Origin of the sequence: Nannocystis sp. (genome assembly GCF_016714285.1) — a bacterium.
Classification (GTDB): domain Bacteria; phylum Myxococcota_A; class Polyangia; order Nannocystales; family Nannocystaceae; genus Nannocystis.
Window position 1 is genome coordinate 512,606 of the sequence record NZ_JADJNN010000003.1, and the last position, 57,671, is coordinate 570,276.

General features: G+C 71.0%; 40 protein-coding genes and 2 pseudogenes (2 of these 42 running past the window's edge). 18 read left to right on the forward strand and 24 right to left on the reverse strand.

Annotated elements, in window-relative coordinates; translation table 11 throughout:
• Nucleotides 1-820, forward strand: partial view of a non-homologous end-joining DNA ligase gene (gene ligD / locus IPJ59_RS09755; protein ID WP_293259118.1) — the 3' portion only. Its footprint begins 71 nt before the window's first position; the window shows 820 of its 891 coding nt (coding positions 72-891); its start codon lies off the left edge, out of view; it ends in the stop codon at nt 818-820.
• Between the two features lie 62 nt (nt 821-882).
• On the opposite strand, the gene IPJ59_RS09760 is transcribed toward ligD, so the two are convergent.
• Entirely contained in the window at nt 883-1,509 is a 627-nt protein-coding gene (locus IPJ59_RS09760; protein WP_366524576.1) for a phenylalanine--tRNA ligase beta subunit-related protein, read from the reverse strand.
• A gap of 22 nt (nt 1,510-1,531) precedes the next feature.
• Entirely contained in the window at nt 1,532-2,584 is a 1,053-nt protein-coding gene (locus IPJ59_RS09765; protein WP_293271023.1) for a DNA adenine methylase, read from the reverse strand.
• Between the two features lie 143 nt (nt 2,585-2,727).
• Here IPJ59_RS09765 and eno point away from each other — a divergent pair, with 143 nt between their 5' ends.
• The 4 genes from eno (at nt 2,728) to coaA (ending at nt 8,122) form a co-directional block, all read left to right on the forward strand.
• Nucleotides 2,728-4,011: a phosphopyruvate hydratase gene (gene eno / locus IPJ59_RS09770; protein WP_293271025.1), complete on the forward strand. Its 1,284-nt coding sequence runs from the start codon at nt 2,728-2,730 to the stop codon at nt 4,009-4,011.
• A gap of 62 nt (nt 4,012-4,073) precedes the next feature.
• Nucleotides 4,074-5,537 carry a hypothetical protein gene (locus IPJ59_RS09775; RefSeq protein WP_293271027.1) on the forward strand — a complete coding sequence of 488 codons (1,464 nt, stop codon included), beginning with the start codon at nt 4,074-4,076 and terminating at the stop codon, nt 5,535-5,537.
• Between the two features lie 59 nt (nt 5,538-5,596).
• A complete protein-coding gene (locus tag IPJ59_RS09780; RefSeq protein ID WP_293271029.1) occupies nt 5,597-7,165 on the forward strand; it encodes a hypothetical protein in 1,569 nt (522 codons plus the stop codon).
• Nucleotides 7,166-7,186: 21 nt separating this feature from the next.
• Nucleotides 7,187-8,122 carry a type I pantothenate kinase gene (gene coaA / locus IPJ59_RS09785; protein ID WP_293271031.1) on the forward strand — a complete coding sequence of 312 codons (936 nt, stop codon included), beginning with the start codon at nt 7,187-7,189 and terminating at the stop codon, nt 8,120-8,122.
• Between the two features lie 5 nt (nt 8,123-8,127).
• On the opposite strand, the gene IPJ59_RS09790 is transcribed toward coaA, so the two are convergent.
• The 8 genes and pseudogenes from IPJ59_RS09790 to IPJ59_RS09815 form a co-directional block, all read right to left on the reverse strand.
• Complete coding sequence (locus tag IPJ59_RS09790) at nt 8,128-9,642, reverse strand: SIR2 family protein (protein WP_293271033.1); 1,515 nt, start codon at nt 9,640-9,642, stop codon at nt 8,128-8,130.
• An 816-nt stretch (nt 9,643-10,458) separates the two neighbouring features.
• Nucleotides 10,459-10,908, reverse strand: coding sequence for an IgGFc-binding protein (locus tag IPJ59_RS37705; RefSeq protein ID WP_366524577.1), 450 nt, complete (start codon nt 10,906-10,908; stop codon nt 10,459-10,461).
• Nucleotides 10,909-10,927: 19 nt separating this feature from the next.
• Nucleotides 10,928-12,394 (reverse strand): annotated as a pseudogene (locus tag IPJ59_RS09795) (IgGFc-binding protein); the annotation flags it as partial.
• 149 nt (nt 12,395-12,543) lie between these two features.
• Nucleotides 12,544-14,016 (reverse strand): DUF1552 domain-containing protein, encoded by a 1,473-nt coding sequence (locus IPJ59_RS09800; RefSeq protein ID WP_293271036.1) that lies wholly within the window; start codon nt 14,014-14,016, stop codon nt 12,544-12,546.
• Nucleotides 14,013-15,218 carry a DUF1592 domain-containing protein gene (locus tag IPJ59_RS09805; RefSeq protein WP_293271038.1) on the reverse strand — a complete coding sequence of 402 codons (1,206 nt, stop codon included), beginning with the start codon at nt 15,216-15,218 and terminating at the stop codon, nt 14,013-14,015. Before IPJ59_RS09805 ends, IPJ59_RS09800 begins: the two co-directional genes overlap by 4 nt.
• A gap of 193 nt (nt 15,219-15,411) precedes the next feature.
• Nucleotides 15,412-15,876: pseudogene (locus IPJ59_RS37710) on the reverse strand (DUF1587 domain-containing protein); the annotation flags it as partial.
• Between the two features lie 113 nt (nt 15,877-15,989).
• Nucleotides 15,990-17,951 carry an FG-GAP repeat domain-containing protein gene (locus tag IPJ59_RS09810; RefSeq protein ID WP_293271040.1) on the reverse strand — a complete coding sequence of 654 codons (1,962 nt, stop codon included), beginning with the start codon at nt 17,949-17,951 and terminating at the stop codon, nt 15,990-15,992.
• A 134-nt stretch (nt 17,952-18,085) separates the two neighbouring features.
• Nucleotides 18,086-19,552, reverse strand: coding sequence for a ZIP family metal transporter (locus tag IPJ59_RS09815; RefSeq protein ID WP_293271043.1), 1,467 nt, complete (start codon nt 19,550-19,552; stop codon nt 18,086-18,088).
• A 237-nt stretch (nt 19,553-19,789) separates the two neighbouring features.
• Here IPJ59_RS09815 and IPJ59_RS09820 point away from each other — a divergent pair, with 237 nt between their 5' ends.
• The gene (locus IPJ59_RS09820) at nt 19,790-21,223 is read left to right on the forward strand and encodes an FG-GAP repeat domain-containing protein (protein ID WP_293259091.1); all 1,434 of its coding nucleotides are present in this window, start codon (nt 19,790-19,792) and stop codon (nt 21,221-21,223) included.
• A gap of 735 nt (nt 21,224-21,958) precedes the next feature.
• Here IPJ59_RS09820 and IPJ59_RS09825 read toward each other — a convergent pair.
• The 5 genes from IPJ59_RS09825 to IPJ59_RS09845 form a co-directional block, all read right to left on the reverse strand.
• Nucleotides 21,959-22,180: a hypothetical protein gene (locus IPJ59_RS09825; RefSeq protein WP_293259089.1), complete on the reverse strand. Its 222-nt coding sequence runs from the start codon at nt 22,178-22,180 to the stop codon at nt 21,959-21,961.
• Between the two features lie 5 nt (nt 22,181-22,185).
• A complete protein-coding gene (locus IPJ59_RS09830; protein WP_293259087.1) occupies nt 22,186-23,184 on the reverse strand; it encodes an FAD binding domain-containing protein in 999 nt (332 codons plus the stop codon).
• 72 nt (nt 23,185-23,256) lie between these two features.
• Nucleotides 23,257-25,602, reverse strand: coding sequence for a xanthine dehydrogenase family protein molybdopterin-binding subunit (locus IPJ59_RS09835; protein WP_293271045.1), 2,346 nt, complete (start codon nt 25,600-25,602; stop codon nt 23,257-23,259).
• Nucleotides 25,602-26,225, reverse strand: a complete 624-nt coding sequence (locus tag IPJ59_RS09840) for a (2Fe-2S)-binding protein (protein WP_293271047.1) — start codon at nt 26,223-26,225, stop codon at nt 25,602-25,604. The genes IPJ59_RS09835 and IPJ59_RS09840 overlap by 1 nt, the downstream gene beginning before the upstream one ends.
• Nucleotides 26,226-26,356: 131 nt before the next feature.
• Nucleotides 26,357-27,085, reverse strand: coding sequence for a hypothetical protein (locus IPJ59_RS09845; RefSeq protein ID WP_293259081.1), 729 nt, complete (start codon nt 27,083-27,085; stop codon nt 26,357-26,359).
• 28 nt (nt 27,086-27,113) lie between these two features.
• On the opposite strand from IPJ59_RS09845, the gene IPJ59_RS09850 reads away from it, so the two are divergent.
• From IPJ59_RS09850 to IPJ59_RS09860, 3 genes are all read left to right on the forward strand, one after another.
• Nucleotides 27,114-27,812, forward strand: a complete 699-nt coding sequence (locus IPJ59_RS09850; RefSeq protein WP_293259079.1) for a tetratricopeptide repeat protein — start codon at nt 27,114-27,116, stop codon at nt 27,810-27,812.
• 161 nt (nt 27,813-27,973) lie between these two features.
• A complete protein-coding gene (locus tag IPJ59_RS09855; protein WP_293271049.1) occupies nt 27,974-29,716 on the forward strand; it encodes a peptide MFS transporter in 1,743 nt (580 codons plus the stop codon).
• A 6-nt stretch (nt 29,717-29,722) separates the two neighbouring features.
• Nucleotides 29,723-30,787 carry a phosphotransferase enzyme family protein gene (locus IPJ59_RS09860; protein WP_293271051.1) on the forward strand — a complete coding sequence of 355 codons (1,065 nt, stop codon included), beginning with the start codon at nt 29,723-29,725 and terminating at the stop codon, nt 30,785-30,787.
• A 107-nt stretch (nt 30,788-30,894) separates the two neighbouring features.
• Here IPJ59_RS09860 and IPJ59_RS09865 read toward each other — a convergent pair whose 3' ends face one another.
• Both IPJ59_RS09865 and IPJ59_RS09870 read right to left on the reverse strand, forming a co-directional pair.
• Nucleotides 30,895-34,998 (reverse strand): protein kinase domain-containing protein, encoded by a 4,104-nt coding sequence (locus IPJ59_RS09865; protein ID WP_293271053.1) that lies wholly within the window; start codon nt 34,996-34,998, stop codon nt 30,895-30,897.
• Nucleotides 34,999-35,238: 240 nt separating this feature from the next.
• A complete protein-coding gene (locus tag IPJ59_RS09870; RefSeq protein WP_293259071.1) occupies nt 35,239-36,108 on the reverse strand; it encodes a tetratricopeptide repeat protein in 870 nt (289 codons plus the stop codon).
• A gap of 22 nt (nt 36,109-36,130) precedes the next feature.
• On the opposite strand from IPJ59_RS09870, the gene coaD reads away from it, so the two are divergent.
• From coaD to fusA, 9 genes are all read left to right on the forward strand, one after another.
• Nucleotides 36,131-36,658 (forward strand): pantetheine-phosphate adenylyltransferase, encoded by a 528-nt coding sequence (gene coaD / locus IPJ59_RS09875; RefSeq protein ID WP_293259069.1) that lies wholly within the window; start codon nt 36,131-36,133, stop codon nt 36,656-36,658.
• Nucleotides 36,655-37,263 (forward strand): hypothetical protein, encoded by a 609-nt coding sequence (locus tag IPJ59_RS09880; protein ID WP_293259067.1) that lies wholly within the window; start codon nt 36,655-36,657, stop codon nt 37,261-37,263. Before coaD ends, IPJ59_RS09880 begins: the two co-directional genes overlap by 4 nt.
• A 213-nt stretch (nt 37,264-37,476) precedes the next feature.
• Nucleotides 37,477-38,682: a hypothetical protein gene (locus IPJ59_RS09885; RefSeq protein WP_293271055.1), complete on the forward strand. Its 1,206-nt coding sequence runs from the start codon at nt 37,477-37,479 to the stop codon at nt 38,680-38,682.
• 97 nt (nt 38,683-38,779) lie between these two features.
• Nucleotides 38,780-39,424: a methylthioribulose 1-phosphate dehydratase gene (gene mtnB / locus IPJ59_RS09890; RefSeq protein WP_293259063.1), complete on the forward strand. Its 645-nt coding sequence runs from the start codon at nt 38,780-38,782 to the stop codon at nt 39,422-39,424.
• Nucleotides 39,425-39,440: 16 nt separating this feature from the next.
• Entirely contained in the window at nt 39,441-39,875 is a 435-nt protein-coding gene (locus IPJ59_RS09895) for a 1,2-dihydroxy-3-keto-5-methylthiopentene dioxygenase (protein WP_293259061.1), read from the forward strand.
• A 38-nt stretch (nt 39,876-39,913) separates the two neighbouring features.
• Nucleotides 39,914-41,254: an adenosylhomocysteinase gene (gene ahcY / locus IPJ59_RS09900; RefSeq protein WP_293271058.1), complete on the forward strand. Its 1,341-nt coding sequence runs from the start codon at nt 39,914-39,916 to the stop codon at nt 41,252-41,254.
• A gap of 369 nt (nt 41,255-41,623) precedes the next feature.
• Nucleotides 41,624-42,166 (forward strand): hypothetical protein, encoded by a 543-nt coding sequence (locus IPJ59_RS09905; protein WP_293271060.1) that lies wholly within the window; start codon nt 41,624-41,626, stop codon nt 42,164-42,166.
• 94 nt (nt 42,167-42,260) lie between these two features.
• Entirely contained in the window at nt 42,261-44,282 is a 2,022-nt protein-coding gene (tkt, locus tag IPJ59_RS09910; RefSeq protein ID WP_293259055.1) for a transketolase, read from the forward strand.
• A gap of 143 nt (nt 44,283-44,425) precedes the next feature.
• Entirely contained in the window at nt 44,426-46,525 is a 2,100-nt protein-coding gene (gene fusA / locus IPJ59_RS09915; RefSeq protein WP_293271062.1) for an elongation factor G, read from the forward strand.
• 204 nt (nt 46,526-46,729) lie between these two features.
• Here fusA and IPJ59_RS09920 read toward each other — a convergent pair whose 3' ends face one another.
• From IPJ59_RS09920 to IPJ59_RS09950, 7 genes are all read right to left on the reverse strand, one after another.
• Nucleotides 46,730-49,246, reverse strand: coding sequence for an O-antigen ligase family protein (locus IPJ59_RS09920; protein ID WP_293271064.1), 2,517 nt, complete (start codon nt 49,244-49,246; stop codon nt 46,730-46,732).
• A 42-nt stretch (nt 49,247-49,288) separates the two neighbouring features.
• Nucleotides 49,289-51,526, reverse strand: a complete 2,238-nt coding sequence (locus IPJ59_RS09925; RefSeq protein WP_293271066.1) for a GumC family protein — start codon at nt 51,524-51,526, stop codon at nt 49,289-49,291.
• Between the two features lie 87 nt (nt 51,527-51,613).
• The gene (locus IPJ59_RS09930; RefSeq protein ID WP_366524578.1) at nt 51,614-53,692 is read right to left on the reverse strand and encodes a DNA methyltransferase; all 2,079 of its coding nucleotides are present in this window, start codon (nt 53,690-53,692) and stop codon (nt 51,614-51,616) included.
• Nucleotides 53,641-54,435, reverse strand: coding sequence for a Uma2 family endonuclease (locus IPJ59_RS09935; protein WP_293271068.1), 795 nt, complete (start codon nt 54,433-54,435; stop codon nt 53,641-53,643). The genes IPJ59_RS09930 and IPJ59_RS09935 overlap by 52 nt, the downstream gene beginning before the upstream one ends.
• Nucleotides 54,436-54,462: 27 nt before the next feature.
• The gene (locus IPJ59_RS09940) at nt 54,463-56,262 is read right to left on the reverse strand and encodes an acyl-CoA dehydrogenase (protein WP_293271070.1); all 1,800 of its coding nucleotides are present in this window, start codon (nt 56,260-56,262) and stop codon (nt 54,463-54,465) included.
• Nucleotides 56,263-56,486: 224 nt separating this feature from the next.
• On the reverse strand, nt 56,487-57,281 hold the full coding sequence (locus IPJ59_RS09945) for an alpha/beta fold hydrolase (RefSeq protein ID WP_293271072.1): 795 nt from the start codon (nt 57,279-57,281) through the stop codon (nt 56,487-56,489).
• 8 nt (nt 57,282-57,289) lie between these two features.
• Nucleotides 57,290-57,671, reverse strand: the final stretch of a protein-coding gene (locus IPJ59_RS09950; RefSeq protein WP_293271075.1) for an HAD-IG family 5'-nucleotidase. It continues 1,160 nt past the right edge of the window; only the last 382 of its 1,542 coding nucleotides appear in the window; the start codon falls outside the window, past its right edge; the stop codon is at nt 57,290-57,292.

Below are 57,671 nucleotides of genomic sequence, written 5' to 3' on the forward strand. Positions count from 1 at the left end.
GTTCCCCGACGATGGCATCACCAAGGGGGAGCTGGTGGATTATTACCTCGAGGTCGCGCCGTGGATGCTGCCCCACGTCGCCGGGCGGCCGCTCACCCTGCAGTGTTATCCGGCCGGCATCGGCGGGCACAAGTTCTACCAGAAGAACACTGGCGAGCACTTCCCGGAGTGGATGGCGCGGACGACGATGCTGAGCAAGGACGAGGGCGAGACGACCTACGCGCTGGCCGACGAGGCGGCGACCCTGGTGTACCTCGCCAACCAGAACTGCATCACCTTCCACGTGTGCTCGGCGCGGGTGCCCCGGCTCGATCGCCCGGACCTGCTGATCCTCGACCTCGACCCGTCGGACAGCGACTTCGAGAAGGTCCGCCAGGGCGCCCAGGCGCTGCGACCGATGCTGACCGAGGCCGGCCTGGTGCCGTATGTGAAGACCTCGGGTTCGCGGGGATTGCACGTGGTCGCGCCGATCGTGCCCGGCGACGATCACGACGCGGTCCGCCACTTCGCCCGCAATATCGCCGAGCGCCTGTGTCGCCTCGAGCCCGAGCTGTTCACCGTCGAGATGAGCAAGAAGCGCCGTGGCACCCGCGTGTTCGTCGACTATCTGCGCAACGGCATGGCCCAGACCGTCGCCGCGCCCTACACCGTGCGCGGCCTGCCGGGCGCACCGGTGGCGACGCCGCTGCGCTGGGAGGAGCTCGAGGACCCGGCGCTGCACGCCCGCAGCCACACCCTGCGCACCGTCCGCGACCGCCTGGCCCGCCACGGCGACCCCTGGCAGCACATGCAGCGCGACGCCCGGCCGCTGGCGGATTGATCACAGGTCCGCGGTGCTCGCCCGGCGACCCGCGGCAGCACATGCGGCCGCTGGCGGATTGATCACAGATCCGCGGTGCTCGCCCCGGCGCTGTGCAGCAGCTCGCGGTACCAGCTCGCCGTCGCCGCCGCGCGGCCGGGCAGGGCCACGCTGCCCCACACCAGCGACAGCGTGCGCGTGGTGTCGGCGTTCGTCTTGGTCCGCTGCGAGTCCTTGACCGGCCCGGCGCACGGCCCCTGCGCGTCGCAAAGCGACAGCAGGCCGCCGACCGCGATCTCCTGGCCCGAGCGATTGAACACATAGGCGAAGCCCGCGGGCGCCAGCTCGACGCGCAGCGGCGGGACCACGAGCGCCAGGTCGACGACGCTGATCGGCAGGCCGCTGTGCAGCGAGGCGACGTTGCAGGCGTCGACCGCCGCGTTGATCGCCTGCAGGCCCTCGCTCGCCGCCTTGATTAAATACTCGGAGGCCGGCTTGCTGCGCCCGGTCGGTTTAAATGAGCCGCCGTGGCGCAGCAGGTCGCGCACCGCGGCCCGCACGCCGTCGTCGCTGCGCAGCGGGGCGTCGGCGAATTCCAGCGCGAGCCCGGCGAGCAGCGTCGGCGGCGACGGGCACTCGCCGAGCGGGCGCGGGAAGGTGGCGACGAACGCGACGAGCTCGAGCAGCGGGTGGGGGGCGACGGTCAGCATGGTCGTTTGGCTCATGACGCCCTCATGACGCCAGTTCGGTGAGCGGCCGCAGGCGGGCCAGCGATTCGCGGTCGGAGACGACGTAGATATATTCGGTGTTGCGCAGGTGGTCGACCTTGCCGACCTTCTCGCCGCGCGGGTTGAAGATGCCGATCTGCGCGCCGACGTAGCGCTTGAAGTCGTGGGCCAGCACCAGCACCTCGCCGCGCGCGCCCAGCATCGCCTCCATCTCGTCGCGGCCGATGTGGCCCTCGTCGCTGAACGAGACCACCAGGTGCCGCGCCCGCACCCCGGCGATCAGCGCCCGCATCGCCGCCGCCGCGCCGACCCGCGAGTTGAAGGCGCTGGTGCGCTCGCGACAGTCGACCCGCTTGCACGCGACGCCGTAGGTCGCCGGCTTGTCCCACAACACCAGCGACTCCCAGATGTGATAGTTGCCGAGGTACTTGTGCTGATTGTAGGGCGGGTCGAGGTAGGCGAGGTCAGCCTCGATCTCGGCGGCGGCCGCGAGCGCGTCGAGCTGGTGCGCCGAGCCCTTGCCGGCGGCGGCCTGCGGCAACAGCTCGGGCAGGCGCAGCTCGAGCTCGTTGTGCGCCCGCGCGGCCCACTGCTTGAGGTAAGCCATCTGCACGCCGGTGGTCGAGTCGACGCGGTCGGCGGCCTCCATCAGCGCGACCATCAGCACCGCCTCGAGCTCCGGCGCCAGCCCCCTGGCGGCGATCGCCTCGCGGATCGCGTCGATGCGCGCGCCGTTCCTCGGCTGGAAGAAGCGGCTGCGCTCGCAGAAAGTCTCGGTGAAGTAGCCAGCCGCCGGCGGCAGTCGGTTGAGCTCGGCGATCAGCCGCCCGGCGTCGGCTTCCAGCGCCTCGCGGTCGGCCTGCACGTAGCAGCGGGCCAGGGTCGCCGCGTAGGCGTTGTGATCGTTGGCGTGCACGCGCAGCCCGGCCCGCTTGAGCGCGTGGCCGACGCGAGATGTCCCCGAGAACAGGTCGAGCGCCGATCGCGGCGCGAGCCCGCAGATCAGCGCGACCAGCCGCGGGATCAGGGTGCGCTTGGAGCCGAGATACTTGATCATCGCGGAGGCAGAGCCGGGTCGCACAATCTAACCGCGAGCCCGCCCCGCAGCGCCGAGCAAACGCACGCAGATTCTCGGGGTGTGGGCGATGAAACCCGCGAAAGTGCGGTGCGCCGGGCGAGGCCGCGTTACCATCCCGGCCCATGAGCACCATCGTTCACGTGCAAGCGCGGGAGATCCTCGACTCGCGGGGCAACCCCACCGTCGAGGTCGAAGTCACCAGCGAGCTCGGCCACACCGGTCGCGCCGCCGTGCCCTCGGGCGCCAGCACGGGCGAGCACGAGGCCGTCGAGCTGCGCGACGGCGACAAGCACCGCTTCGCCGGCAAGGGCGTGCGCAAGGCCGTCGAGCACGTCAACGACACGCTGTCGGAGGTGGTGCTCGGCTTCGACGCGCGCGAGCAGCTGGCGATCGACCACGCCCTGCTGGCCGCCGACGGCAGCGCCAACAAGGGCAAGTTGGGGGCCAACGCGATCCTCGGGGTGTCGCTGGCGGTCGCCCGCGTCGCGGCGCTGGACCTCGACCAGCCGCTGTTCCGCTACCTCGGCGGGCCACAGGCGAATGTGCTGCCGGTGCCGCTGATGAACGTGATCAACGGCGGTGCGCACGCGGACAACAACCTCGACTTCCAGGAGACGATGCTGGTGCCGCACGGCTTCGCGTCGTTTAGCGAGGCGCTGCGCGCCGGCGTGGAGATCTTCCACGTGCTCAAGGCGATCCTCCGCAAGCAGGGCAAGGTCACCGCGGTCGGCGACGAGGGTGGCTTCGCCCCGGACATGGCCAGCAACGCGGAGGCGCTGGCGACCCTGCTGCAGGCGATCGAGGCCGCGGGCTACAAGCCGGGCAAGCAGGTCAGCCTGGCCCTCGACGTCGCCGCCTCGGAGTTCTACGACAAGAAGACCCGGCGCTACGTGCTGGCCGGCGAGGGCGGGCGCTCGCTCGACGCGGCCGGGCTGGTCGAGCTGTACGCCGAGCTGACCGCCAAGTTCCCGCTGGTCTCGATCGAGGACGGCATGGACGAGAACGACTGGGACGGCTGGCACGCGCTCACGCAGCGCATCGGCGCCAGCCAGCAGCTGGTCGGCGACGACCTGTTCGTCACCAACAAGACGCGCCTGCGCACCGGCATCGAACGTGGCATCGCCAACGCGATCCTGGTGAAGGTCAACCAGATCGGCTCGCTCAGCGAGACCCTCGAGACCGTCCAGCTCGCCCAGCACAACCGCTACCGTGCGGTCATCTCGCACCGCAGCGGCGAGACCGCCGACACCTTCATCGCCGACCTCGCCGTCGCCACCGCCGCCGGACAGATCAAGACCGGCTCGGCTTCGCGCTCGGACCGCGTCGAGAAGTACAACCAGCTGCTGCGCATCGAGGAGATGCTCGGCGACCAGGCCCGCTTCGCCGGCCTCTCGCTGTTCAAGTAACCTCGGCCACCCTCGGCCCGCTTGCCGCGGCTCGCACCCGCGGCCAGGACCCTGCCACCCTCATGCTCGTCGCACTCCTCTCGCTCCTCGCCGCCGCACCAGTGACCCCGGCCGCGACGACGCCCACCACCGCACCCACCACCGCCTTGGCGCCCGCCGCCGCGGTCACGGGTGGCACCGTGGGTGGCACCGGGGCGAGCGACGTGGTGGTCGACGCGGTGCTGCCCTGCGGCCTGCGCGTGCTCACGGCCCGCGACATGAGCCTGCCCGTCGCCGCCGTGGTCCTCGCGCTCGAGTCGGGCAGCGAGGACGACCCGCCCGAGCTCCCCGGCCTCGTCCACGCCCTCGCCTACCAGCTGCTCCAGGGCAACCGCGAGCTGCACCCGGGCGAGAGCATCGCCGTCGCCCAGGACGCGGGCGGCCTCCACAGCCTGCACACCGGCCTCGCCCAGGTCCGCTTCGAGAGCCTGGTCCCGGTCACCCGCCTCGACGCGATGCTGTGGGTCGAGTCGCAGCGCCTGCTCGCCCCGACGACCGCGCCGCAGCGCTGGCAGCAGGCGCTCGGCTGGGCCGCGGCCGACGAGCGCGGCGGCTCGCGCCTGCGCCCCGAGGCGCTGGCCTACCTGCACGGCGCGATGGGCCTGGGCCACGACGGCCGCGCGGTCGGTAAGCCGCTGCAGGCGCTCGCGGAGGCGGCCTTGGCGGCTCAGCTCGCCGCGAAATTCACCTACGCCCGGGCGACCCTGGTGGTGGTCGCGCCCGAGTCGCCCGAGCGGCTGCAAGGGCAGCTGCGCCCGCTGTTCGCCGCGCTGCCGCAGACCCGCCGCACCGCGCCGCTGCGGCGGACCGGCCCGCGCCCGCAGCCACCTGTCCCCGAGAGCATGTCCCCGGGGTCAGGTGCTGCGAGTCCCGGTTCGGGCGCTGCGAGCCCCGCCGCCACCAGTGGCGCGCATGTCCCCGAGAGCATGTCCCCGGGGTCAGGTCCAAACACCGTCCCGCTGTCGCGCCAGCGCGGTCACACCTTCGCGTGGGCGGTGCCGCCGACCCCGGCCGGGGCCGCGTGGGCGGCGGCCCTGTGCCGCGCGATCAACCGCCAGAAGAAGGCGCCCGAGCCCGAGGAGCCGCGCAAGGCCCGGCTCGGCTGCGACCTCGAGAACGACCCGCGCCGCGGCGTGCTCATCCTGCGCCCGAGCAACGCCGACGACCCCTGGGCCCTGGTCCGCGCGCGCCTGGCCCGGCTCGCCCCCGGAGGCGCCGACGCCCCGCTGCTCCAGGCCCAGGCCCAGGCGATCGCCCAGGCGCTGCGCCTGGCCCAGCGCACCCCGCAGGGCCTCGCGCAGCAGCTCGCCCAGGCCGCCGTCGACGACCCGACCACCCCGCAGACCGGCTTCACCCGCCAGCATCGCGTCGAAGATCTCACCGGCGTGAGCGCCCTGGCCGACCCCACGAGCCTGCAGCGCGAGGCGCCCGGCCTGTTGCGGGTCGAGGACGCCGTGGTCTTCACCCTCCCCGAGGTCCAGCCATGAGGCGCCTGTTGTCGGCCTCGTCGCTGCGGCCCGGGTCTGGGCCGGCCACGAGGCGCCTGTTGTTGGCCCCGTCGCTCGGCCTGTTGTTGGCCGCGCTGGCGAGCGCGGGCTGCCGCAAGCGCGAGCCCTCGAAGGTCGAGATCTTCGACGAGGCGGCGACGCCGGCCGAGACCGAGGCGCTCGGCTCGCTCGCGCCGCCGTGGCCGGCGCCCGAGCGCGTCGTCCTCGCCAACGGCCTCCTGGTCCACTGGCTGCACGAGGTCGACACGCCGGCGCTGCACCTGCGCCTCATCCTGCCGACCCACGACCTCAAGGCCGCCCACCAGGGCGCCCCGGCCCTGACGGTCGCGCGCGCCCTGCTGCTCGAGCTCGAGGCCCTGAGCCCGCGCCTGGCCGTGCGCGCCGAGCTCGACCTCCGCGTCGACCGCGTCGAGCTGGTCGTCCACGGCGTCGCCGGTGAGACCACCGCCGCCCTCGCCGGCCTCGCCGATGTCCTCGCCGGCGACCCCACCCGCGCCCTCGGGGCCGCGCGCCAGGCCCTGCTCGCCGAGCTGCGCCCGCTCGACGCCGAGACGCTGGCCGCCAGCGAGCTGGTCGCCGCCCTGAACGGCGGCAAGCCGGAGCGCGAGCGCGTCGACCGGGCCGCCCTGCAGGCGCTGGACGAAGCCGTGCTGCAGGACGCCTGGCGGGCCCTCACCGACCCGCGCGAGGCGCTGTTGGTGGTGCACACGCGCACGCGGCTGGCCGTCGCGAGTTTGGCCGACGCGAGTTTGGCCGACGCGAGTTTGGCCGACGCGACCGACGCGAGCCTGGCCGCCGCGACCGCCGACCTCGCGCAGCGCTGGCGGCAGAAGGTCACCCTGTTGCCCGGCAACGACGGCCGCAGCGAGCCCACGGCGCTGCGTCGCCTGCGTCCCGGCAAGCCGCCGGGCAGCACCGGCAAGCACCTGAGCAAGGCCCCGCTGGCGCCGCTGCGCCGCGTCGACCCGCCGGGTCGCGGCCGCGCCTTGCTGATGATCGGCAGGGCGATCCCCACCGGCAACGCGCGCGAGCGCAGCCTGGCCCGCCTGGCCCAGCGGCGCTTGCAGGAGCAGTTCGACGCGCGCCTCGTGGTCGCCGGGCCGTGGTCGCTGCTGACGCTGCAGCTCCCGCTCGGCGGCGGCAAGCCGCAGCCGCTTCAGGACCTGCTCGAAGGGACAGATCCCCCGAAAGACGCCGACGCGCCGCCCGACCCGCTGACCCGCCGGCTGCGCCGCGACCTGACGGCGATCCGCAGCTTCACGCGCGGGCGGCCGACCACGCAGGACCTGTTCCAGGTCGCCCAGCTGTGGCTCGGCGCGCGCATGGTCGCGGCCAGCGTCGCCGGCGAGGACTGGAGCGCCCTGTGGAGCGACTCGCTCGACCTCGCCAACGACGACGGCGAGATCGCGGCCGCCCTGGCCCGCGACGCCCAGGCCATGCTCGCCGCCACCCCGGAGCAGCTCGTCGCGTGGCAGCAGCGCTGGCTCGACCTCAGCACCAGCGAGCCCGGCTGGGCCTGGGTGCTGGTTGGCAAAGACGCCGACCTGCTGGGCGTGCAGGCCTTCCTCGCCAAGGGCGTCAGCTTCGATCCGCCGCCCGCCGAATAGCTCCCCCCGGACCCTCGCCCGATGCCGCGTCGCTCCCTCTTCCTCGACTTCGATCACGAGCAGTGGGGCCGCCTCCGCGCCGACACGCCGCTGACCCTCGACGAGGACGACCTCTCGCGGATCCGCGGCCTCAACGAGAAGGTCTCGCTGCAGGAGGTCACCGAGGTCTACCTGCCGCTCTCGCGCCTGCTCAATCTCCACGTCGCTGCCAGCCAGGAGCTCTACGCGGCGACCAGCACCTTCCTCGGCCACCCCGAGTCCGTGCGCGTCCCCTACATCATCGGCATCGCCGGCAGCGTCGCGGTCGGCAAGAGCACCACGGCCCGCCTCCTGCGCGAGCTGCTGGCCCGCTGGCCCCACAGCCCCCGCGTCGAGCTCATCACCACCGACGGCTTCCTGCTGCCCAACGTCGTCCTGCAGGCGCGCGGCCTGATGGAGCGCAAGGGCTTCCCCGAGAGCTACGACGCGCGCAAGCTGCTGGCCTTCGTCGCCGACCTCAAGGCCGGCCGCGTCGGCGTGCGCAGCCCGGTGTACTCGCACGAGAGCTACGACATCGTCGCCGACAAGGTGATCACCATCGGCACCGCTGACATCGTCATCGTCGAGGGCCTGAACGTGCTCCAGAGCCGCACCGACCCCAAGGCCCCCGCGACCTTCGTCTCGGACTACTTCGACTTCTCGATCTACGTCGACGCCGACCCCGCCGACCTCGAGCAATGGTATCTCGAGCGATTCCTGACCCTGCAGCGCACCGCCTTCCGCCGGCCGCACGCGTACTTCAACCGCTACGCCCACCTGTCCGAGTCCGAGGCCCGCAGCATCGCCGAGAGCATCTGGCGCCAGATCAACCTGAAGAACCTGCGCGAGAACATCCTGCCGACCCGCGAGCGGGCCAATCTCATTTTAGAGAAGGCCAGCGACCACCGGGTCCGCCGCGTCCGCCTGCGCAAGCGCTAGAGCGTTCAGGCTCGGGCGAGGGCCTCGAGGAAGGGCACGACCTCGGCGTGGTCGCGATAGGGGATCACCTTGACGTGGTAGGTCCTTCGCAGGTGATCGGCTCGCTTCGCCTCCGCCTGTCGATCCGGGAGGCGCTGGAGCAGCGCGAAGTGCAGCGGGTTCGCGCTGGCCAGCTGCTCGGCGTTGTCCTCAAGGATGATGTCGAGGTCGTCGGGGTCTTCCATGCCGTAGCCCACGAACAGGAATGAATGGGTGCCGAGGAGCAGATCGAGGGCCTTGGTGTATGCCGCATGCTGGTGAGCCACGCGGTACTCGTCGAGCGTGAGCACCACCGAATCGGGGTCCTCGACGGTACCGTGGACCTTCAACAGCACATCCCGGCCAGCATGGACGTCCCTCATGGCGTTCGCGGCCGATCGCCAGACATGGATCGTGCGGTCCGGCTGCCCCGCCACGGTCTCCAGGAGCCGGTCATAGTTGGTGGTCAAGATTGTTCGGGCGCGGAGATCGATGATCGCCTGGTGACCAGCGCCGGGCGCCGCGTTGGCAGGGCGAAAGATCGCATCCAGCGCCTTGCCGTAGTCGGCGTCGAGCTTGTCCTTGAGCTGATCGAGCTGACGCAGCATCTCGCGCAGCGGCATGGGGCGCGGCGCATCCCGGGAAGGGTCCGCGGCATCGGCGATCCGGAAGCGTGCCCAGGAGGTGGCCTTGTCGTGGTCATCCTGCCAGACCAGGTGGCGATCGCACTCCTCGAGAAGCCGCTTCGGGAGGTCGGGCCAGCCTGGAAACCCCCCCTGCACGCCCGTGCTCTGCGACAAGCCCGCGCCGATGAATGGTACGAGTTTGCCTTCATGCTTTGCAGTGATGAGCAAGTGAGGGAGATTGATAGGGCTGGTCATGGGCAGAGATGAGCGATCGTTTTCTGAAGTGGACTCTTGAGCGGCGGTCGTAGCGGACCCGGCATGGAGGTGTGCGGCCTCTCCTAATGGGGGCAGATGCCCACGATAGAGCTGGTCCGCGCGACGTAGATACGATGTAATTGCGAGCTTGAATTCGTATTCCGCCCATGCGGCTACAGTGGATTCATCCTCACCAGTCTCAAGGCGCCGCCTGTTCTCTCTGTTGATAGCATTGTATGTCTTATTATATACAGTTTCGGCAAGCTCCAAATCCAGGGCTTCTCGGGAGGGCAAGATGCGCGACGTGCGACCGGCTAGCAATTTGGATGCGATTACGCCAACTAAAAAAATGGCGGGCGTGCTCGCTGCCATTGCCTCGATCGCATTGAGGCGCAATTCTAGTGTATATAACAGGTAGGCGATAATGGATCCTGCTAATATACCTGCGGAGATAAATCCAAGGATGAGCAGGATCGATTCGTCGAGGGCCATGCTTTGACGGCGTGCCTCATCATGCGCAGATTTTAAGTAGGTCGAAAATTTGTCGGTGAATTTGGCGCTCGGGCTCGATGAATCTCGCGGTTGGAGATCCGGCTTGCGCGTGTTGAGAGGTGTGCTCATCGTGAGAGCGTCTCACCGGTAAATCTTGATAAGCGAGCGAATGCAAAGTGCAGCCATGATGCTGGCGAACACTAGCGATGCTTGTATGTCTCGGTTGTCGTCATACCCCTGCGTAGATTCGAGATAGGCGAGAAACCACTTGGCGGACAAGGACAGGCCGGAATAGCCCAGGATAATGATAAGAGCGGCGCGATGCCGTGTGATGGGCAGACGAGACCTACGTGCGCCTGGGATGTCTGGCGGTACTGTCGCCCCCGTGTCAGTCTCGTGGTCAGGCATGGGGAAGTCATCACGGGATTTCGGAGGCATTGGGCGGGCTACACGGGAAGAACAACGATCGCTCTACCTCGCTAGTGGCTCCGTCGACGGGGTGTCCGTCTTCTCACGCCTTGCGGGAGTACAGGTACCGGATGTGCATCCTATCCAGGATCTCGATTCGTGACATTCATATGCACCATCACACGAAGTCCAGAGCTTAAAGCACGCCCACAAAGAATGGCATGATTCAGGTCTTTCCCGGGTCGCGGAACGACCTCGACTTCAGGGGCTACCCCTGCGCCATGTAGCGAACTCGATCCTGTCGTGGTGGACTCCCAGTACGGCGAGCTGAGAGGCGAAGAGGAGGCCAATCATAGGCGAGACCTCTGCCCATCGGCGATCGGGCGGATGGTCAGCGACGCTTGCGACGGTGGGCGAACGGAAGCCACTCTTGGCAGGGTATCAAGGTGGACCATGAGGGTCAACTCTTTCTGAACCCGTCGTTGTGTGGAGACGGATGACCGTTGTGCGCAACGTCGTTCTGTTGCTGCGGGGCCGCTACTGCGGGATCACGTCGAGGTCGAGGCCGCCGGGGTACCAGTAGCTGCCGTAGCTCTGGACGCCGTAGACGCTGATGCCGACGCCGACGTCGCCGACGACGCTGTGGTTGCCGCCATTTTGGTTGCTGAGCTTGACGTGGGCGACCTGGTAGTTGGTGACGCCGACGGGCTGCCAGTTGGCGACGTTGACGGCGTCGACGGTGACGACGGCGTTCTTGGGGGCGAGGATATCGACGTAGTTGGCCTGCCAGTTGGTGGCGGCGTGGAACAGGTAGGTCTTGCGCCACTGCTGGGGGTTGACGGTGACGAGCATTGCGGGGTCGCTGGTGCCGAAGCCGCCGTCCTGGCCGACCATGTACTGCGAGACGAGGATCTTCTTGTCGGCGGTGACGACGAACTTGGCGGTGGTGGTCTTGATCTCGACGAAGTCGCCGGCGTTGACGAGCAGCTTGCCGACCGGCTGGTCGGGGGTGAAGACGAGGGGTGGTGTTGGCCTCGCTGGCGATCACGCGGATGATCTGGCCCTTCTCGGCCTGGTCGTTGGGGACCTGCACCGGCGGGACCACCACGTATTCCTTGGCCAGGGTCTCGATCGGGAACATCGATTCCTCGAGGTGGTCGCAGGCGGTGACGTTGAGCGGCACGTTGGTGCACTTGTGGCCGCCGATCACCTGCACTGGTTTATCAGCCTCGATGATCGTGCCAGTGACGTCGCCGTTGTAGTTGCTGAGCACCTCGAGCACGTCGCCCTCATTGAGCATGACCACGCCGGTGCCGTCGGCCGCGACGCCGCCGCCGGGCTTGACGATCTTGCCGGTCGCCGACGGGTGCAGGGTCACCGTGGTGTTGTCCTGGCGGGCCGTGACGGCGTAGAGGCCGGGGACGGCCTGGTTGCCGAAAGGCCAGGTCGGCCAGGCGGCGACCAGGTAATTGCCGGTCCAGGTGTTGGTCGGCAGCAGCACCGAGGCGTCATTGGTGTACGTGACCGTCAGCGGATTATATTGGTACACCGTGACGGGGTTGGTGCTGCGCAGGCGGTATGCGCCGTCCGGGACGACCACGCTGGGGCCGTAGCCGGAGCTCAATTCGTTGACCCACGGCAGCTTGATGAGCTGCACGCTGGTCGGCTGGACGTCGACCTGGGCGACCATGTTGGGGCCGCGGGTGACGGTGACCTTGGCGACCTTGTCCGAGGCGTTGGCGACGGCGACCGCGTATTCGAAGGTCGGCGCCGTGTTGTAGCCGTCGAACTGCTGGACGACGGTGGGGTAGTATTCGCAGCCGATATAGCTGAGGCCGAGGCCGGCGCAGGCGCCGGCGCAGGCGCCGAGGTTCGGGTCGCAGGCGAGGCCGAGCAGGGCGTCGCAGGTGTCGACGAGGTCGAAGCCGTCGCCGTTGTTGTTGCACACGAGGGCCTGGTCGCCCTGGCAGCTGCCCTCGCCGGGGACGCAGAGGGTGCAGCCGATGTCATCGACGCAGGCGTCGGGGCAGGCCTCCTCGCTCTTGAAGCCGCCGAGTCCGTCGCAGACCTTGGCGGTGTCGCCCTCGCAGAAGATCGTGTCGGCGGGGCAGGGCGGGTCGCCGGTGGTGCCGTCGCTGGTGGAGTTGGTGTCGGTGGTGGAGGCGCTGACGGCCCCGGTGCTGGCGCTGGTGGAGGCGGTCGGGTCGGTGGTGGTGGTGGTGGAGTTCGGGCCGGTGGTGGGGTCGCTGCTGGCGTCGCTGACCGGGCCGACGGAGGTCGGGCTCGTGGTGCCTGGCTCGCTCGTGGGGGCTGTGGTCGCGGGCTCGGTGGCGGAGGTCGGGCCGGCGGAGGTCGACGTGGTGGCGGCGTCGGTCGCCGGTCCATCGGTCGCGGTGCCGGCGTCGCCGCAGGCGAGCGCGGGGATGGTGAGCAGGGCGAGGAGCGGCGAGGAGCAGCGACGCAGCGATGTCATGATGCGGCTATATCATGTCCACCGCGCGGCGCGGCCCCGCAGCGGCGCGGCCTGACGTGGCGCGGGCGTGTCAGGCGAGGAGGTCCGGTATCACGCCCACGACCTCGCCGAGCGCCTTGTCGACGCGTCGCTGCAGCGGCGCGGGGATGTCACGCGAGGAGGCCCGGTATCACGCCCACGACCTCGCCGAGGTCCTTGTCGACGCCGACCGCGCGCATGGCGGTGTTGAGCACATTGCCCGGGTGCATGTCGGTGGCGACGATGTGCTGTCCGCCCTTGAGGCCGCCCGCGCGGCCGGCGATCATGCAGGCCATGTTTTCGGTGGAGTGCGAGGAGTTGTCCTTGCCGGCCGGGTCGTAGCCGTGGCCGCCCTCGTGGAGCAGGACCATGGCGCAGCGGTCGAGCAGGGAGCCGTCGCCCTCGGGGGTGTCGCGGATCTTGGCGACCAGGCCGGCGAACATGTCGACGTGCCAGGCGATGACCTTGCTGACCTCGGCGGTGCCGAGGCCCGAGTGGCCGAGCTCGTGCTGGTCGTAGGGGTGGCCGGCGATCGGGTAGATGTTCATGTGCGACTGGGCCATCGTGTACAGGAGCGCGACCGAGCGCGAGAGGTCGCAGACGAAGGCCATGTGGATCAGGTCGTGGAAGATCTGGGCGCGCTTGGCCTCGTCGCTGTAGCCGACGTTGATGTCGAACATGTCGTCGCCGCCGACGCCGACGTTGTCGCCGCCGACGGAGGGGTCGGGGCCGGGGTCGGGGAGCATCTTGCACGCCTCGGTCTGGACCGGCGGGACGGCCATCAGCTTGATCTCGAGGTCGCGGATCTCGTCGAGGTGTCGCTGCATGCGCAGGTTGTCGGCCTTGCCGAGCTTCGGGATCAGCTTCTCGAAGTCGTGCTTGACCAGATCGATGATCGACTTGCGCTTGGCCAGCTCGTAGGCGGCCTTGAGCGCCTCGCCGGGGTCGGGCGGGACGAAGCCCATGAACAGGCTGTCGAACGCGGCCTTGGGGCTGACCTGGCCGGGGTTTGCGATCGGGTTGCCCATGCCGTCGAGCTTGTAGGACAGGATGTCGCGGCCGTAGGGGGCGCTGCCGCCGGACAGGTACCAGGCGGCCTGGACCTGGTAGGCGAGCGACTTGAACGCGGTGGTCTGGCCGATCGCGTCGGCGACGATCTGGTCGGCGCTGGGGCCGTTGCCGCCGGGGTAGTCCTCGGGGCCCTTGTTGCGCACGCCGGTGATCAGCGGGCCGAGGGCTTCGGTGTGGAAGCCGACGTCCCAGCCGGCGGCGGGGATGCCCATGCCGGTGTTGTAGGGGATGCGCAGGCCGGAGACGATCGAGATGTCGCTCTGGATGCCGGCGTAGCCGCCCAGCGGCATGGTTGCGACCTTGAGGTCGTAGCCGGGGCCGACGTTGTCGGGGACGTAGAGGTTATGGACGGTGTCGTTGTCGCCGCCGAGCGACTGGCCGTTGAAGGCGACGAGGAAGCGGCGGGCCATCGGGTCGGCGTTGGCGAGCGCGTCGCCGTGGCGGTTCAACATGATCTCGAGCGCGGGGAGGGCGATGGCGACGCCGCCGAGGCCGCGGAGGAGGGTGCGACGGGACAGGTTGCGGGGCTTCATGGCTCGTCCCTCCGAAACAAGAAGGATTCCTGGGCGACCAGGGCGAGGACCAGCTGGTCGAAGTGGTGGTCGTCGTCGACGAACTCCTGGCGCAGGGCGTCGATGAGCGGCATGTCCTCGTTCTGCTCGCGGTGGCCCATGGCCAGGCGATACAGCTGGGTGACGGCGCAGGCGTCGAGGGTATCGGCGGCGATGAGCATGTTCGCGAGTTCGGCCGGGCCGTGGAAGATCTGGCCGTCGACATCGCCCGCGCCGTCGATGACGCAGGTTGGTTCGTTGGTGTCGGTGAGGCGGAAGCCGCCGCGCTGGTCGTAGTTCTCGAGGCCGAAGCCGACCGGGTCCATGAGGGCGTGGCAGCCGGAGCAGGCGTCGTCGTTGCGGTGGGCGGCGTAGCGGTCGACCTTGCAGTTGCTGTTGGGGTTCGAGGGTGGGTCGTCGACGTTGACGTTGGGCGGCGGCGGCGGGACGATCTGGCACATCAGGCGGGTGCGGATCAGCTTGCCGCGCTGGGTCGGGCTGGTGTCGCCGAACTTGCCGGCGACCGAGAGGAATGAGCCCTGGGATAGCAGGCCCTGGCGGCCGCTGGCGCCGTAGTCGACCCAGACGTGCTCGGCGGAGCCTGGCAACGGCAGGCCGTAGGTGGTCGCCAGGAGGTCGTTGAGGTAGCTGCCGGTCGCGGTGAAGAGGTCGTACCAGGAGCTCTTGTCGTCGAACAGGACCTGCTCGATGAGGAGGCGGGTCTCGACGCGCATCGCGGTGGTCAGGTCAGCGGCGTGGGGCAGGGCGAAGTAGCCGAGCCACATCGCGTGGAAGCGGTCGAAGCGGTCGCGGGCGCGGGGGTCGGCGAGCATCTTCTCGGCGTAGGCGCGGACGTCGGCGGGGGTGGCGAGGCCGCCGCTGCCGGCGAGGTCGAGCAGCGGGTCGTCCGGGGTCGTGCCCCACAGGAAGTAGCTGAGGCGAGTGGCGACCTCGTGGTCGCTGAGGCGGAACACGCCGGGCTGGTCGGTGGCGGCGCCGAGCTCGACGCGATAGACGAACTCGGGGGCCTGCAGCATCGCGCGGAGGACCACGTCGACGCCCTCGTCGAACTTGCTGGTCTGGTCGGTGTAGAGCTTGGCGAGGGCGGCGTAGGTGTCGACCTCGGCGTCGCTGAGCGGGCGGCGGAACGCGCGGCGGCCGAAGCTGGCGATGAATGACCGCATGCAGTCGGTGTCTTGCGGGCCGCTCGGGGTGCAGCCGAGGACCATCGCCTTGCGGGTCGGGTCGGCGATCGTCGCGGCGCTGATGTCGCGAGCGAGGGCCTCGAGCGCGTCGATGAGGGGCGTGGTCGCGGACTGGAGCGTGAAGTCGTTGTCGAAGGGCTCGTAGATGTCCTCGGGGGAGCAGCTTGGAGCCGGGGCGCGAGGTCTCGCCGAGGAGGTCGCGGACGGTGTTGTCGTACTCGTCGCGGCTGAGGCGGCGGACGCCGGCGATGCTGACCTCGGCGTCGGGCGCGGGGCCGCCGTCGTCGCTGCCGCCGGTGGGAGTGCCGTCGGTGGGGTCGGCGACCGTGGCCGTGTTGGCGTCGGTCGCCTCGGTGTCGCTCGACGAGTCGTCGTTCGGGCAGCCGGCGCCGACGAGCGCCGCCAGGGCGACGCGGCGGAGCAGCGCGGTGCGGGTCGCTGTCAGGATCATCGGGGCCTCCACTACAGCAGGAACGGTAGGGGGTTCGGAAGCGGCTGCAAAGGGGCGCGAGCCCCCATTTGGGCCGCAGGTGCAGGGCGCGCTCGTGCGCCGCTTTGCGGGTCGCGCGTACGCGTGGCCGATGAAGGGACCGACGCCGGAGTGGCGCGGCCCTACAGGCTTGGCCACGGGAGTCATCGTCGCCCTGCGGGCGCGACGAAGGGGCCGACGCCGGAGTGGCGCGGCCCCATGGCCTCGGTCACGGGAGCGATCGTCGCCCCGCGGTGTCAGGTCCCGCGGGCGCGTGGCCCTTAGCTGTGGCGGCGGCGGCGGATACCGAGCAGGCCGAACAGGGCGAGCGAGGCGAGCAGGCCGCGGGTGGGCGACTGGTCGACGTCGCAGCCGCAGCCGTCGTCGTCGAGCTGGCTGTCGCTGTCGAGGGTGGTGAGGCCGGCGGTGGCGTCGTCGCCGGTGGTGGTGGCGGTGGTGATCGGCGGGCCGCCGGTGGTGGGGATGATGCCGCTCGAGCTGCCCGAGTCGGTGTCGGTGTCGGAGATCGAGGCGCTGCTGCTGCTCAGCGAGGTGACGGCGCCGGTGGTGTCGTCGCCGGTGGTGGTGCTGTCATCGCCGGTGGTGGTGCTGTCGTCGGGGTTGTCGACGTGCTCGAGGCCGGTGCAGACCTTGTTGCCGGCGGCGTCGATGGCACACATGCGGTAGTAGAACGACTGGACGCTCTTGGGGACGTTGACGGTGACGCGCCAGAGGTACTCGCCGTACCACTCGCCGGGGGCCGAGATATCGCCCATGTTCATGTCGGGGTCGCCGGGGTCGCCGTCCCAGGACTCGATGTAGGGGCGGCCGTTCTGCTCGCCGTCCACGTCGCGGAAGTCGTGGAGCATCAGCGGCGACTTGTTGTCGTGGACGCGGGCCTTGAGGGTGTGGTCGATGCCGAACTCGATGTCCTGGGCCAGCTTCTCGTAGTTGACGAAGATCGGCGCGTGGGTGTCCGCGAGGAGGTCGACGTTGCTGCCGATGAACACCGACTTGGCGAACTTGTTCTCGTTCTGGGACATCGCGACGTCGAGGATGCGGTCCTGGTTGAAGTCGGCGAGGACGATCGCGTAGGTGGCCGGCGTGGGCGTGTTGAAGGCGAAGGTGTTCTGCTTGAACTTGCCGAGGTTGTTCTCCATCAGGCGGTCCGGGTAGACCTTGCCGGGGTGGAAGGCGCCGATGACCATGTCGGGCCTGCCGTCCGAGTTGTAGTCGAGGAAGGCCCCCATGTGGTCGAAACTCTGGGGGTTCTGGATCGGGGGCCACACGAGGTCGGTGTTGTCGACGAAGCCGCCCTTGGTGTTGTTGATGAGGACGCGGTTGCGGCCGCCGGTGCCGTCGCGCAGCGTGACGAGGTCGAGGAAGTTGTCGCCGTTGAGGTCGATCGCCTCGGCGTCGAAGGCCCCGAGGCCCTGGGTGATGTTGTCAGTGGTGACGTTGGCGAACATGCCGGCGCCGTCGTTGGCGAACAGGAACATGCTCTGCTTGGTGCAGGCGAAGCATGAGACGACGACGTCGAGGTCCCAGTCGTTGTCGATGTCGACGAACTCGAGGTCCCAGGACCAGCGGACCTTGTCGAGCGGCATGTTGCCGAGGGTGGCGTCCTCGAACATGCCGGTGCCGGCGGCGGCGAAGTCGGCGGGTTCGCCGGACTGCAGCCACAGCTGGGTGATGCCGCCGTCGGTCGAGACGGGGTCGCCGACGGGCGCGTCGGGGCCCCAGTCGGCGAGGACCATGTCGAGGTCGCCGTCGCCGTCGACGTCGCCGAGCTCGAGGTCGCCGATGGAGGCGTCGAGCTGGGGGAGGTTGGTCTCGGTCTCGTTGATGAAGGTGCCGAGGCCGTCGCTGTTGAGGAAGAGCTGGCTCTGCGACTGCCAGGTGACGCCGAGCATGATGTCGTTGTCGCCGTCGCGGTCGATGTCGCGGACCTTCACGGCGCGGCCGTTGAAGGGGACGTTGTCGCCGAAGGTCTTGACGCTGATGTCGGTGGTGGCGAGGCCGGCCTCGTTCTTGTAGGCCTGCTGCAGCTGGTTCGAGTTCACCTCGCCCTTGTCGTAGCCGCCGCCGTTGGCGAACACGAGGTCGATCCAGCCGTCGCCGTCGAGGTCTGCGGCGTCGACCATGCTCGAGCCTGCGTTGGCGCTCTCGGTGAAGAACACCTTGTCTTCGATCCACGGCTCGGCCGACGCCAGGGTCGGCAGCAGCAGCGAGAGTAACGACATGGGGAGCGGGAGATAACGAAGGCAGCGCATGACAAAGCCATATCACGGGGCCCGCGGGGTGCGTACAAATTTCCCGCCGACGGCGCGGGCTCGCGGCCGTTGATTGTCGACGCAAGCCCGGGACGACCGTGGGGTTACTGCGATGTGTGGCCGTGCCTGTGCTCGTGCTCGTGCGAATGGCGGTGGCCCGGTGGGGACCACAGGCGGCGCAGGAACTGCTGCGGGGTCTGGCGGACGAGGCTCGTGAGCAGGACGGCGGCGAGGGCGAGGGCCGCGAGGTCGGCGGTGGGGATGTTCATGCCCGTGAAGTCGAGGCCGCTGAAGTCGAGGCTGTGGGCGAGGTCGAGGAGGAGGGCGAGGCCGAGGCTGGCGGCGACGAGGCCGACGCGGGCGCGGGGAGAGCCGGGAGCGGCGGCGGCGGGGCCGACGAGGATGAAGGCCAGGGCGGCGCCGGGGTCGAGGCCGATGGGGACGGCGAGGGCGGCGAGGGGCAGGAGCGCGGGGACGAGGTTGTGGGCGAGGACCGACAGGGCGGCGAGCAGGAGCAGCTGGAGGGTTGGGGCGGGCAGGGTGGTGGTGGTTGCGAGGGGTGCGAGCGCCGCGGAGATCAGCAGGCTCGCGGTGAGCCACGGTGCGGTCCGGTCGAGGGCGGCGAGCACGGTTGCGGGTGCGCTGCGGGCGGGAGTGCCACGGGCCGCAGGAGTGCCACGGGCCGCAGGAGTGCCACGGGCCGCAGGAGTGCCGCGGGTCGCAGGAGTGCCGCGGGTCGTGAGGGTGCTGCGGAGGAGGGCCGCGACGAGGGCGAGGGCGAGGGCGGTGAGCAGCACCGGGGCGCAGCTGCGGGCGAGGTCGACGAGGGCGGCGAGCATCTGCGGCATGGGCTCGTCGGCGTGGCCGTGGTCGTCGAGGGCGAGGAGGACCAACAGGACGACGCCGACGAGGCCGCCGAGGGAGGCGGCGAGGTGGGTGCGCGGGGCGGGGTCGGCGGGGCCGGAGCGGTGGGCGAGGACGTGGAGCAGGAAGCCGGCGAACAGGGCCTGGAGGGCGCCGAGCCAGGCGTTGTCGAGGGCGGTGAGGAAGCGGTCGGCGAGGACGAAGCCGGCGACGGTGGCGAGGCCGAGGCCGACCATCGCCGCGGTGGCGCGGAGCGGACCGGCGGGGGAGAGCAACCACCACACGGCGACGGAGACGGGGAGCTGGTGGGCGATGACGGCGGCCTCGAGGGCGTGGGTGTGGCCGCCGGCGGCGTGGGCCGAGGCGAGGGCGACGCCGTCGGTGACCGAGTGGAGCGCGACGCCGACGATCGCCAGGGTGAGGGCGGCGCTGTGGGTGCCGTGCGAGGCGCGGTGGAGCGGGCCGTCGGCGAGGGCGGGGCCGAGGGCGCCGAGCAGGAGGGCGACGACGGCGAGGGGGCCGGTGAGGCCGAGGGCGGCGGGGAAGATCTCGAGGGTGACGAGGCCGACGACGATGACGAGCACGAAGTTGTCGAGCGCGGCCATCGTCACCGGTTGCCGGCGGGCGACGTGGTGGATCGCGGGGCCGACGAGCAGCGCGGCGACGCTGACGCCGAGGATCCACAGCCCGTGGAGGTCGCTGCCCATCGCGGCGGGATGATACGCGATCGTGACGGTGGAGGCGCGAGATCGACGAGCGCTGGTGGTGCTGTGCGGAGGCTGTGAAGTGCCGCGAATCTGCGGTCGAGGCGGCGTGGTCAATTGCACGGCCGGCGCGGACGCGGGCGTGCGGGGGGTGTGGACATCCGTGCGGCCAATTGCGCGGCCAATTGCGCGGTCCGTGGCCGGTTGACGGCACTGGGGCGGCCGGCCAAGCTTGCGGCCATGGTTTGGTACACGCGTGCGGTGGCGATGGCGCTGGTGTTGGTCGGTTGCTCGAGCGGTGGCCGCGACGAGGACACGGACGGCGTGCTGACCTCGACGGTGCCCTCGAGCAGCACGGTCGCGACCGACGTCAGCGCGGGGACCACCGAGGCGCCGACGACGGAGCCGCCGACGAGCGCACCGGCGACGACGGAGGTGTGTCCGGTGGGCACGCTGGATTGTCCGTGTCTGCCGGGCGAGCTGTGTGACGGGTCGCTGGTGTGCGTGGAGGGTGCCTGTGTCGAGGCGACGGGGACGACGGGGAGCACGAGCGGGGCGACGACGGTGGAGCCCGGGACGAGCACGGGGGACGACACGACGGGCGCGGTGATGGCGATGTGCGGCGACATGATGCCGGCGCCGGGCGAGCTGTGTTACGCGCCGGCGAAGGCGCTGGGGATGGGCGCCGGGCCGGTGGCGGTGGCGCTGACCGACCTCAACAAGGACGGTCACCTCGACATCGTGTCGGTGAACAACACCTCGAACAACCTGACGATCCGGCTCGGCGAGGGCACGGGCGCGTTCAAGGCGCTGTCGGCGTTGGCGGCGGGGATGGGGCCCTACGCGATCGCCACGCCGGACATCAACAACGACACGGCGCCGGATCTGGTGGCGGGTAACTATGGCAGCTCGAACCTCTCGATCTATCTCAACAACGGGGTCGGGATGATGATCGGTCAGCCGGCGATCGCGGCGGGGATGAACCCGCGGGCGATGGCGACGGCGAACGTCAACAAGGACGACTACGACGACATCTTCGTGGCCAACTGGGGCGGGGCGGACGTCGGGGTGTTCATCGGCGACGGCATCGGCTACCCGAACCCGGCGGCGGTGGGCGCGGGCACCAACCCGAGCAGCGTGGCGATCGGCGACGTCAACGGCGACGGCAAGCTCGACCTCGCGGTCGCCAATTATGGTGCGAGCACGATCGGTGTCTCGCTCGGCAACGGGCTCGGCAACTTCGGGCCGGCGACGGCCTCGCCGGTCGGCGGGCAGGGCTACAACCTGGCGCTGGCGGACATCAGCGGCGACGGCAAGCTCGACGCGGTCGTGACGGTGCCGGCGCAGAACTCGGTGTACCTGCTGCAGGGCAACGGGCTCGGCGGCTTCGGCGGGGCGATCCCCTATCCGAGCGGGATGGACCCGCTGGGGCTCGTGGTGGTCGATCTGACGGGCGACGGCGACGTCGACGTGGGGGTGACCAACCGCGCGACGGGCATGGTCAGCGTGTTGCAGGGCGACGGGGCCGGCGGGCTCGGGGCGCCGGAGTCGTTCATGGTCGGGATGATGCCGTTCGCGCTGGCGGCTGGCGACCTCAACGAGGATGGCGTGCCCGATCTGGTGACCGCGAACAACGGCGACAGCACGGTGAGCGTGCTCGTCTCGGCGCCGTGAAGTGCTGGGTCGCGTCGCGTCCGACATCGCAGCGCGGGGGACGTCGCACGGGCCGGTGCGGCTGGGTTCGATGGCGCGGGGGACGTCGCACGGGCCGGTGCGCCTGGGTTCGATGGCGCGGGGGACGTCGCACGGGCCGGTGCGGTCCGGCTGGACGCCCGCGGATGCTCGAGAAGCCGGAGGTCCGAGAGGGGGGTCGCCCTCAAACACGGCCTGACACACCGTCGCCGGGGTGATGCCCGGGTCTACGCCGGACTCGGTCGACCCCCCTCTCGGCCCTCCGGCAAGTGAAGCCTCCGCTCAAGGACGGTGCGGTCGGCGTCGCCGAGCGCCGGACCGCACCGGCCCTGAGGGCGCGACATGGCTGCATGAACATGTCCCTTGCGACATGCTACCTGCGAAGCCGAGCGACTTCGCGGTTTGGGGCCACCCGCGACGTGGTCCCAGGTCCAGGCCCCAGCATGGGCCGCCGCACGAGACGGTGAAGGGCCGTATCCCGACGCCGCTCCACGACACGGCCCTCCCACTGGCAGCCCGAGTATGTCGCTACCGCCATGTCGCTACCGCCATGTCGCTACCGCCATGTCGCTACAACCATGTCCCTACCGCCATGTCGCGCCATCGAACCCAGCCGCACGGGCCCGTGCGACGTCGTCCGCGCCATCGAACCCAGCCGCACCGGCCCGTGCGACGTCGTCCGCGCTGCCGACCGTTCACAGCTGCTATGCCGAGGTGCTAGCGGGGCTCGAAGCAGGCGCGTGAGGGCTGGCAGCGCTCGGGGACGCTGAGGTCGCCGTCGGGGCCGGTGACGAACTGGGTGCGCAGGCAGTGGTAGTGGCTCGAGCGCGAGGTGGTGAAGGCGTCGGGGGTGTCGCGGCCGTACACGTGCAGCGCCTTGGTGCGCAGGTGCTTGCAGACGGGCTGGCTGGTGTCGTGGACGCGGAGGTAGGTGGGCATGGTGGTCACTCCGGGAGCGGGAGGTCGGCGGCGCGGTGGAGGGCCTCGCGCAGCAGGCCCTGGGCGAGGGGGAGCTTGTAGGCGTTGTGGCGCAGCGGGCGGGCGGGGGCGAGGGCGGCGGCGGCGGCCTTGCGGAAGAGATCGGCGGACGGCGCCTGGTTCTCGAGCACGGCCTCGGCCTCGCGGCTGCGCCACGGGGTCGGGGCGACGTGGCCGAGGACGACGCGGACCTGCGTCATCACACCTGTCGCAAGGGACAGGCTGACGGCGGCCTCGACGAGCGGCCAGTCGTGCGACTGCTTCTCCTTGGCGACGGCGTAGGCGGAGCGGCGGCCGGGGGGCGCGGGCGGGAGGACGACGCGCAGGAGCAGCTCGCCGGGGCCGAGGGAGTGCTCGCGGGTGGGGTCTTGCTTGGGGCCGACGAAGAGGTCGGCGAGGGGGATGTTGCGCGGGGTGTCGCCAGCGATGTCGACGCTGGCGTCGAGGGCGAGGAGGGCGGCGGCGAGGGTGCTCGGGTGGACGATGAAGCTCGGGCCGCCGCCCAAGATCGCGTGGTACTTGTTCTCGCCGGTGACGGCGAGGCAGGCGTCGCCGCCCTTCTTGAGGCACACGAGGTCGACGTTGCGGTAGTACCAGCAGCGCGGGCGCTGCAGCAGGTTGCCGCCGAGGGTGGCGAGGTTGCGGATGCCCGGGGTGGCGGCCGAGCCGGCGGCCTCGCGCAGGACGGCGTCGAGTTCGGCGGCGGCGGCGAGCTCGGCGAGGGTGACGAGGGCGCCGAGCTGGCAGCCGCCGGCGGGGTCGGGGTTGATGCCGCGCAAGGACTTTTCGTCGGCGATCGTGCGCAGGTCGATGAGCTCGGCGGGGGCGTCGAGGCCCTCCTTCATGCGGTCGAGGAGGTCGACGCCGCCGGCGCGGAAGAGCCGGGCTCGCGGGTGCTCGTGCACGCGGTCCCGGGCGGCGAGCAGGGTGGTCGGGCGGATGAGGGCGAAGGGTTGCATGGTCATCCGCGGGCGGTTGGGAGGGCGAAGGGTTGCATGGTCATCCGCGGTCGGGGGTGAGGGCGAAGGGGTGCGTGGTCATCCGCGAGCGGGGGCGGCGGTTGGGATGGCGCCGAGGGCCGCGAGGACGCGGTCGGGGGTGAGGGGGAGGCTGCGCACCGGGGTGCCGATCGCGCTGAAGACGGCGCAGGCGATCGCGGCGGCGGTGGGGATCGTGGCGGGCTCGCCGATGCCGATCGCGCCGGTGTTGTTGGCGCCGGTGTGGACCTCGGTGAAGACGACGTCGATCGCGGGGACGTCGCGGGCGCCGGCGATCTTGTAGCTGTCGAGGTTGGGGTTCAGCATGACGCCGTGGCGCTTGTCCATGACGCGCTGCTCGCTGAGCGCGTAGCTGGTGCCGAGGATGATGCCGCCTGTGATCTGCGAGCGGCAGGTCAGGGGGTTCATGACGCGGCCGCAGTCGTGGAGGGCGAGCACGTGGGTGGCGCGGACCAGGCCGGTCCAGGTGTCGAGCTCGACCTCGGCGAACTGGACCCCGGCGATCGCCACGCTGTTGCCGCCCATGAAGCGGCTCGGGTAGGCGCCGTAGGTGTCGGGGCGGGTGCCGGTGGCGACGATCGCCTCGCCCGCGATGTGCTTGCACAGGTCAACGAAGGCGATCGACTTGCCGCCGACGCGGGCGCCCTTGCTGTCCCAAAGGACATCCTCGGGGCGGCGCGCGGCGAGCTGCTTGCCGGCGAGCTCGCGCAGCTGCTGGAGGACGGCCTCGGCGGCGGCGCGCACGGCGGGGGTGACCGACGAGGTGGTGTTGCTGCCGCCGCTGCCGACGGAGGGGCCGAGCTCGCTGGTGCCGATGCGGACGCGGATGTCGGCGAGCGGGCGGCGCAGCACCTCGGCGACGACCTGCGCGACGACGGTGGTGATGCCGCCGCCGATGTCCTGGAGGCCGTTGCGCAGCTCGATGCTGCCGTCGCGGCCGACGCTGAGGCTGGCGACGACGGCCTTGCCGCGGCCGAAGTCGCCCCAGATCGAGGCGGCCACGCCGACGCCGTGGCGCAGCCTGGTGTTGCGCTGGCGCTCGTCGGCGACGCGCTTGCGTTTGTTGTCCCAGTCGAACTGCTTGCGGCCGAGCTCGAACTGGTGGCGGCGGACGGGGTGCTCGTTGTGGGCGAGGCGGAGCTCGAGCGGGTCCTTGCCGAGCTTGACCGCGAGCTCGTCGAGGGCGAGCTCGATGGCGAAGGCGCCCTGCGGATGGCCGGGGGCGCGGAAGGCGGTGGCAGGGCCCGCGTGGGTGAAGACGTCGTGCGACTCGACGCGGATGTTGGGGCACTTCGTGTAGATCGCGAAGGCGTTGCGGCCGACGCCGGCGCCGGTGCCGATGCCGCCGCTGCCGTGGGCGAGGACCTTGATCGCGGTGAGGCTGCCGTCGGCGGCGGCGCCGAGCGTGACCTGCTGGATCGAGTCCGGGCGGTTGCCGGTGCACAGGTGCTCCTCGCGGCGGTCGAGCAGGAGGGCGACCGGGGCCCGGGCCTGACGCGCGAGCTCGCCGGCGATGAAGCCGAGGCGTGAGCCGGGGGCCGAGGCGCCGAACTTGGCACCGAAGCCGCCGCCCATGTAGTCGGTGATGACGTGGACGTCCTGCGGCTTGAGGCCGAAGACCTCGGCGAGCTCGTCGCGCACGGAGAAGATGCCCTGGGTCGAGCACCAGGCGGTGAGCGAGGTGGGGCTGTCCCAGCGGAGCACGATGCTGTGGGTCTCGAGGGCGCTGTGGGTGTGGGCCTGGGTGCTGTAGGTGGCCTCGTGGGTGACCTTGGCCTGGCGCAGGCCCTTGTCGACGTCGCCTTTCTTCTGCGAGGGGCTCATGCGCAGGTTGCCGCGCTGACTGCTGCCGGTCGGGGTGCCGGGCTCGTCGCCCTCGGTGCTGCGCTCGCGGACCTGGGCGCGGTGGACCAGCGGCGCGTCGGGTTGCATGGCGGCGGTGGTGTCGACGACGAAGGGCTGCGGGCTGTAGCGGACGGCGATGCGGGCGAGGGCGGCGTGGGCCTGTTGTGGGGTGGTCGCGGCGAGGGCGGCGACGTCCTGGCCGGCGAAGAGGAGGCGGTCGCCGGGCTTGGCGACGGCGAGCACGGCGAGCACGCCGGGGGCGCCGCGGGCGGGTTCGAGGTCGAGGGCGTCGAGCACGGCGCAGGGGTGCGGGCAGCGGAGCACGGCGGCGTGGACGAGGCCGGCGGGGCGCTGGTCGTGGGTGTAGCGGGCGGCGCCGGTGACCTTGGCGGCGGCCTCGATGCGGGGGTGGGGCTTGCCGACGACGTCGAGCTTGGTGGTCGCGTCCCAGGGCTGGGGCTCGCCCGCGGGCAGGGCGACCTCGATGTCGCGCAGCTGATCGGCGAAGCCGACCTTGAGCTTGCGGGTGCCGTCGGCCATCACGCGCCTCCCTTCGCCACCGAGAGCACGGCGGCGACGACGTTCGGGTAGGTGCCGCAGCGGCACAGGTTGCCGGCGATCGCGTGCTCGACGGCGGCGGCGTCGGTCGCCCCGCGACGGTTCAGGAGGGCCTGGCAGGACATCAACATGCCGGAGCTGCAGTAGCCGCACTGGAGCGCGTCGTGCTCGATGAAGGCGCGCTGCAGCGGCGAGAGCTGGTTGTTGGTGGCGAGGCCCTCGACGGTGGTGACGCCGCGGCCCTCGACGTCGTGGGCGAGGGTCATGCAGCTGGGCTGCGGGGCGCCGTCGACGAGCACGGTGCAGGCCCCGCAGGCGCCGCGGTCGCAGACGAGCTTGCTGCCGGTGGCGTCGAGTTGGTGGCGGAGGAGCTCGAGCAAGGTGGTGCTCGGGGCGGCCTCGAGGGTCTGCGGGGCGCCGTTGAGGGTGAAGCGCAGCGGTGCGGGTCCGGGGCCGAGAGCGGTGCCGGCGAGCGGCGGGGCGGCGGGGTCGAGGCCGGGCGCGGGCGCCGGGGTCGGGGTTTTCGCGGCGCAGCCGGCCACGAGGGTGGCCGAGCCGACCCCGCGAAACAGGCTGCGACGGGAGATCCGTGGGATGTCGCTCATCGTCGCGGACGCTACCACGGGGCGAGGCGGGGCTGCGAGGGTGAACGGCCGCCGGTGCCGGACGGTGCTGGACAGCGTGGCTGTCTGAAAGGACAGGTGGCGATGACTTCAGCGCGAGGACGATGGGCTGGTCAGAGGTCGGCGCGGGCGGCCAGGAGGGCGGCGATCCGCTGGTCGAGCTCGGCGCGGCCGGTGCCGGTGCCGACGCTGGCGAAGTTGTGGCGGGCGATGTCCGCGGAGAGCTCGGGGTCGGACTGGATCGCGGTCGCCGCGAGGGCGCGGTACTCGGGGCCGAGGCGGCCCATCTCCTCGAGGAAGCGGGCGTTGGCGGCGGCCTGGGCCTGGCGCCGGACCTGGTCGAGGAGGTCGGCGCGGATGCACTGGATCACGGGATCGGGGGTGCGGCGCAGCCACGGGACCAGGCCGTCGGGGGTCGCGGGTCGGCGCGGGTCGGGGCCCTGCAGGCGCGGGTGGAAGCCGACCATGTAGAAGCGCAGACCGGCGGGGACGCGGGCCTCGTAGGCGTCTCGTACGCCGCGCACGAGGGTCTCGAAGACGTCGAGGTCGTGCCAGGGGTGGTCCGTGGCGGGCGGGAGGACGAAGGTGAGGAGGATGACCTCGAGCTCGGGGTTCGCCCGGGTGCAGCGGTCGAGCTCGGCGGCGACGATGGCGGGGTCGATCCCCGGGGGTTCGGGCGCGGCTGCGTCGGACGCGTAGAACAGCGGGCGGGCGACCCGGCCCTGTTCGCGGCAGCGGCGGGCGAAGGGGCACAGGGCGAGGGCCTCGACGACCTCGAGCAGGTAGCGGTCGTGGAGCGCCTGGACGTGCTCGGGGGCGGGGCCCGGACCCTGGGCAGACATGCGGGCGGGAGTGTATCCTGAAGCGACGATGCGCGGCCCGAGTCTGCTGCTGCTGGTGTTGGCGTTGGCGGGTTGTGCTCGCTACGTGGTGCAGGTAGATGCGACGCCGGGGGCCCGGGTGACCTTGAATGGCAGCCCGGGGCGAGGTGATCGGTGGTCGGTGGCGCAGGAGTCGGCGGCGGAGATCGTTGCGACCTGGCCGGATGGTCAGCGGCTGGCGACGGCGTTGATGATCGACCGCGACATGAAGGTGCTGCTGCGCAAGGACGGCGACCCGACGCAGGTGGTCGGCGCACGGGCGCTGGGGGTGGCCCCGGGTGTGCCGCCGCCGGTCGCGTTGCCGGTGCCGACGGTGCCGGTGAGCGCCCCACAGGGCGACCTGATGGCGCAGGCGCGGGCGCTGACCGAGGCGGGTCAGAAGGCCTATGAGCTGACCGACTACGACGAGGCGATCGCGAAGTTCAAGGCGGCCTACGATCTGATCCACGGCAGCGAGGACCCGAAGGCGCCGGAGATCCTCGGCAACATCCTCTACAACCTCGCGGTGGTGTACGAGCGCAGCTTCGAAGTGACGCCCGACCCGGAGCGGCTGCGGCGGGCGCGGGTGATGTATCGCCAGTTCGATGAGCAGATGGCGGCGCTGGTGACGTCGTGGGCCGGGTCGGCCGAGCACGCGGATGTGCTGAGCAGGATCCGTGCGCTGGACGCCCGGCTCGGCGGGTCGTGAGCCGCCCTAAAAAGCCTAAACAGGGTGAGGCGCCGTGAAGCTGTCGGTGGCCCCGCGGTGGCGTTCTCGGGGCCAGTGAGTCGGCTTCCCATGCGGGGAAAAGGGCCGTATCGTGGGCGCTCGCGTCGGTCGGGCCGGCCGCGCGTGGCCGAGGATCGCTGATGTTCAAGAACCATCCCAAGGGTCTGCCTGTCCTGTTCTTCACCGAGATGTGGGAGCGCTTCGGCTTCTATCTGATGCTCGGGATCTTCACGCTGTACATGAAGGCGGGGGCGAACGGGGCGTACCCGGCCAAGAGCGGGCTCGGCTTCGACGGGGCGACGGCGTCGGACATCTACGGGACCTACATCGCGCTGGTGTACCTGACGCCGTTCATCGGCGGCCTGCTGGCGGACCGCATCCTCGGCTATCGCCGGTCGATCGTGATCGGCGGGGTGCTGATGGGGCTCGGGTACTGCGGGCTGGCGATCCCCGGGTATGGCGTGCACTTCTTCCTGTCGCTGCTGCTGATCATCGTCGGCAACGGGTTCTTCAAGCCGAACATCTCGACGCTGGTCGGCAACCTCTACAACGAGGAGAAGTATCGCAGCAGCCGCGACGAGGGCTTCAACATCTTTTACATGGGCATCAACATCGGCGCCCTGGCCTGCAACTTCGTGGCGGCGTACCTGCGGATCAACTACGGCTGGGGCTACGCGTTCCTGGCCGCGGGGATCGGGATGTTCATCGGGGTGGCGTGGTTCCTGGCCGGGCAGAAGCACACGGTCCACGCCGACGTGCTGAAGCCGACGCAGCCGGGCGACCAGGCGGTGGGGTCGATCCTCGGGCAGGTGTTCGTGCCGGCCTTCGCGTTCGCGGCGGTCGGGTGGTTCGTGCCGGACCTGCTGCTGGGGGACGGCGGCGAGAAGCCGTTCACGTTCCTCGGCAAGCAGAGCAACGACGCGTTCCTGTTCGCGTGCGTGCCGGTGGCCTGGTTCTACTCGTCGCTGTGGCGCAAGGCGCAGGGTGAGGACAAGGAGCGGCTGGGGGCCCTGCTGCCGCTGTGCGCGGCGGTGATCGCGTTCTGGGCGATCTTCCACCAGAACGGCGACGCGCTGACGACCTGGGCCGAGGAGCACACCGAGCGCGAGATGCCGGTGACGATGGCCAGCGCGGCCAGCCAGGTCGGCCTGGCGCAGGAGGTGTTCTCGCAGCGCCGGGTGCCGAAGCTGGACGCGAACAAGAAGGAGATCAAGGGCGCGGACGGCAAGCCGGAGACGGTGCTCGAGCCGGAGCCCTACTTCAAGAACTCGAAGACGCCGGCGCCGGCGCCCACGCCTGAGTGCCTGCCAGTAGGGGCGGACCTGAGCGAGGCGCAGCAGGCCGAGTGCAGCAAGAAGAGCGTCAAGCTGGTGTCGTCGGAGCTGTTCCAGTCGGTCAACGCGTTCTTCGTGGTCGCCCTGACGCCGCTGGTGGTCGGGGTGTTCGCGTGGCTGCGGCGGCGCAAGAAGGAGCCGTCGACGCCGGGGAAGATCGCGCTCGGCATGTTCATCACGGCGCTGTCGACCCTGGTGATGGTGACGGCGGCGGTGATGACCCACAACGGGGAGATCCGCGGGACGATGATGTGGCTGGTCGGGACCTACTTCGTGGTCACGATCGGCGAGCTCTGCCTGAGCCCGATGGGGCTGTCGATGGTGTCGAAGCTGAGCCCGCCGCGGCTGACGGCGCTGATGATGGGGGCGTGGTTCCTGTCGACCTCGATCGGGAACAAGCTGGCGGGCATCCTGTCGGCGCTGTTCAACGCGTTCGAGACCAAGGCCTACGCGTTCGGGATCAACTGCGTGCTGGCGCTGGCGTCGTGCGGGCTCATCCTGGCGATGCTGCCGCGGCTCAAGCGGGTGATGGCGAAGTACCTCGGATAAGCAGCGATGACGCTGGCAGCTCCGGACGCGGCGACGATCGAGCGGGCCCTCGCCGAGTTCCCGGGGCTGGTCCGCCCGCGCGCGCGGCCGCTGGCGGGCGGGCTCATCAACCTGTCCTTCGCGGTGACGGCGGAGGACGGCGAGTTCGTGCTGCAGCGGGTGAACCCGGTGTTTGCGCCCGAGGTGCATGAGAACATCGCGGCGGTCAGCGAGCAGCTGCGGCGGCGCGGTCAGCCGAGCCCGGGCCTGCTGCGCAGCCGCGGCGGGCAGCTGTACGCGGATCTCGGGCCGGAGGGGGTGTGGCGGGTGATGACGCGGCTGCCGGGGATCAGCTTTGACACCGTGCAGAGCCCGGCGCAGGCGAGCGCGGCGGGTGCCCGGGTGGCGGCGTTTCACGTGGCGCTCGACGATCTCGAGCACGAGTTTCGCGCGGTGCGTCAGGGCGTGCACGACACGCCGGCGCACCTGCACACGCTGGCGCAGGCGCTGGCGGAGCACCCGCAGCACCGGCTGATGCCGGAGGTGGCCGAGCTGGCGGAGCAGGTCGTGGTCGGCTTCGTCGCGCTGCCGAAGCCGGGCGAGCTGCCGCAGCGGGTGTGTCACGGCGACCTGAAGTTCAACAACCTGCTGTTCCTCGGGACAGGTCCCGAAGAGCAGGTGGTGACGACGGGGATCGTCGACCTCGACACGGTCGGGCGGATGCCGCTGCACCATGAGCTGGGGGACGCGTGGCGCTCGTGGTGTAACCGCGGCGGCGAGGACCAGACGGCGGCGAGCTTCGACCTCGAGGTGTTCGCGGCGTCGCTGGCGGGCTACCTCGGGGCGCTGAGCTTCGCGCTGACGCGGGCGGAGCGGGAGGCGCTGGTCCACGGGGTCGAGTGGATCTCGCTCGAGCTGACGGCGCGCTTCGCCGCGGACGCGCTGCGCGAGCGCTACTTCGGGTGGGACCGCGAGCGCTTCCCGGCGGCCGGCGAGCACAACCTGCTGCGCGCGCGCGGGCAGTGGGCGCTGCATCGGGCGGCGCTGGCGACCCGCGAGGCGCGGGCCGAGCTGCTGCTCGCGGGGCGCTGAGCGCTGTCCCTCGGGGCAGGTTGTGGCGGTCGCGGAGAGCTGTACCTTGGGACAGGTTGCGGCGGGTCGCGGAGGAGCTGTCCCTTGGGGCAGGTTGTGGCGACGGGCTAGAAGGTGAACGTGTGCGTGCGTCCGCCGCCGGTGCGGGTCTCGTTGAAGCGGATCGCCTCGATCATCTCCTCGATGCATTGACCGACGGGGGTACCGGTCCACGGCGCGGTCGCCTTGGCCTTGACCTCGCCCTTCACGTCGACGACGACGCGGATGCTCACCTTGAGGCCGCGGGTGTCGGGGACGCCGGCCTTGCTGCGGCAGCGGGTGGCCACGCGCTCCTCCATGGAGGCGAGCTTGGCCTGCAGGCGACCGCTGGTGATGCTCTCGGGACGGTCGTCGAGCGGGTCACGCGGCGGGGTCGCGGGCTTGACCGGCTTGACTGGCTTGACCGGTGGGTCCGGCTTGACCGGCTTGATCACGGCGACCTCGGGCGGGGTCACGGGCTTGGGCTCGGGCGCAGGAGGTTGTTTGATCTCGGGCTCGGGCGGCGGAAACTGCTTGAGCTCGGGCTCGGGCGGCGGCTGGACGGGCTCTGGCTCTGGCTCTGGCGCGGGCGGGAGCTGGACGACCTCTGGCTCAGGCTGGTCGGGGTCCGAGGGTGGGAGCACGGTTGGGGTGTCGACGGGGGCGGCGGGGGTGTCGGGGCGGACCTTGGTGTCGCGCGGGGTTCGCTGCCTGGACTTGCTGGTCGTGGATGGGCGGCGCGACTCGGCGACCTCGGGGGTCTTCTTGGCGGGGCCGCGGTTGCGGTCGCTCAGCCACAGGGCGGCGACGATGACCAGCGAGGCGATGATGATCGCCAGGCTGACGTTGCGGAACAGGCCGCTGCTGGCGGTCGGCGGGCGCGAGAGGACGATGACCGGCATCTGCGGCGCGGGCTGGGTCGGCAGCGCGGGAGCGACGATCGGCGCGGCGAGGTGGGTGAGGTGGAGGGCGATCGACGGCTCGGCGCGGCCGGCCTGGCGCGGGGGCTCGGGCTTGGGGAACACCTTGGCGGCGAGCTCGGGCTGGTTCTGCTTGAGGTCGGCGGCGAAGGTGGCGAGCGGGGTCGGGTCGGCGGAGACCAGCGGCGCGCTCGGGTGCTTGACGCGGCGGCTGCCGTCCTCGTCCCAGAAGGCCGGGTCGAGCGCGAGGATCTGGGTGACGCGGCGCAGCTCGCCCTCGCGGGCGCGGGCGGCCAGGAGCGCCTCGTCGAGCGCGCGCAGGTCGTTGAAGCGGTCGCCGGGGGCCTTGGCGAGGGCTCGCAGCAGCACGGCCTCGAACACGTCGGGGATCTCCTGCTCGGGCACCTGCAGGCGCGGCGAGGCGGGCTCCTCGTACATCTGCTTCTTGAGCACGGCGATGAAGGAGTCGCCGCGGAAGGGCGGGCGCCCGGTGGCCAGCTCGTACATCAGGACGCCGACCGCGTAGACGGCCGTGCGCGCGTCGGCCCGGCCGCCGCTGGCGACCTCGGGGGCCATGAACTCGGCGGCGCCCATGGGTGTGCCCTGGGACAGGGTCCAGGCGCCGTCGGCGTTGCGGAACACGCTGGTGAGCGGCGAGACGCCGACGCCGAGCAGCTTGATGTTGTCGCGGCGGTGTTCGCCCTCGCTGCGCCCCTCGCCGCGCCCGCCGGGGAGGCGGATGCAGGTCGAGGCGCTGAGGTCGTTGTGGACGATGCCGCGGTCGGCGGCGATGATCAGCGCGTCGCAGATCTGGTTGGCGAAGGCGGCGACGTCGGCCCAGGGCAGCGGGCCGTCGTTGCGCAGGGAGCTCGCGAGGGTCTCGCCCTCGAGGTACTCCATCACGTAATAGGTGAGGTGGTCGTGGGTCGTGCCGGTGGCGAGGACCTCGACGACGTGTTCGCTGCGCAGCTTGGCCAGCTGCTGGGCCTCGTAGAGGAACTGGCGCGCGCGCGGCTCGGCGGGCGAGTGGTTCGGGCCGAGCACGCGGATCGCGACCTTGCGCCCATCATCGTGGGCGCGGCCGAGGTACACGCGGGTGGTCATGCCGCGGCTGAGCGGCTGCTCGAGGCGGTAGCGTCCGAGGTCGCGGCCGACCAGCTCGTCGGGATCGCTCCACAGGTCGAGGGGGAAGGGTTCGCCGAGGTCGGTGGGAGGGGGGGCGAGGTTGACGGCGGCGGCGTGCGGCTCCCACTCGTCGTCGTCGTCGTCCGCGGCGTCCGCTGCTTCGGGTGCCTCGGGTGTCGGCTCGGGCTCGACGGTGGCGGCGGTGCCGGCGGCTGTGGGCGCGTGCCAGTCGTCGTCATCGGCGAAGTCGGCGACCGAGATCGCGCCGGAGGCCATCGAGGCGCCGGGTCTCGTGGCGATCCATCCGCCGACACCGGAGGCCTCACTGGTTGTGGCGGCGACGATCGGTGGGGGGGCGACCATCGGCGGGGAGGCCATGACCGGTGGGATCACCATCGCCGGGGCGCTCGTGGGGCCGCTGCGGACGGAGGTGGCCGGGGCGCTGGACGGGCTGGCCGGGGCGCTTACGGGGTTGGTGGTGGTGCTGGTGCCAGTTGGGACGGGGATGGCCCAGGTTGCGTCGTCGTCGTCGTCGTCGAAGGCGGCGACGGCGATCGCGGCGGAGGGCTGGGGTGCGCGTGGGAGCAGGGCGTCCTGCTCGTTGACTTGTTGCGGCTGCTGTCCGGCGGCCGTGGCGACCTCACGCAGGCGATCGACGGCGAACATGCCGGTCGGCTCGTCGTCGTCGTCGGGGAGGCCGTTGCTCGGGGTCGGGGTCGGTGGCAGGCGACGGGCGGCGGTGCGGAGCTCGTCGCGCGCGAACAGGCCGGTCGGGGCGTTCTCTCGCACGTCGCCGAACAGGCCGGTGTCGTCGTCGCTTACGCCGACGCCGATGCCGACGCCGACGCCGACGCCGACGCCGACGCCGACGCCGACGCCGCCGATAGATCCGTCGGCGATGGTGTCGGCCGAGCGCTCGTCGTCGGCGAACATCTGGGCGGGGCTCGGTGCGCCGCGGTCGCGGAGCTGCCAGCGATCGCGCAGCTCGGTGGGGTCGTTGTCGTCGTCGTCGTCGACGGGTGGTGCGTGGGCGGCGAAGCGGTCCTCGGCCGCGTGCGAGTGGGCGGCGGCGAAGCGGACGGCGGGGTCCTCGGGGCCGGGGTCGTGGTCGTCGGTTGGGTTCGGCTGGGCGCCAGCGAAGCGGAGGGCGGGGTCCTCGAGGCCGGGGTCGTCGTCGTCGGCGAAGCGCAGCTCGGGGGCTTGATGTGCTGGTGCGGGCGCGTCGTCGGCGAAGCGAGGCGGAGGTTGTTCGCCGCGGGTGAACGGCTCGGCGTCGTCGTCGTCGTCGGCGAAGCGGAGGAGGGGCTCGTTGGAGGTCGCGTGGACTGGTGGCTCGGCGTAGGCGGGTTCGTCGTCGGCGAAGCGGAGGAGGGGCTCGTTGGAGGTCGCGTGGACTGGTGGCTCGGCGTAGGCGGGTTCGTCGTCGGCGAAGCGTTGTGGCGGCTCGTCGGGGGTCGCATGGGCCGGCTCGTCGTAAGCGGGTTCGTCGTCGACGAAGCGTTGTGGCGGCTCGTCGGGGGTCGGGTGGGTGGGTGCGTCGTCGGGTGCTGCGGCGGTGACAAACTTGGGCGCGGGCTCGTCGTCGTCGGTGAAGCGGAGGGCGGGGTTGCTGGCGGCTGCGCGCGGGAGCGGGGCGGGCGGGCTCGATAAGCGCGGGGGCCGGGGGCGGGCTCGGCTCGTCGTCGTCGACGAGCTCGGCCTCGGCGGCCTCGAGCTCCTCGGGGTCGAGCTCCTCGGGTTCGCTGTCGTCGGCGTCGACGCCGAGGGCCGCGGATCGGAAGGTGGAGGGCTCGATCGGGTCGTCGTCGGGGTCGGGTTCGGCGCGGAGCTTGCGGAAGGGGAAGCTCTGGGCGAGGCGAGAGATGCGGGGCGGGAGGGCGATCTCGCCGTCGTCGAGGAAGCCGCGCTGGGCCGGGCCCGTGGGTACGGGCGCGGGGATCGGCGGCGGCATCGCGTGGGTGGGGCGCAGCTCGGTGACCAGCGCGGAGTCGAGCAGCTCGGGGTCCTCGATCGCCTCGGCTTCGACGATCTCCTCGGCGTCGAGCAGGTCGGGGACGCCGCCGCGCTGGCCGTCGAACTCCGGCGGGGCGGGCAGCGGCCCGTCGTCGTCGTCGGCGAAGGTGAAGGAATCGCGAGCCGGCGCTGCATCCCACTTGAAGCGGCCGCTCCCGGAGGGCGACGCGGATCCCTTGCGCTTGTTGTCCACGGGCGAGCTCGAGAGTCGCATAGGCGCCCGGCGCAGGTCAAACAAGCGCCCGTCGTCGCCGGCGATGCGGGGTGGGCGGACGGGGATGGGTGGGGAGCGGCGGGGCCTGATGGGGTCATCCGGGGCGGGGCGACCCCGGTCGGGCCGTGGAGCGCGAGCTCGCGGGCGCAGGCCTGGTCGTCCTAGCCGGTGGGCTTGCGCTTGGGCCTGGGCCCGGGGGTCTTGCCGGGGGCCTTGGTCGGCGCCTCGGTCGGCGGCGGGGTGATGGCGGGCCGGAGCTCGGCGATCCGGCGCTCGGTGTCGGCGATCAGGGCGGGGTCGGTGATCTTGCTGCGAAACTCCTCGAAGCGGGCGATCGCTTGCTCGACCTTGTCGGGCTGTTGGCCCAGCAAGATCGCCTCGTCGCGGAGCCAGGCGTGCTGGCTGGGGTCGAGCTCGTAGGCCATGTGCAGCCGATCGCTGGCCTCGGCGATCCGCGAGGGCACGCCCTGGAGGACGGTGGCCAACAGGAAGTGATCGGCTGCTGTGGCGGTCGGCTTGCTGCGCTCGATCATCCGCGTGAAGGCGGTGGCCGCGTCGTCGTACATGCCCTTGAGCTGGAGCGCCTCGCCGAGGTGGCGATAGTAGGCGGCGTCGAGGTCGGGCTCGTCGGCGGCGATCGCCTGCTTGAGGTAGTACTCGGCCTCGTACTTGTGGCGCGGGGTCTCGGCCAGCAGGGCCGCCAGCTCGCCCTCGCAGCGCACGCTCTGGGGCACCTTGTTGGCGCAGGCGCGGAGGGTCAGGGCGGCCTCGACCTTGCTGTCGATCTGGCGCTCGGCCGCGGCCTTGGCCAGGGTCGCGGCGAGTTCAGCTGCGGGCAGCTGCGGCTCGCTACGCGGGGGCGGGGGCTCCTTGTTGGGATTGATGAAGGGCGTGGGGATCGGTGTGGAGGGCGTGGGGACGGTGGCGAGGGGCTTCTCGCTGACCTTGGTGGGCGTCGGCGCCGGCGGCGTGCTGCAGGCGAGGAGTGCGGCGGCGAGAAACCACGCGCCAGCGGGTGCAAGACGGAGCATGGTCCGGATTATACTCCGGTCCGTGAGCGCGCCCGTGATTGTCGACCCGCCTGAATTGCCGCCGCAGCGGACCGCGGTGTACCCCGGCTCCTTTGACCCGATCACCAACGGCCACGTGGAGATCGTCGAGCGGGCGCTGCAGATCTTCGATCGGGTGATCGTCGGGGTCGGGCGGCACGCGACCAAGCCGGGGTATTTCACGGTGGAGGAGCGCCTGGCCCTGATCTCGGCGAGCATCGCCCACCTGCCGCGGGCCCGGGTCGACCACTTCGAGGGCCTCGTCGTCCGCTTCTGTGCCGCCCGGGGGGCCTGTGCGATCGTCCGCGGATTGCGGGCTCACGGGGACTTTGAGCCCGAGTTCCAGATGGCCCTCGCCAACCGCGACCTGGCGCCGAACATCGAGACGGTGTTCTTTGTGCCCCGGCCGGCGCAGCAGTTCGTGTCGAGCTCGCTGATCCGTGAGATCGCCCACCACGGCGGTGAGTTCGAGCGCTACGTGCCGAGGCCGGTGGCCGAGGCGATGCATCGCCGGCAGGCGAGGCAGGCATGAGCGACGCGGGCAAGTCGGGGCCGCTGGTGCGGACGGGCGAGGGCTGGCGGGGCGATGAGCACAAGCTGCAGGTGCAGGCGGCCGAGGAGGCTGGCTTGCAGGCGAGTCAGGTGGCGCTCGACCTTTATACGGAGGGCTTCAAGGCCGGCTTGCAGGAGCGCGACCCGGCGGATGGTTCGATCGTTCTGCGCGGGCGCACGGTGCTGAAGGCGGAGGAGCTCGAGCGGAGCCTGCGGCCGATGCTGCGGTTCCTGCGTATTGGTCCCGAGGCGGCGCGGGCGCGGGTGTTCGACGGGCAGTTTGAGCTGCGGATCGCGGCCCACGCGGCGGAGGCGAGCGCGGCGGTGCAGGGGGCGGCGCGCTCGGTGATCCTGATGTGGATGGCGGGCGGATTGCTCGGGTGGTGGATGCTGTCGATGTCGCGGGTGACGACCTTCCTGGTGTGGGGTGTCACGCTGCTGCTGGGGGCGTGGAGCTTGCGGCGTGGGCTGGTCAGCGGGCGCACGATGTTGGCGGCGCGGCTGGCGGTGGCGCTGGGGATGCTGGCGCATGAGCAGCAGTTGATTTTGCCGCCGGCCGAAGGTCGGGGCGGCGGCGCTGCGTGAGTTCCCCCGATCCCGGGTTGTGTCGCCGCTGCGTCGAGGGGCAGACGATCGTGAGCGGGCGGGGGTCCTGCTTCTGGCGCTGTCGTGTGCATGACCGTGATCCCGCGTGGCCGAAATATCCACCCTTGCCGGTGCTGCGCTGCGCTCACTTTGCGCCGGGAGACGGGGACGGGGGGCTTTCACGGGGTGGGTCTGGGGGGTAGATTGCAGGCGATGAACGTCGTCCGTTTCATGCTCATCGGGTCGGCGCTTGGATTGTCGGCCGCGTCGGGGATGGCGCGCGCGGGCAACGGCGTTCATCCGCGCACGCCGGTGGTGTGGGAGCCCGAGCCGGCGTGCATGACGGTGGTCGACCGCACGGTCGATGCGAAGCTGGAGTTCACGTACACGATCCCCTACGAGGATCTGCGGCCGGAGAGTTCGACGGATGAGGTCGACGACAGCCGGCGGCACCAGTTCATCGGCTTCTGCGCCGGTCACAGCCCGCAGCAGCCGCTGCCGGTGTGGCTGTCGGCGGCGGACGTGATGCAGGCCGAGGCGAAGGGGACGATCAAGCTGGCGGACCTCAAGCCGGAGGACATCTTCGAGACCAACGCGATGTGGAAGGACTGCTTCACCCGCATCACCGCCGATGACGCGCGGCGGCTGATCACCTTCGCGGAGGCGGGTAAGCCGGTGGTATGGGACACCACGGGGCTGGCGGCGGGGGCGTACATCATCTCCGGATACACCTGGGAGCCGGTGTTCAACATCTGGACGCAGCGGCCCGGGGTGGTGAAGGTGATCGACGATCCCGATCCGACGAAGAGCGGGCCGGCGCTGGCGATCACCAACATGGACGAGATCAAGTACAGCGACGAGGTGCTCACGATGGTCGGTTGCGTCGACGCGATGGATGGGTCGACGATCACCGGCTATTGGGCGCTGACCTCCGATGACACGCCGAACGTGCTCGAGTGGATGCCCTTCGCCGCCGACACGCCGGTCAGTGGCGACAGCTTCGCGCTCGACTTCTCGCCGCCGCCGGAGTCGGTCGGCCAGGAGATCGCGATGAAGGCCGAGATCATCGATCCGATGGATCGTCGCTACACGGCGCACATGGGGGCGCTGGCGTCGATCCTCGAGGGTAGCGGGGGCGAGTCTGGCGATTGCGCGGACAGCAGCATGAACTTCATCACCCCGCCGGAGTGTGAGAGTGGCAGCGGCGGCAGCGGCGGCAGCGGCGGCAGCGGGGGGAGTGGCTCGAGCGGCGGGGTGACTCCGACGGGCTCGAGCGGCGGTGGCGGCGAGGCTACTGGCGCCACCACGACGCCGATGGAGGGCGACGGCGGGTGCGGGGGTTGTGTGGTCGGTGGAGGCGGGAGTTCGTGGCTGTTGTGGACGCCGTGCTTGTTGTGGCTGCGGCGGCGCCGGGCCTGAGGTGCGAGCTTCCACACTGTAGGCGCGCGGGGTTGGCCCGCGGACGGAGTGGGGGTCCCGGAGTACACTCCCGGGCCGCTTCCCCGGCACAATTCGCATGTCGACGGCCCGCCACGAACCGATCCCGGAGCTCATCTGCGAGCTGTGCCGGCAGTTCTACGCGCTGGGCTGGGTCAGCGGTACCGGTGGTGGGATCAGCATCCGCGGGGCAGAGGGCATTTATATGGCGCCCTCGGGGGTGCAGAAGGAGCGCCTGCGGCCCGAGGATATTTGGTTGTTAGATGGCGCGCACGACGATGTGAAGGTGCTGTGTGCGCCGGCCGACCCGACGTTGAAGATCAGCGAGTGTCGGCCGCTGTTCGCCAACGCGTTTCGCCTGCGGGGCGCGGGCGCCGTGCTGCACAGCCACTCGCTGTGGGCGGTGCTGGCGTCGCGGCTGTTTGCCGAGCGCGGCGAGTTCGTGTGTCAGGGGTTGGAGATGCAGAAGGGGCTGCGCGGGATGGGGTGTTTCGACGCCGTGCGGGTGCCGATCATCGCCAACACGGCGCGGGAGTCGGAGCTGACGGCGAGCATGGCGGCGGCGATGGTCGCGTATCCTGCGGTCGACGCGGTGCTGGTCGCGGGCCACGGCGTGTACGTGTGGGGGTCTGGTTGGGCCCAGGCCAAGACGCAGGCCGAGTGTTACGACTATCTGTTCCGCGCGGTGGTCGAGGCGAATCGCCTCGGCGTGCGCTTGACGTAGGCGAGGGGAGCAGACGATGCGACTGTCATGGCTGGAATCGGATGCGGCGATCGACGCGGGCGAGCTGGCGCGCGTGGGCGTGGTGTACGAGCGGCTGGCGCTGGACGACTATCAGGGCGCGCTCGAGCGGTTGAAGGTCGAGCGCGGCTATGTCACGCAGGACATCGTCGAGCTGCACCCCGAGCTGCCGAACTTGCGGGTCGTGTGCGACAAGTTCAAGGACGAGCACCTGCACCGCGACGACGAGGTCCGCTTCGTGCTCGCGGGTGCGGGGATCTTCGACATCCGGGCGCAGGACGGGCGCTGGATGCGAGTCGAGGTGGAGGCGGGCGACCTGATCGTCGTGCCGGCCGACCTGTATCACCGGTTCTTTCTGACTGAACGGCAGCAGATCCGCTGCGTGCGTCTGTTCAAGGACGCCGCCGGCTGGGTGCCCGAGTATCGAGTTTGAGTGTGTTTTCATCCCCTGAAGAGAGGCGAGTTTTCGAGATGTCTGCAAGCACTGTGACGAAGATCCATCCTGCCGCCGCGCAAGACTTCAAGGTCGCTGACCTGTCCCTGGCCGAGTGGGGCCGCAAGGAGATCGCCCTGGCCGAGAAGGAGATGCCAGGCCTGATGTCGTTGCGCAGCAAGTACGGGGCCAGCAAGCCGCTCACCGGGGCCAAGATCGCTGGTTGCCTGCACATGACCATCCAGACGGCGGTGCTCATCGAGACCCTGACCGCGCTGGGCGCCGAGGTGCGGTGGTCGTCGTGCAATATCTTCTCGACGCAGGACCACGCCGCGGCCGCGATCGCGGCCGCGGGCGTGCCGGTGTTCGCGTGGAAGGGCGAGACCGAGGAGGAGTACTGGTGGTGCGTCGAGCAGACGATCCGCTGGCCCGACGGCAGCCCGCCCAATCTCATCCTCGACGACGGCGGGGACCTCACCATTGTGCTGCACCGCCCCGAGCACGTGAAGACGCTCGAGGGCTGCTACGGCGTCAGCGAGGAGACGACCACCGGTGTGCACCGCCTGTATCAGATGGCCGAGCGCGGCGAGCTGAAGATCGCCGCGATCAACGTCAATGACTCGGTGACGAAGTCGAAGTTCGACAACCTCTACGGCTGCAAGGAGAGCCTGGCCGACGGCATCAAGCGCGCGACGGACATCATGATCGCCGGCAAGGTGGTCGTGATCGCCGGCTTCGGCGACGTGGGCAAGGGCTGCGCCGAGTCGATGCGGGGCTTCGGGGCGCGGGTGATGATCACCGAGATCGACCCGATCTGCGCCCTGCAGGCGGCGATGGAGGGCTTCCAGGTGGTGACGATGGACGAGGCGGCCAAGCTGGGCGACATCTTCGTCACCTCGACGGGCTGCTGCGATGTCATCACCCTGGCGCACATGCGGCAGATGAAGGACGAGGCGATCGTCTGCAACATCGGTCACTTCGACAGCGAGATCGACGTGGCGGGGCTGGTGTCTGACAAGGCTATCCAGGAGATCAACGTCAAGCCGCAGGTCGACCGCTTCGTCTTCCCCGACGGTCACGCGATCATCCTGCTGGCCCGTGGGCGCCTGGTGAACCTCGGCTGCGCCACTGGCCACCCGAGCTTCGTGATGTCCAACAGCTTCACCAATCAGGTGTTGGCCCAGCTCTCGCTCTACGGTGAGAAGGGCCGCTATGAGCGCGGCAAGGTCTACGTGTTGCCCAAGCACCTCGACGAGGAGGTCGCTCGCCTGCACCTCGACAAGCTCGGCGTGAAGCTGACGACCCTCACCAGCAAGCAGGCCGAGTACCTCGGGCTGTCCCCGCAGGGGCCGTACAAGCCCGAGCATTATCGCTACTAGTCCTCGGCGTTCGGCCTCCTCCGAGGTCGGCGCCTAACGGGGCTCGGGGTGGCTCAAAGGTGTTCGCGGGGACCTGTCCCTGCGGGCAGCCGAGCCGCTGCCGGGCCCTTGCTGTGGGGCCTTTCGCGTGGGGGTGGTGGTGAATGGGGCCAGCGAGCTACGCGAATGGGCCCGGCCAGGTGTCCGCGGATTCGCTTGCGGGTGGCGTGGTGGCCTCGCATTTTCGCGCATGAATGGTGTTTCTGGGTGGTGGGAGAGGTCCTCGCATTGAGAGTGCGGTGGTGGGCGAGGTCGGGGCGGGGTTGCCTGTAATGGAATTCTGCCATGATAATGATTGACGGCGGATCTGCTTTATTGCAGATTGCCAACATGTCCAGGTTTGAAGCAACATTCCGTACCGCGATCGCCAATGCTGAGCGGGACGTCCTCGTCGACCAGATCCGCGCAAACCCACAGATGAGCCTCCAGGAGCTCGGTAGACTGTCCACGGGGGAGCTCGGCGGCCTGCTGCGGCAGATCACCGTCGGCGACCTCGTCGGCGGGCTGGCCCGCAGCGTCGCCGCGACCCCGGCCAAGCCGGGCCCAGGGCGTCCGAAGGGCAGCAAGAACGAGGTTCGCAAGTCGGCGGCGCCGCCGGCCGCTGCGCCTCCGGCCAAGCAGGCGGCGGCGAAGCCCGCGGCCAAGGCCTCGCCGGCCGAGGTTGATACCCGCACAGCCGAGGGTCGGGCCGCGTATGATGCCGCCGTCCTGACGGCGCTGCGCGCCTCGACGGGGCCGCAGTCGGCCTCGGACCTGACCCGCGTGGCGGGTGGTTCGCCGCTGCAGATCCGGACCTCGCTGGCGCGGTTGATCGAGACCGGGACCGTGCACTGGTCGGGTCGCGCTCGCGGCACCCGCTATACGCCCGCGTGAGCGCTGGCGACCTTCAAACTCACACAGCGGCGGCCGGGATAGGGCGCCGCTGGGCATACCCAGGACCGCGGTTGGCGTGATAGGTGAGGCCGCGATGTCGGCCCGCGTATCCCTGCCCCCGCGCGTCCTTCCACCCGCTGCGCTGGCGCAGATCGTCGATACGATCAAGACGCTGGCGATTGACGCCGTTCAGGCGGCCAACTCGGGGCACCCGGGGATGCCGATGGGCGCGGCGGTGATGGGCAGCGTGTTGTGGGGGCAATTCCTCGTACACGACCCGCAGGCGCCGCTGTGGCCAGACCGTGACCGGTTTGTATTGAGCGCCGGGCACGGCTCGATGCTGCTGTACGCGCTGTTGCACCTGAGCGGCTACGACCTGCCGCTGGCGGAGCTGCAGCGCTTTCGCCAGTGGGGCTCGAAGACGCCGGGGCACCCGGAGCACGGGCACACGGTCGGGGTGGAGGTGACCACGGGTCCGCTCGGGACCGGGTTCGCGGCGGGCGTCGGGATGGCGCTGGCGGAGCGCTTCCTGGCGGCGACCTACAACCGGCCGGGGCTGGAGATCGTCGATCATTGCACCTACGCGATCGTCAGCGACGGTGACCTGATGGAGGGCGTGGCGGCGGAGGCGGCGAGCCTGGCCGGGCACCTCGGGCTCGGCAAGCTCATCTACCTCTACGATGACAATCACATCTCGATCGATGGGCCGACGGACCTCAGCTTCAGCGAGGACGTGGCGGCGCGCTTCGCCGCCTATGGCTGGCAGGTGGAGCGGGTCGACGGGCACGACGCGGCGGCGGTGGCCGGGGCGCTGGCGCGGGCGCGGGCGGCGAGCGATCGCCCGAGCCTGATCTGCTGCCGGACGGTCATCGCCCACGGCAGTCCGGGCAAGGCCGGGAGCTCGGCGAGCCACGGCGCGCCGCTGGGCGAGGCCGAGGTCGCGGCGACCAAGCGCGCGCTCGGTTGGCCGGAGGACGCGAAGTTCCTGGTGCCCGAGGCGGTGCGGGCGGTGTTCGCCGAGCAGCAGCTGGGCCAGCGCGAGCGGCGGCTGGCGTGGGAGGCCCACTTCGCGGCGTATCGTCAGGCCCACCCGGAGCTGGCGGCGCAGTTCCTCGCCCACCTCGAGGGCCTTGTGCCGGCGGAGATTCTCGCCAAGATCCCGAGTTTCCCGCCCGGTGGGGCGATGGCGACGCGCAAGGCCGGGGGCAAGGTGCTGGCGGCGCTGGTCGCGGCGCATCCGACTCTGGTCGGTGGTTCGGCGGACCTGGCGGGCTCGAACGGGGTCGAGATGGCGGTGGCCAGTCAGTCGCGGGCCCAGCCGGGCGGGCGGGCGATCCACTTCGGGGTGCGCGAGCACGGGATGGCGGCGGTGTGCAATGGCCTGGCGCTGCACGGCGGGGTGCGGGTGTTCGACGCGACCTTCCTGGTCTTCTCGGACTTCATGCGCGGGGCGCTGCGGCTGTCGGCGTTGATGCAGCTGCCGGTGGTGCACGTGTTCACGCACGACAGCTTCTGGGTCGGCGAGGACGGGCCGACGCACCAGCCGATCGAGCAGCTGATGAGCTTGCGGCTGATCCCCGGGCTGCACGTGGTGCGTCCGGCGGACGCGCGTGAGACCGCGGGGGCGTGGCGGCACGCGATGCAGCGGGGGCCTGGCGACGGCCCGACGGCGATCTTGCTGACGCGTCAGGATCTGCCGGTGATGCCGGAGAGCCGCGAGTCGATCGAGGTCGGGGCGTATGTGTTGTGGCAGCCCAAGGGGGTGGCGGTCGTCGATCTGGACGGCGTGTTGGTGGCGACCGGCTCCGAGGTTGCGACGGCGCTGGAGGCCGCGCGCACGCTGGAGAAGGCCCATGGGCGGCGGGTGCGCGTGGTGTCGATGCCGTGCTGGGAGGCGTTTCTCGCCCAGCCCGCGAGTTATCGCGACGAGGTGCTGCCGCCGGCGCTGACGCGGCGGTTGTCGGTCGAGGCGGGCACGACCTTCGGGTGGAGTCGCTTCGCGGCGCACCAGCACGGGCTCGACCACTACGGTGCTTCTGCGCCGGGCAAGCTGCTGGCGGAGAAATTCGGCTTCACGCCGGCCGCGGTGGTGGCTCGCTGGCTCGAGCTGCCGTGAAGTGTGGACGATCACGCCCCCGAACGGCGTCCGAGGCCGTTCGCGGAGCATCGCTGTGGCATGCTCCGCGCGCCAAAACCCGGGCCTTTGCCCGGCCTTTTCATTCGCGCATTCACGCAGGCGAAAGCAAGTAGAGAGCTACCATGGAACTCGCAAAGGTCCGTAACATCGGGATCTCCGCGCACATCGACTCGGGCAAGACCACCCTCTCGGAGCGCATCCTGTACTACACGGGGCGCATCCACAAGATCGAGGAGGTCAAGGGCAAGTCGGGCGTGGGCGCCACCATGGACTCGATGGATCTCGAGCGCGAGAAGGGCATCACGATCCAGTCGGCGGCGACCTTCGTGACCTGGGGCGACTGCTTCATCAACCTGATCGACACGCCCGGGCACGTCGACTTCACGATCGAGGTCGAGCGCGCGCTGAGCGTGCTCGACGGGGCGATCCTCGTGCTGTGTTCGGTGAGCGGGGTGCAGTCGCAGTCGATCACGGTCGACCGGCAGATGCGGCGCTACAACGTGCCGCGGCTGGCGTTCATCAACAAGATGGACCGGGCCGGCGCGGACGCGTTCAAGGTGACCCGCCAGCTGCGCGAGAAGCTGCGCCACAACGCGGTGCTCGTGACCTACCCGATCGGCGCCGAGGACAAGTTCGAGGGCGTGGTCGACCTGCTCACGCGCGAGGCGCTGTACTTCGACGGCGACAACGGCGAGACGGTCCGCAAGGAGCCGTGCCCCGAGGCGCTGAAGGCCGGGGTCGAGGAGTTTCGCCTGAAGCTGGTCGAGGCGCTGGGCGACTTCGACGACGCGATCGCCGAGGCCTTCCTCGACGGCGAGGGCGCCAACCTGACGGCGGAGCAGCTGCGTCCGGTGATCCGCAAGGCGACGCTGGCGCTCGAGCTGACGCCGGTGTTCGTCGGCTCGGCGTTCAAGAACAAGGGCGTGCAGCACCTGCTGGACGGCGTCACCGAGTTCCTGCCGAACCCGACCGAGGTCACCAACAAGGCCTTCGAGATCGGCAGCGGCGGCAAGGAGACCGAGGTCATCCTCGCCAGCGACGCCAACAAGCCGCTGTGCGCCCTGGCGTTCAAGCTCGAGGAGGGCAAGTACGGTCAGCTGACCTACATTCGCATCTATCAGGGCAAGATCAACAAGGGTGACAGCATCTACAACACCCGGACCGGCAAGAAGTCCAAGGTGGGTCGGCTCGTGCGCATGCACGCCGACGAGATGCAGGACATCGACGACGCCGAGGCGGGGCATATCGCGGCGCTGTTCGGCATCGACTGCGCCTCGGGCGACAGCTTCACCAGCGGCGACCCTGTCTACTCGATGCGCTCGATGTTCGTGCCGGCGCCGGTGATCAGCTACGCCGTGCAGCCGCTCAAGAAGGACGGCCTGCAGAACTTCTCGAAGGCGCTCAACCGCTTCTCGAAGGAGGACCCGACCTTCCGCGTGCACCGCGACGAGGAGTCCGGCGAGACGATCATTCAGGGCATGGGCGAGCTGCACCTCGACATCTATATCGAGCGCATGAAGCGCGAGTATCAGGTGGAGACGATCGTCGGCGAGCCGCAGGTGGCGTACCGCGAGACGATCACGCAGGAGATCCATTTCACCTACATCCACAAGAAGCAGACCGGCGGCTCGGGCCAGTACGCGAAGATCGGCGGCACGATGCGGCCGCTCCCGGACGACGCGGAGGACAAGACCTACCGCTTCGTCGACAACGTCGTCGGCGGCAAGATCCCGCGCGAGTACATCTCGTCGTGTGACAACGGCTTCCGCCAGGGCCTCGACCGCGGCGTGCTGATCGGCTTCCCGGTGGTCGGCATCGAGATGGAGGTCAACGACGGTGGCGCCCACGCGGTCGACTCCAGCGACATGGCCTTCCAGATCGCCGCCCGCGCGGCCTTCAAGGAGACCATGCCCAAGGCCGGGCCGATCATCCTCGAGCCGATCATGCGCGTGGTGGTCGAGACGCCCGAGGAGTTCCAGGGCGGCATCCAGGGCGGCCTGGTCCGCCGCCGCGGCAACATCGTCGGCTCCGAGAGCAGCATGGGCACCAGCGTGATCGAGGCTCATGTGCCGCTCGCCAACATGTTCGGCTACTCGACCGAGCTGCGCTCCAACTCGCAGGGCAAGGCCGAGTACACGATGGAGTTCGAGCGCTACGAGGCGGTCCCCCGCCACATCCAGGACGAGCTCATCCGCAAGTACGCGGACAACAAGAAGGGCTGAGGCCGGCCGCCCGACATCGGGCCGGAGAAGGCCGCTCCCGCGTCGCGGGGCGGCCTTCGCTGTTTCTGCGGATGGTCCGGGCCGTATCTCCGGGCAGGTGAGCCGTACCTGCGGACGGTTGCGTCGCGGGGCGGCCTTCGCCGTGTCTGCAGATTGACGGGCTGTCTCTCGGGACAGGTCCGTGGGGATGTCCCCGGGGACAGGTCAGTCCTCGGCGGTCTCGCGCAGGGTGTTGCGGCGCTGGAGGGCGGCGCGGTCGCCGGGGCGGGCGAGCAGGCCAGGCAGGAGGGTGCGGGCGCGGGCGCGGGACTCGGGGCTGCCGTCGCGCAGCAGCGAGGCGACCAGCTCCTCCTCGATGAGGCCGCGCTCGGCGGGGTCGCGCAGGGCGTCGTTGGCGAGGGCGTCGCCGGCGACGGCCTGGAGCTCGCCCTCGCGGGGGACCGGGAAGCTGCGCAGGGCGGCGATGAGCAGGAGGTGGCTGCTGGCGTCGTTCGGGGCGAGCTGGCGGAGCAGCGAGGCGTGGTAGCGGGCCAGCGCGGGGTTCTGGGTCTGGAGGGCGATGCGGACCTGCAGGCGCAGGACCTCGGGCTCCTGGCGATCGACCTGGTTGCGGGTGGCGGCGAGGATCGCGGCGTAGCTGGGGGCGACGGGGATGATCGACTCCATCACCAGGGTCCAGGGGGCGAGCGCGTCGGGCATGCGCGTGGCCAGCTCCTCGGCGCTCGGGTAGCGGCGCAGCAGGTCGTCGACGACCTCGCGTGACAGCGGCTTGCGGACGACGGCGAGGGTGCGGGCCAGGGCGACGGCGGCGGCGTCGGGGTGGCCGAGGGCCTCCTCGGCGGCGGCCAGCAACCACCACGGGTCGGCGGCGTTGGGCTGCAGGCGGGTGGCCACGAGGGCGCGGGCGCGGGCCTCGCTCCAGTCGCCGGTGGCGATCGCCTGGAAGGCGAGGTGGGTGTGCAGGCCGGCGTCGAGCGGGCGCATGCGCAGGGCTGTCTCCGGGGACAGGTCGGCAGGGACGGGGACGGGGCGTTCGGGGTGCTCGGGGCGGCCGGTGACCTCGCTGCGCTCGCGGCGTTGCCAGGTGTGCGGGAGGGCCCACAGCGACAGGGTGAGCGCGGCGAGGAGGGTGACGCCGCCGAGGTAGAGGCCGGGGCCGGGCGACCAGCGGGCGATCATCCGGCGCTCGGAGAGGGCGCCAGCGAGGGCACACAGCGGGGCGGCGACGCCGAGGAACTCGAGGCTGAAGTCGCCGAGGCTGTGGATCGCCAGGGCCAGCGGGCCGCACAGGGCGATCCTCCGGGCCCGGCCCTGCCGCCCGCCGCTGCTGTACATCGCGGCGATCCACCACCACAGCAGGCCGAGCACGATCGCCAGGCCGGCGATCGGACCCCACTCGACCAGCATCGCGACCGGCGCTGACTCGAGGTGCGTGTGCAGGACACCGGCGGGCTGGCTGTCGATCGCGGGGAAGAGGTCGATGAAGGCGCCGCGGCCGACGCCCAGCACCGGCGAGAGCGGCACGAGGTTGACGGCGTCCTGGGCGACGCGGAACTTGGTCTCGAAGCCGGGCTCGCCGGTGCGAGCGAGGGTGGCCAGCTCGGCCCAGGCGCCGCTCTGGCGCGCGAGCAGGGCGGCGACGCCGGCGAAGCCGCCGAGCAGGACCACGCGACGCAGCCACAGGCGGCCGCGGGCCTCGCCCTCGCGGGCCCAGGCGAGCAGGAGGCCGATCGGTGCGACGAGCAGGAGCGCCAGCATGGCGCCGCGGGACAGCGAGAGCAGGACGGCGACGCCCTGCACGGCGAGCGCCCCGAGGGCGACCAGGGCGCGCTCGCGGGCCCGGGCGAGGCGGGCGGGGTCGCCGGTGTCGTGGGCCTGGAGGCGGTAGTGCACGGCGAGGGCGCCAGCGCAGAAGATACCGAGCAGGAACAGGCCGGCCTGGTGGTTGGGGTTGACGAAGGAGGTGAGCAGCGCGGGGGTGTGGGCGGGGTCGACGTCGCTGGGGTGGTAGAAGCCGTAGATCTGGCGCACGCCGAGGCCGGCCTGGATGAGGCCGAGGAGGGCGACCAGGCTGCCCACGCCGGCCACGAGGGCCGCGCTGACGCGCCACGAGAGCTGGGCCGCGGCGATGTAGAGGGCGGTCAGGCCGAGCAGGCGCGCGGCCTCGAGGGCGGTGTCGCCGGGGACCGGGGAGAGGCCGGGCCACGGCGCGGCCGCGCTGCCGGCCAGGGCCGCCTCGGACATGGCGACCAGATCGGGCGCGAGCCACACGCGCAGGTTGTGGGGCAGCGGCATCCACTGCAGCAGGGTGACGAGGGCCGCGAAGCCGCCGATGGCGCTGCCATACGGGATGCGCAGGGGCTCGCCGCGGCTGCACAGGCGCAGCCACAGCAGCCACACGACGGCGAGGAAGACCGGCACGGCGCTGACCGGCACGCCGCCGAGCCACAGCGCGGGGGCGGCGACAGCGAGGGCGAGCAGGAGCCGCGACCACGGCATCTGGCCCGGTCGTTCGTTGGTGGGGACGCTGTCGTCGGGCTCCTCGGGGGTGGCGATGATGCTGGCCCGAGAGACATGTCGCATCGAACCTTGCCGATGGACCACGATCGAAGGGACAGGTTCGCTGCGGGCCGCGGGGGTCGCGGGCTTACTCGCGGGGACGGCGGGCTCGGGTGTTGCTGCGGGCGTGAGGCTCGCGGGGGTGTCGTCGTCGGGCGTCAAGGTAAGCGCGCGGGAGGCCGTGGAGTGAGCCGGGCGGGCGTTTTATGCCTGTTCGGGGCTGGTCTCACGCGCGTGGTAAGCATAGTACCCGACGCCGTATCCGGCCTCTTCGCGGCGCGTGTCGACCTCATTGAGGATCACGCCGAGGAGGTTGTTATCGCCCTGGCGGAGCAGCGAGAGGCTGCGCTGGAGCTCGCTGCGGGTGGTGGCCTGGCAGCGGGCGACGACGATGAGGCCGTGGGCGATGCGGGCGAGGATGAGCGGGTCGGTGACGGGGAGGACGGGGGGTGAGTCGAGGATGACGAGGTCGTAGCGTTCGCCGAGCTCGGCGAGGAGCTTGCGGGTCTGGGGGCTGTCGAGCAGCTCGGCGGGGTTCTGGGGGATCTCGCCGCAGAGCAGGAGGTGGAGGTTGTCGGGGAGATCCTCGTTCTGGGTGAGGATCGCCTCGTCGAGGGTGCAGCGTCCCGACAGCACGCCGGCGAGGCCGACGCTCTCCTTGCCGATCGGCGCGTCGAAGACCTGGTGCAGCCGCGGGCGGCGCATGTCGGCGTCGACGAGGATCACGCGCTTCTTGGCCTGGGCGAAGCTCATCGCGAGGTTGATCGCGGTCGAGCTCTTGCCCTCGCTGGAGTTCGGCGAGGTGACGACGAGGGTGCGCAGCGGCGACTCGCCCTGGACGAAGCTGAGGGAGGTGCGGATCGCCCGGCAGCGCTCGGCCATGAGGGACTGCGGGTAGAGCAGGGTGTGGAGGTCGCGGTGGCGTCGCTGGGCCCGCAGGTTGCCGACGCCGAGGCGGGCCTCGGAGGGGAGCAGCGGGAGCTGGCCGAGCACGGGCAGGCCGAAGTTGGCGATCGCCCGCTCGAGGTCGAGGAGGCCGCGGATGCGGTGGTCGCGGACGTCGACGCCGAGGGCGAGCAGCGAGCCGAGGGTGAGGCCGCCGATCAGGGCCACGGCGACCAGCAGCGCCTTCGGCGGGAACACCGGCTCGCGCGGGCGGGTGGCCCGGTCGAGCACCTCGATGTCCTGCGCCTCGACGCGGTTGGTCATCTCGATCTCGGTGTCGCGGCGCGACACGAGCGCGTAGGTCTCGGCGGTGGTGGTCGACTCGCGCTCGAGCTCCCGGTACTCGCGCTCGAGGCTGGTGAGCTCGAGGGCGCGGTTCTTCTCGGTGGTCAGCGAGTCGCGCAGCTGGTGCTCGGTCGAGGTGGCGGCGTTGGCCCGGGCCTTGAGCGACTCGAGCAGGTCGCGCTCCTCGCGAGCGATGCGCTTCTCGATGAGCTCGAGGCGGCGGCGAGCCTGCTGGAGGTCGGGCATCTTGTCGCCGTATTTGACGCTGAGCTGCTCGACCTCGCGTTCGGCGGTGAGCTGCTCGCTGCGCATGTCCTCGAAGATGGCGCGCTCGCTCTGGGGCAGGAGGCTGGCGCCGGCGAGGCTGCCGGCCTTGTGCAGGCGGCGGGCCTCGTCGTGGGCGGCGCGGGCGGCGAAGCTGTCGGCCTCGGCGTCCTTCAGGTTGGCGTTGGTGGCGATGATCGCCTCGGTGATGACGTTCTGGCGGTCGGCGAGGGAGATCGAGGAGATGCCGTGGGCCTGCTTGAAGTCGGCGAGGGCCTTCTCGGCGGCCTTGAGGTTGGCGAGGGCCTTCTCGCGTTCGACGCCCATGTTGTCCTTGGCGGCCACGCCGGTGCGGGTGCGGCTCTGGAGGATATGGGCGAGATAGGCGTCGGTGATCGCGTTGGCGATGTCGGCGGCGATCTGGGGGTCCGGGTAATCCGCGGAGATGCGGAGGATCCGCGAGCCGCGGACCTCCTCGACGTAGACCAGCTCGCGCAGGCGCTCGACGGGGTCGATCGCCTGGGTGCGGGCGAGTCGCTCGGCCTCGGAGCCGATGTCGTCGACGCCGAGGAACACCGGGTCCTGCGCGAGCCCGAGGGCGCCGAGCGCCCGCTCGGCGACGATGCGGCTGCCGATGATCTCACGCTGGGTCTGGTAGTACTCCTTGTAGGCGAAGAGGCGGCCCTCGTTGTCGTCCGAGACGCCCTTCATCTTGTCGAGCACCTGCGGGCCCGAGAGGTGCAGCACCATCGTCGCGTGGGCTCGCCACTTGGGTTTGAGCATCGAGATGGCGACGAAGCTGCCGGCCACCGCGAGGACCGTGGTGACGGCGACGACCAGCCAGCGCCGGCGCAGGATGCCGACGAAGCGCATGACCTGCTCCATCGCCCGGTCGGCCTCGTCGACCCCGGTGCCCTCGGCCTGCGGGCTGTGTTGCGACTGGGCCATGCGTGAAGCGCCAGCTTAGGCGCCGCGGCGCGAAACGCCAAGCAACCGGCGTGGGGCGGGGCCTGGGCGCCTGGGGCATATTTGCAGTTATCGTGACCGCGGCGGAGCCTGCGAGGCGTGGCGTGTATTGAGGGCGAGGAGGGCGGCGAGGGCGGCGTCGTCGTCGCGCCAGAGATAGGGCGGGAAGCCATAACAGGCGGCGACGGCGTCGTTGAGGGCGGTCCAGGAGCGGCGCAGCGGGCCGAGGTCGAGGGTTGCGGGGCGTGGGTTCGCGCTGGGGAGCTCGAGTGATTCGTGGGGCTGGGTGAGGGCCGGGCGCTCGAGGTAGTTGTGCAGGCGGGTGAGGCCGATGTCGTGCTCGCGGCAGGCGGCGCGGCGCAGGCGGTCGAAGTGGGTGGCACAGGCGGCGACGCGGGCGGCGAGCGCTGTGCGAGGGCGGCGGCGGGGATCGTAGTGGCCGTCCGGGTGGATGGGGAATGGGAAGGTCTCGAGGATCGTGCTGATGGTGTAGCGGAGGTCGCCCTTGAGGGTGGAGCCGCGGGCGCGGGCCCACAGGGCGTGCAAGCGAGATTGCAGGATGCCGAGGTGGTAGGCGTCGGCGAGGGTGATGACGATCAGCTGGTGATCGAAGCAGCGGTCGCGGGGCTGGCGGACGACGAGCAGGTGCGGGGCGAGGCAGGGGATGACGAGGACGTGGCGGGCGCGGGCGAGGGCCTGGCGGAGCGCGGGGGCGGGGCGCCAGAACTGCCACCAGTGCGGCATGGCGGCCTCGCGCGGGTTTTCGCGGCGATGCGGGAGGACGTGGCGGCGGACGTGCGCGAGGGCGCCGGGGTGACGCCGGGCGTCGGTGAGGGTCATGGTCGCGAAGTCGATGATCGTGCGCGAGGGTTGCTGCTGCGGATCGCGGCTGATGTCGCGGCCGACCAGGAAGGGGACGAGGACGGCGGCGGAGGCGGGGTCGCGGGCGAGGAGCTTGGCGTGGGCGGCGGGGGCGAGGACGAAGCCCGCGGAGCCGGGGGTGACGCCCATGAAGCCGAGGCCGGCGTTCTCGGGCAGGCGCTCGGCGTGGCTGCTGTCGACGGGGCACAGCTGGGCCGAGATGACGGCGACGGGGCGACCGGCGAGGCGACACGGACCGGCGTGCGGGCCGGAGATCCAGTTGATGATGCTGACGTGGACGACGGCGTCGCCGGGCCACGGGTACGAGCGCCAGGCGTCGGTGATCGTGCCGCCAGCGGCGAGGATGCGGTCGAGGCTGGCGATGCGGTTGGTGTTCTGGGCGATCGAGTTGGTGCACACGTAGCCGGCACGCTCGCCGGGGCGAAGGTGCTCGCGGGCCCGGGTGAACCAGTAGGTCGCGTAGTCGGCGGCGCGGTTGTCCGGGTAGCGGGCGAAGAGGGTGCGGACGAGCTCGTCGCCGAGGGCGCGGCGGAGCTTGCGGACGCCGAGGTAGGGCGGGTTGCCGACGATCGCCAACTCACCAGCGGGGCGAGGCCAGTCGAGGAGGAGGGCGTCGCCGGTGCGGATGTCGGGCGCAGTGTCGGGGTGCTGAGGATCGGCGAGGAGGTTGCGGGCGATCGCGGCGGCGTGGGCGTCAAGCTCGATGCCGTGGAGCTGGCCGAGCGTGAAGTAGGGGCCGGGTGGGGGTGGGAGGGCGAGCGCGTGGCAGCGTTCGGTGATCGCGGCGGCGAGCTGCGCGAGCGCGTCGCGGACGGCGAGCAGGAAGTTGCCGCAGCCGCAGGCGGGGTCGAGGACGTGGAAATTTTGGAAGGCGTCGACCAGAGCGGAGAGGGCGTCGCGGGGGGTGGCGGCGATGCGACGCTGCCAGGGCTCGACGATCGTGGGGCCGACGACGCGGAGGATGTCGGGTTCGGCGGTGTAGTGGGCGCCGTGGCGATGGCGGGCGCGGGGGTCGAGGCTGCGCTCGTAGGCGGTGGGATCGCGGCGCGTGGGCAGGGAGAGAGCGCCGCGGGCGGTCGCCGCGGGAGCGACGGGCGACGAGAGACCGTCGCGCTCGTGGTCGACGGCACGAGCGGCGGGTGCGACGGGCGCCGAGAGACCGTCACGCTCATGGTCGACGGTGGGACCTGTGGCGGGCGACGAGGCTGTGGTGTTCAGGCGAGCAGCTCGTCGGCGGTGGTGACGGTGAGGGCGCGACGTAGCCAGCGCTCGAGCTGCTCGAGGTCATGGCTGGCGCGGATGGTTGCGGCGGCCGCGGGTGGGACGGCGATTTCGCGGAGCTGGAGGAGGGTCAGGATGCTCGCGGCTGTGGCCTCGAGCTTGCCCTCGAGCTTGCCAGTCGCATGGCTCTCGGCCTGGATCTCGGCGATGCTGGTGTATCCGTGCTGCTGCAACAGGTTGTGCAGGGTGACCGCTCGGGAGGTCGCAGGGTCGACGAGGGCGCGGACGGGGAGAGGGTTCTGCAGGACCCCGGGCGCTGTGAGCGTGTCGTCGGCGCGCAGGATTCGCACAGGTTCGCCGCGCACGTGGACCTCGACGCGCAGGGGACCGTTGAGGCGGACGACCCAGATGTAGCGGACGCCGAGGGTGAGCAGCTCGGAGATTTTTGCGGCGAGTTCGGCCTCGTCCTGGCCGATGTCGGCGTACTCGACCGCGAGCGGCGGGACGGTGCGCAGCCAGCCGGGTTGCAGGGGGCTGTTGTCGGTGACGATGAGGTCGGGGGCGCGGAGGTTCTTGTTGTCGTTGAAGGCGATACCGACGTCGATGCTGACGCGACCGTCGACGGCCGGGTCGCTGGCGAGGGCGCTCGCGCCGGCGTTCTGGGTCCCGCCGTGGCGGTGACCGGCGGGCGCGCAGTAGATGGCGTGGCCGTCGCTCAGCTCGTAGGGGTCGCCTTCGCGGATCTGGTCGGCGCGGAAGGGGCCCGGGGCGACGCGCGGGAAGGGCATGGCGGCGACGATAGCAGGCGTGCGAGGTCAGAACCATCCGGGCTGCATGCGGGTGTAGGAGTCCTCGCCGTCGCGGCACAGGCGGACCCAGTGGTCGATGCGGGGGAGCTCGGTGGAGAACCAGTACTGGGCGGCGCACAGCTTGCCCTCGTAGAAGCCGCGATCGGCCGCTGCGGCGGTGGGGAGGGCGCGGGCGGCGACGCTGGCCTGACGCAGCCACTGCCAGGCGACGACGATCGTGGAGAAGAGCTCGAGGAAGTCGGCGCTGTGGCGGAGCATGAACTCGGGCTCGCCGGCCTGGCCGCGCCGCGCGAGCTCGAGGGTGAGGTCGGCGATGTTGTGGGCGGCGCGGTCGAAGTCGTCGAGCCAGGTCGTGGAGAGGCCGGCGTCGCGGGCGTCGGCGAGGGCGCGGCGCCACTCGTCGGCGAGGGCCAGGAAGGCGCCGTCGGCGAACACGCGGCGGCCGAGGAGGTCGAGGCCGTGGATGCCGGTGGTGCCCTCGTGGATGCTGTTGAGCTTCTGGTCGCGCAGCCAGGCCTCGGGCAGGTACTCGCTCGAGTAGCCGTAGCCGCCGTGGATCTGCAGGGCCAGGGCGTTGGCCTCGAAGCCGCGCTCGGCGGGGAAGCTCTTGGCGACCGGGGTGAGCAGGTCGAGCAGACGCTGGGCCCGGCGGCGCTCGTCCGGGTCGTCGTGGTGCTCGGCGAGGTCGGCGTAGCGGGCGGTGTGGATCAGCAAGGCGAGGCCGCCCTCGACGATCGCCTTCTGGCGCAGGAGCATGCGGCGGACGTCGGGGTGCTCCACGATCGCCACCTGCGGGGCGCGGGGGTCGCGAGCGCCGGGCAGGCGGCCCTGGTGGCGGCCCTGGGCGTAGCGGATGGCCTCGTGGTAGGCGACCGAGGCGGTGGCCATGCCGTTGACGCCGACCATGATGCGGGCGGCGTTCATCATCTGGAACATATAGGCGAGGCCCTGGTGGGGCTGGCCGACGAGCCAGCCGTGACAGTCGTTCTGTTCGCCGAAGTTGATGACGAGGCTCGGGAGGCCCTTCCAGCCGACCTTGTGGATCAGGCCGGCGGTGTGGACGTCGTTGTCGACGAGCTCGCCGTCGGCGGTGAAGCGGCGGCGCGGGACGGCGAGCAGGGAGATGCCCTTGACGCCGGGGGGCGCGTCGTCGAGGCGGGCGAGGGCGAGGTGGACGACGTTGTCGGCGATGTCGTGGTCGCCGCCCGAGATGAAGATCTTGTGGCCGTGCACGCGGTACGTGCCGTCGCCGGCCGCGGTGGCGCGGGTGGTGATGTCGCCGAGGCTCGAGCCGGCCTGCGGTTCGGTGAGGGCCATGGTGCCGGTCCACTCGCCGGAGTACATGCGGCGCATGAAGGTGTCGCGCAGCCAGTCGTCGCCGAAGGCCTCGATGAGGTGAGCCGCGCCGGCGGTGAGGCCGGCGTAGCCGTAGGCGCCGAGGTTGGCGGCCATGAGGTAGGCCTCGGCGACGATCGCCACGGTGTGCGGCAGCTGCTGGCCGCCGACGGCGTGCGGGCGGGTCGCGCTGAGGACCCCGAGCTCGGCCATCTGGGCCCAGATCGCGCGCATGCTCGGGTGCACGTGGATGCGCCCGTGCTCGAAGCGCGGGGGCTCGAGGTCCATCGGGCGATAGGCCGGGAAGAGCAGGTTGCGGGCCAGGCCGCGAGCGCTGCGCAGGAACAGCTCGAAGGTCTCGGCGCCGTGCTCGGCGAAGGCCGGGAGGCGGCACAGGGCCAGCACGTCGGCGACCTCGTGGAGCTGGAACTGCACGTCGCGGTCCGAGATGAGCGGGTTCTGGTCGGCCATGGCCGGAGGATAGGCTGGCGGCCCGGGACCGGGGGCCAACTTTGTGCTTGACGGTTGGTATTATAAGGGACATGATTCCATCACAACGGAATCGGGCGGATGGCCTCCATCCCCACCCGCCGGGCCCGTTGAGTGCTGAGTCAGGGGTGCTGCGAACCGATCCGCCGACGTCGTCCACGCTGGTGTGGGCGCCGTCGGCGGTGTCCTATTTCAGCGTACTGGTTTCAGCGTACTGGCGGGAGCGCGGCGAGGAACTCGGCGAGGGCGCGGTTGAAGGCGGCGGGTCGCTCCCAGTAGACCGAGTGGCCGGCGGCGGGCTCGTGGTGGAGCCTGGCCCCGGGGACATGTCCTACGAGCCAGGTGACAGCCGACGGCGGGATCAGGAGATCCTCCTCGCCGGTGACGCACAGCAGCGGGCCGCGGAGGGCGGCGAGCGGGACGGTGCGCATGGCGACGAGCGTGGCCATGACGGCCCGGCGGTCGAGCCAGGGCGAGAGGGCGGCGACCTGGTTGTAGAGGACGTTCATCGCCGGCTGCTCGCGGGCGAGGCGGAGGCCGGCGGCGACGCTGACGTGGGGCGGGAGCGCAGGCAGGCCGCGGGCGAGGTGGGCGGCGAAGATCGCGTCGAGCTCGGGGTGGGTGATGGCGCCGGTCGTGCAGGCGAGGACCAGCGCGCGCACGCGGTCGGGGCGGGCGGCGGCGAGGAGGGTGCAGGTCCAGCCGCCCATCGACTGGCCGACGAGCACCGGGGCGTGGAGGCCGAGGTGGTCGAGGAGGGCGAGCAGGTCGTCGGCGAAGCCGGCGAGGCCGGGGCCGCCGGGGGCCTCGGGCGAGCTGGCGAAGCCGCGGTGGGAGAACACGACGCAGGTGTGGCGGCCGGCGAAGTGGGCGAGCTGCTGCCACCAGCTGAGGTGGTTGCCGCCGAGGCCGTGGGCGAAGACCAGCGCCGGGGCGGTCGGGTCGCCGGCGCCGTGGACCTCGTAGTACAGATCGCAGTGCGGGCGGGGGAGGGTGGGCACGGCTGCGCTTACTTGGGCGGGCCGTGCCAGTGGGGCATCGAGCCGTGCGGGGAGTGGAAGTATTTGGTGGGCGAGGCGTAGCGGAAGTTGGTGACGCGGCTGGTGTAGATGCAGGCGTAGCTCTCGACCTGGGCGCCGAAGCGGCTGGTGTCGCGGCGGGCGGCGAACACGGAGCCCCAGTAGGGGTTGAAGGCCTCGTCGACGTCGGCGATGCGGCGCTCGAGGGTGTCGGCGACCTCCTCCTCGTAGCGGCGCAGGCGATCGAAGCGCTTGCGGACGGTGGCGCGGGTGTCGGCGAGCATGTGCTCGGCCTCGGCCGCGGCGACGCCCTGGCGGACCAGCTCCTCGGGGCTCATGCGGGCGAGCAGGCGCGAGAGGTAGCGCTGGGCG

Coding starts and splice junctions, on each gene's coding strand:
- IPJ59_RS09760 (WP_366524576.1), bottom strand. CDS start 1,509: ATGCTGACCGTCGCCCCCCACCCGCTGCTCGAGCTCGTCGCGTTCGTC.
- IPJ59_RS09765 (WP_293271023.1), bottom strand. CDS start 2,584: ATGATCAAGTATCTCGGCTCCAAGCGCACCCTGATCCCGCGGCTGGTC.
- eno (WP_293271025.1), top strand. CDS start 2,728: ATGAGCACCATCGTTCACGTGCAAGCGCGGGAGATCCTCGACTCGCGG.
- IPJ59_RS09775 (WP_293271027.1), top strand. CDS start 4,074: ATGCTCGTCGCACTCCTCTCGCTCCTCGCCGCCGCACCAGTGACCCCG.
- coaA (WP_293271031.1), top strand. CDS start 7,187: ATGCCGCGTCGCTCCCTCTTCCTCGACTTCGATCACGAGCAGTGGGGC.
- IPJ59_RS09790 (WP_293271033.1), bottom strand. CDS start 9,642: ATGAGCACACCTCTCAACACGCGCAAGCCGGATCTCCAACCGCGAGAT.
- IPJ59_RS09800 (WP_293271036.1), bottom strand. CDS start 14,016: ATGAAGCCCCGCAACCTGTCCCGTCGCACCCTCCTCCGCGGCCTCGGC.
- IPJ59_RS09805 (WP_293271038.1), bottom strand. CDS start 15,218: ATGCGGTCATTCATCGCCAGCTTCGGCCGCCGCGCGTTCCGCCGCCCG.
- IPJ59_RS09810 (WP_293271040.1), bottom strand. CDS start 17,951: ATGTCGTTACTCTCGCTGCTGCTGCCGACCCTGGCGTCGGCCGAGCCG.
- IPJ59_RS09815 (WP_293271043.1), bottom strand. CDS start 19,552: ATGGGCAGCGACCTCCACGGGCTGTGGATCCTCGGCGTCAGCGTCGCC.
- IPJ59_RS09820 (WP_293259091.1), top strand. CDS start 19,790: ATGGTTTGGTACACGCGTGCGGTGGCGATGGCGCTGGTGTTGGTCGGT.
- IPJ59_RS09825 (WP_293259089.1), bottom strand. CDS start 22,180: ATGCCCACCTACCTCCGCGTCCACGACACCAGCCAGCCCGTCTGCAAG.
- IPJ59_RS09830 (WP_293259087.1), bottom strand. CDS start 23,184: ATGACCATGCAACCCTTCGCCCTCATCCGCCCGACCACCCTGCTCGCC.
- IPJ59_RS09835 (WP_293271045.1), bottom strand. CDS start 25,602: ATGGCCGACGGCACCCGCAAGCTCAAGGTCGGCTTCGCCGATCAGCTG.
- IPJ59_RS09840 (WP_293271047.1), bottom strand. CDS start 26,225: ATGAGCGACATCCCACGGATCTCCCGTCGCAGCCTGTTTCGCGGGGTC.
- IPJ59_RS09845 (WP_293259081.1), bottom strand. CDS start 27,085: ATGTCTGCCCAGGGTCCGGGCCCCGCCCCCGAGCACGTCCAGGCGCTC.
- IPJ59_RS09850 (WP_293259079.1), top strand. CDS start 27,114: ATGCGCGGCCCGAGTCTGCTGCTGCTGGTGTTGGCGTTGGCGGGTTGT.
- IPJ59_RS09855 (WP_293271049.1), top strand. CDS start 27,974: ATGTTCAAGAACCATCCCAAGGGTCTGCCTGTCCTGTTCTTCACCGAG.
- IPJ59_RS09860 (WP_293271051.1), top strand. CDS start 29,723: ATGACGCTGGCAGCTCCGGACGCGGCGACGATCGAGCGGGCCCTCGCC.
- IPJ59_RS09865 (WP_293271053.1), bottom strand. CDS start 34,998: ATGCAGCGCCGGCTCGCGATTCCTTCACCTTCGCCGACGACGACGACG.
- IPJ59_RS09870 (WP_293259071.1), bottom strand. CDS start 36,108: ATGCTCCGTCTTGCACCCGCTGGCGCGTGGTTTCTCGCCGCCGCACTC.
- IPJ59_RS09880 (WP_293259067.1), top strand. CDS start 36,655: ATGAGCGACGCGGGCAAGTCGGGGCCGCTGGTGCGGACGGGCGAGGGC.
- IPJ59_RS09885 (WP_293271055.1), top strand. CDS start 37,477: ATGAACGTCGTCCGTTTCATGCTCATCGGGTCGGCGCTTGGATTGTCG.
- mtnB (WP_293259063.1), top strand. CDS start 38,780: ATGTCGACGGCCCGCCACGAACCGATCCCGGAGCTCATCTGCGAGCTG.
- IPJ59_RS09895 (WP_293259061.1), top strand. CDS start 39,441: ATGCGACTGTCATGGCTGGAATCGGATGCGGCGATCGACGCGGGCGAG.
- ahcY (WP_293271058.1), top strand. CDS start 39,914: ATGTCTGCAAGCACTGTGACGAAGATCCATCCTGCCGCCGCGCAAGAC.
- IPJ59_RS09905 (WP_293271060.1), top strand. CDS start 41,624: ATGTCCAGGTTTGAAGCAACATTCCGTACCGCGATCGCCAATGCTGAG.
- tkt (WP_293259055.1), top strand. CDS start 42,261: ATGTCGGCCCGCGTATCCCTGCCCCCGCGCGTCCTTCCACCCGCTGCG.
- fusA (WP_293271062.1), top strand. CDS start 44,426: ATGGAACTCGCAAAGGTCCGTAACATCGGGATCTCCGCGCACATCGAC.
- IPJ59_RS09925 (WP_293271066.1), bottom strand. CDS start 51,526: ATGGCCCAGTCGCAACACAGCCCGCAGGCCGAGGGCACCGGGGTCGAC.
- IPJ59_RS09935 (WP_293271068.1), bottom strand. CDS start 54,435: ATGCCCTTCCCGCGCGTCGCCCCGGGCCCCTTCCGCGCCGACCAGATC.
- IPJ59_RS09940 (WP_293271070.1), bottom strand. CDS start 56,262: ATGGCCGACCAGAACCCGCTCATCTCGGACCGCGACGTGCAGTTCCAG.